General features: G+C 71.1%; 44 protein-coding genes and 4 pseudogenes. 36 read left to right on the top strand and 12 right to left on the bottom strand.

Annotated features, from left to right (window positions below; all coding sequences use genetic code 11):
* Nucleotides 1-431 precede the first annotated feature (431 nt).
* The 4 genes from fxlM to ACFXKZ_RS47740 form a co-directional block, all read right to left on the bottom strand.
* The gene (gene fxlM, locus ACFXKZ_RS47755) at nucleotides 432-1,643 is read right to left on the bottom strand and encodes a methyltransferase, FxLD system (protein ID WP_380013098.1); all 1,212 of its coding nucleotides are present in this window, start codon (nucleotides 1,641-1,643) and stop codon (nucleotides 432-434) included.
* Nucleotides 1,644-1,709: 66 nt separating this feature from the next.
* Nucleotides 1,710-2,843 (bottom strand): lanthionine synthetase C family protein, encoded by a 1,134-nt coding sequence (locus tag ACFXKZ_RS47750; protein WP_380013095.1) that lies wholly within the window; start codon nucleotides 2,841-2,843, stop codon nucleotides 1,710-1,712.
* Between the two features lie 50 nt (nucleotides 2,844-2,893).
* On the bottom strand, nucleotides 2,894-5,959 hold the full coding sequence (locus ACFXKZ_RS47745) for a lantibiotic dehydratase (RefSeq protein ID WP_380013092.1): 3,066 nt from the start codon (nucleotides 5,957-5,959) through the stop codon (nucleotides 2,894-2,896).
* 81 nt (nucleotides 5,960-6,040) lie between these two features.
* Complete coding sequence (locus ACFXKZ_RS47740; RefSeq protein WP_380013089.1) at nucleotides 6,041-6,673, bottom strand: FxLD family lanthipeptide; 633 nt, start codon at nucleotides 6,671-6,673, stop codon at nucleotides 6,041-6,043.
* Between the two features lie 163 nt (nucleotides 6,674-6,836).
* Here ACFXKZ_RS47740 and ACFXKZ_RS47735 point away from each other — a divergent pair, with 163 nt between their 5' ends.
* The 4 genes and pseudogenes from ACFXKZ_RS47735 to ACFXKZ_RS47720 all read left to right on the top strand — a co-directional run.
* Nucleotides 6,837-7,901 carry a hypothetical protein gene (locus tag ACFXKZ_RS47735; RefSeq protein ID WP_380013086.1) on the top strand — a complete coding sequence of 355 codons (1,065 nt, stop codon included), beginning with the start codon at nucleotides 6,837-6,839 and terminating at the stop codon, nucleotides 7,899-7,901.
* 32 nt (nucleotides 7,902-7,933) lie between these two features.
* The gene (locus ACFXKZ_RS47730) at nucleotides 7,934-8,602 is read left to right on the top strand and encodes a YdcF family protein (RefSeq protein WP_380013083.1); all 669 of its coding nucleotides are present in this window, start codon (nucleotides 7,934-7,936) and stop codon (nucleotides 8,600-8,602) included.
* 4 nt (nucleotides 8,603-8,606) lie between these two features.
* On the top strand, nucleotides 8,607-9,299 hold the full coding sequence (locus tag ACFXKZ_RS47725; protein WP_380013080.1) for a WbqC family protein: 693 nt from the start codon (nucleotides 8,607-8,609) through the stop codon (nucleotides 9,297-9,299).
* Nucleotides 9,300-9,346: 47 nt separating this feature from the next.
* Nucleotides 9,347-10,059, top strand: a pseudogene (locus ACFXKZ_RS47720) (tetratricopeptide repeat protein); the annotation flags it as partial.
* A gap of 516 nt (nucleotides 10,060-10,575) precedes the next feature.
* Here ACFXKZ_RS47720 and ACFXKZ_RS47715 read toward each other — a convergent pair.
* On the bottom strand, nucleotides 10,576-11,019 hold the full coding sequence (locus tag ACFXKZ_RS47715; RefSeq protein ID WP_380013077.1) for a hypothetical protein: 444 nt from the start codon (nucleotides 11,017-11,019) through the stop codon (nucleotides 10,576-10,578).
* Nucleotides 11,020-11,275: 256 nt separating this feature from the next.
* Between ACFXKZ_RS47715 and ACFXKZ_RS47710 the strand changes: the two genes are divergently transcribed.
* From ACFXKZ_RS47710 to ACFXKZ_RS47700, 3 genes are all read left to right on the top strand, one after another.
* Nucleotides 11,276-12,127 carry a hypothetical protein gene (locus ACFXKZ_RS47710; protein ID WP_380013074.1) on the top strand — a complete coding sequence of 284 codons (852 nt, stop codon included), beginning with the start codon at nucleotides 11,276-11,278 and terminating at the stop codon, nucleotides 12,125-12,127.
* Nucleotides 12,128-12,570: 443 nt separating this feature from the next.
* Nucleotides 12,571-13,857, top strand: coding sequence for a helix-turn-helix domain-containing protein (locus tag ACFXKZ_RS47705; protein ID WP_380013071.1), 1,287 nt, complete (start codon nucleotides 12,571-12,573; stop codon nucleotides 13,855-13,857).
* A 77-nt stretch (nucleotides 13,858-13,934) separates the two neighbouring features.
* Nucleotides 13,935-14,414: a hypothetical protein gene (locus ACFXKZ_RS47700; protein WP_380013068.1), complete on the top strand. Its 480-nt coding sequence runs from the start codon at nucleotides 13,935-13,937 to the stop codon at nucleotides 14,412-14,414.
* Nucleotides 14,415-14,574: 160 nt separating this feature from the next.
* Here the strand turns inward: ACFXKZ_RS47700 and ACFXKZ_RS47695 are convergent, their stop codons facing one another.
* Nucleotides 14,575-15,480, bottom strand: coding sequence for a phosphotransferase family protein (locus tag ACFXKZ_RS47695; protein WP_380013065.1), 906 nt, complete (start codon nucleotides 15,478-15,480; stop codon nucleotides 14,575-14,577).
* A gap of 31 nt (nucleotides 15,481-15,511) precedes the next feature.
* A complete protein-coding gene (locus tag ACFXKZ_RS47690; protein ID WP_380013062.1) occupies nucleotides 15,512-16,840 on the bottom strand; it encodes a helix-turn-helix transcriptional regulator in 1,329 nt (442 codons plus the stop codon).
* Nucleotides 16,841-17,208: 368 nt separating this feature from the next.
* On the opposite strand from ACFXKZ_RS47690, the gene ACFXKZ_RS47685 reads away from it, so the two are divergent.
* The 12 genes from ACFXKZ_RS47685 to ACFXKZ_RS47630 all read left to right on the top strand — a co-directional run bounded on the left by ACFXKZ_RS47685 (nucleotide 17,209) and on the right by ACFXKZ_RS47630 (nucleotide 28,349).
* Nucleotides 17,209-17,829 (top strand): AAA family ATPase, encoded by a 621-nt coding sequence (locus ACFXKZ_RS47685; RefSeq protein ID WP_380013059.1) that lies wholly within the window; start codon nucleotides 17,209-17,211, stop codon nucleotides 17,827-17,829.
* Between the two features lie 278 nt (nucleotides 17,830-18,107).
* Nucleotides 18,108-18,797: an ATP-binding protein gene (locus ACFXKZ_RS47680; RefSeq protein WP_380013056.1), complete on the top strand. Its 690-nt coding sequence runs from the start codon at nucleotides 18,108-18,110 to the stop codon at nucleotides 18,795-18,797.
* Between the two features lie 145 nt (nucleotides 18,798-18,942).
* Nucleotides 18,943-19,149 (top strand): hypothetical protein, encoded by a 207-nt coding sequence (locus ACFXKZ_RS47675; RefSeq protein ID WP_380013053.1) that lies wholly within the window; start codon nucleotides 18,943-18,945, stop codon nucleotides 19,147-19,149.
* A 169-nt stretch (nucleotides 19,150-19,318) separates the two neighbouring features.
* Nucleotides 19,319-20,902, top strand: coding sequence for an ATP-binding protein (locus ACFXKZ_RS47670; protein ID WP_380013050.1), 1,584 nt, complete (start codon nucleotides 19,319-19,321; stop codon nucleotides 20,900-20,902).
* Nucleotides 20,899-21,378: a roadblock/LC7 domain-containing protein gene (locus ACFXKZ_RS47665; protein WP_380013047.1), complete on the top strand. Its 480-nt coding sequence runs from the start codon at nucleotides 20,899-20,901 to the stop codon at nucleotides 21,376-21,378. Before ACFXKZ_RS47670 ends, ACFXKZ_RS47665 begins: the two co-directional genes overlap by 4 nt.
* On the top strand, nucleotides 21,375-21,797 hold the full coding sequence (locus ACFXKZ_RS47660) for a DUF742 domain-containing protein (RefSeq protein WP_380013044.1): 423 nt from the start codon (nucleotides 21,375-21,377) through the stop codon (nucleotides 21,795-21,797). Before ACFXKZ_RS47665 ends, ACFXKZ_RS47660 begins: the two co-directional genes overlap by 4 nt.
* Nucleotides 21,731-22,336, top strand: coding sequence for an ATP/GTP-binding protein (locus ACFXKZ_RS47655; protein ID WP_380013041.1), 606 nt, complete (start codon nucleotides 21,731-21,733; stop codon nucleotides 22,334-22,336). Before ACFXKZ_RS47660 ends, ACFXKZ_RS47655 begins: the two co-directional genes overlap by 67 nt.
* Nucleotides 22,333-23,658: a cytochrome P450 gene (locus ACFXKZ_RS47650; protein ID WP_380013038.1), complete on the top strand. Its 1,326-nt coding sequence runs from the start codon at nucleotides 22,333-22,335 to the stop codon at nucleotides 23,656-23,658. The genes ACFXKZ_RS47655 and ACFXKZ_RS47650 overlap by 4 nt, the downstream gene beginning before the upstream one ends.
* 83 nt (nucleotides 23,659-23,741) lie before the next feature.
* A complete protein-coding gene (locus ACFXKZ_RS47645) occupies nucleotides 23,742-24,986 on the top strand; it encodes a cytochrome P450 (RefSeq protein WP_380013035.1) in 1,245 nt (414 codons plus the stop codon).
* 101 nt (nucleotides 24,987-25,087) lie between these two features.
* Nucleotides 25,088-25,972 carry a hypothetical protein gene (locus ACFXKZ_RS47640; protein ID WP_380013032.1) on the top strand — a complete coding sequence of 295 codons (885 nt, stop codon included), beginning with the start codon at nucleotides 25,088-25,090 and terminating at the stop codon, nucleotides 25,970-25,972.
* A gap of 149 nt (nucleotides 25,973-26,121) precedes the next feature.
* Complete coding sequence (locus ACFXKZ_RS47635; protein ID WP_380013029.1) at nucleotides 26,122-26,946, top strand: SAM-dependent methyltransferase; 825 nt, start codon at nucleotides 26,122-26,124, stop codon at nucleotides 26,944-26,946.
* Nucleotides 26,943-28,349: an endonuclease/exonuclease/phosphatase family protein gene (locus ACFXKZ_RS47630; RefSeq protein WP_380013026.1), complete on the top strand. Its 1,407-nt coding sequence runs from the start codon at nucleotides 26,943-26,945 to the stop codon at nucleotides 28,347-28,349. Before ACFXKZ_RS47635 ends, ACFXKZ_RS47630 begins: the two co-directional genes overlap by 4 nt.
* Before the next feature lie 107 nt (nucleotides 28,350-28,456).
* On the opposite strand, the gene ACFXKZ_RS47625 is transcribed toward ACFXKZ_RS47630, so the two are convergent.
* Nucleotides 28,457-28,651 (bottom strand): DUF397 domain-containing protein, encoded by a 195-nt coding sequence (locus tag ACFXKZ_RS47625; RefSeq protein ID WP_380013023.1) that lies wholly within the window; start codon nucleotides 28,649-28,651, stop codon nucleotides 28,457-28,459.
* Nucleotides 28,652-28,690: 39 nt separating this feature from the next.
* On the bottom strand, nucleotides 28,691-29,551 hold the full coding sequence (locus tag ACFXKZ_RS47620; RefSeq protein WP_380013020.1) for a helix-turn-helix domain-containing protein: 861 nt from the start codon (nucleotides 29,549-29,551) through the stop codon (nucleotides 28,691-28,693).
* Nucleotides 29,552-29,810: 259 nt separating this feature from the next.
* Here ACFXKZ_RS47620 and ACFXKZ_RS47615 point away from each other — a divergent pair, with 259 nt between their 5' ends.
* From ACFXKZ_RS47615 to ACFXKZ_RS47550, 14 genes and pseudogenes are all read left to right on the top strand, one after another.
* Nucleotides 29,811-30,107, top strand: coding sequence for a hypothetical protein (locus tag ACFXKZ_RS47615; RefSeq protein WP_380013017.1), 297 nt, complete (start codon nucleotides 29,811-29,813; stop codon nucleotides 30,105-30,107).
* 3 nt (nucleotides 30,108-30,110) lie between these two features.
* Nucleotides 30,111-30,701 carry an ATP-binding protein gene (locus tag ACFXKZ_RS47610; RefSeq protein WP_380013014.1) on the top strand — a complete coding sequence of 197 codons (591 nt, stop codon included), beginning with the start codon at nucleotides 30,111-30,113 and terminating at the stop codon, nucleotides 30,699-30,701.
* A 67-nt stretch (nucleotides 30,702-30,768) separates the two neighbouring features.
* Nucleotides 30,769-31,569: a hypothetical protein gene (locus ACFXKZ_RS47605; protein WP_380013011.1), complete on the top strand. Its 801-nt coding sequence runs from the start codon at nucleotides 30,769-30,771 to the stop codon at nucleotides 31,567-31,569.
* A gap of 71 nt (nucleotides 31,570-31,640) precedes the next feature.
* Nucleotides 31,641-32,420 carry a hypothetical protein gene (locus ACFXKZ_RS47600; RefSeq protein WP_380013008.1) on the top strand — a complete coding sequence of 260 codons (780 nt, stop codon included), beginning with the start codon at nucleotides 31,641-31,643 and terminating at the stop codon, nucleotides 32,418-32,420.
* A gap of 401 nt (nucleotides 32,421-32,821) precedes the next feature.
* Nucleotides 32,822-33,607, top strand: coding sequence for a hypothetical protein (locus tag ACFXKZ_RS47595; RefSeq protein WP_380013005.1), 786 nt, complete (start codon nucleotides 32,822-32,824; stop codon nucleotides 33,605-33,607).
* Between the two features lie 88 nt (nucleotides 33,608-33,695).
* Nucleotides 33,696-34,298: a hypothetical protein gene (locus ACFXKZ_RS47590; RefSeq protein ID WP_380013002.1), complete on the top strand. Its 603-nt coding sequence runs from the start codon at nucleotides 33,696-33,698 to the stop codon at nucleotides 34,296-34,298.
* Between the two features lie 464 nt (nucleotides 34,299-34,762).
* Nucleotides 34,763-35,728 (top strand): (d)CMP kinase, encoded by a 966-nt coding sequence (locus ACFXKZ_RS47585; RefSeq protein ID WP_380012999.1) that lies wholly within the window; start codon nucleotides 34,763-34,765, stop codon nucleotides 35,726-35,728.
* A gap of 103 nt (nucleotides 35,729-35,831) precedes the next feature.
* Nucleotides 35,832-37,776: pseudogene (locus tag ACFXKZ_RS47580) on the top strand (lantibiotic dehydratase family protein); the annotation flags it as partial.
* An 85-nt stretch (nucleotides 37,777-37,861) separates the two neighbouring features.
* Nucleotides 37,862-39,115 (top strand): thiopeptide-type bacteriocin biosynthesis protein, encoded by a 1,254-nt coding sequence (locus tag ACFXKZ_RS47575; RefSeq protein ID WP_380013113.1) that lies wholly within the window; start codon nucleotides 37,862-37,864, stop codon nucleotides 39,113-39,115.
* Entirely contained in the window at nucleotides 39,112-40,188 is a 1,077-nt protein-coding gene (locus ACFXKZ_RS47570; RefSeq protein ID WP_380012996.1) for a hypothetical protein, read from the top strand. The genes ACFXKZ_RS47575 and ACFXKZ_RS47570 overlap by 4 nt, the downstream gene beginning before the upstream one ends.
* Nucleotides 40,189-40,210: 22 nt before the next feature.
* Entirely contained in the window at nucleotides 40,211-41,776 is a 1,566-nt protein-coding gene (locus ACFXKZ_RS47565; RefSeq protein WP_380012993.1) for an MFS transporter, read from the top strand.
* 201 nt (nucleotides 41,777-41,977) lie between these two features.
* A complete protein-coding gene (locus ACFXKZ_RS47560; protein ID WP_380012990.1) occupies nucleotides 41,978-43,810 on the top strand; it encodes a glycoside hydrolase family 15 protein in 1,833 nt (610 codons plus the stop codon).
* Nucleotides 43,811-44,149: 339 nt separating this feature from the next.
* Nucleotides 44,150-46,462 carry a Helicase associated domain protein gene (locus ACFXKZ_RS47555; protein WP_380012987.1) on the top strand — a complete coding sequence of 771 codons (2,313 nt, stop codon included), beginning with the start codon at nucleotides 44,150-44,152 and terminating at the stop codon, nucleotides 46,460-46,462.
* 1,056 nt (nucleotides 46,463-47,518) lie between these two features.
* Nucleotides 47,519-47,842: an Lsr2 family protein gene (locus ACFXKZ_RS47550; RefSeq protein WP_380012984.1), complete on the top strand. Its 324-nt coding sequence runs from the start codon at nucleotides 47,519-47,521 to the stop codon at nucleotides 47,840-47,842.
* A gap of 192 nt (nucleotides 47,843-48,034) precedes the next feature.
* Here the strand turns inward: ACFXKZ_RS47550 and ACFXKZ_RS47545 are convergent.
* A pseudogene (locus ACFXKZ_RS47545) lies at nucleotides 48,035-49,550 on the bottom strand (ISL3 family transposase).
* Between the two features lie 303 nt (nucleotides 49,551-49,853).
* A complete protein-coding gene (locus tag ACFXKZ_RS47540) occupies nucleotides 49,854-51,671 on the bottom strand; it encodes a HEAT repeat domain-containing protein (protein ID WP_380012981.1) in 1,818 nt (605 codons plus the stop codon).
* 251 nt (nucleotides 51,672-51,922) lie between these two features.
* On the opposite strand from ACFXKZ_RS47540, the gene ACFXKZ_RS47535 reads away from it, so the two are divergent.
* Nucleotides 51,923-52,063 carry a hypothetical protein gene (locus tag ACFXKZ_RS47535; protein ID WP_380012978.1) on the top strand — a complete coding sequence of 47 codons (141 nt, stop codon included), beginning with the start codon at nucleotides 51,923-51,925 and terminating at the stop codon, nucleotides 52,061-52,063.
* Nucleotides 52,060-53,244, top strand: a complete 1,185-nt coding sequence (locus ACFXKZ_RS47530; protein WP_380012975.1) for a methyltransferase domain-containing protein — start codon at nucleotides 52,060-52,062, stop codon at nucleotides 53,242-53,244. The genes ACFXKZ_RS47535 and ACFXKZ_RS47530 overlap by 4 nt, the downstream gene beginning before the upstream one ends.
* Nucleotides 53,245-53,479: 235 nt before the next feature.
* Here ACFXKZ_RS47530 and ACFXKZ_RS47525 read toward each other — a convergent pair whose 3' ends face one another.
* On the bottom strand, nucleotides 53,480-54,085 hold the full coding sequence (locus ACFXKZ_RS47525) for a DUF4232 domain-containing protein (RefSeq protein WP_380012972.1): 606 nt from the start codon (nucleotides 54,083-54,085) through the stop codon (nucleotides 53,480-53,482).
* Nucleotides 54,086-54,514: 429 nt separating this feature from the next.
* On the opposite strand from ACFXKZ_RS47525, the pseudogene ACFXKZ_RS47520 reads away from it, so the two are divergent.
* Nucleotides 54,515-57,671, top strand: a pseudogene (locus ACFXKZ_RS47520) (hypothetical protein); the annotation flags it as partial.

The raw sequence follows: 57,671 nt of genomic DNA, 5'->3' as shown, positions 1-57,671 counted from the left end.
GGTGTTCCCGTGGTTCGAGTCGTCCGAATCGCCTTCTTCGTCGTCGGCCCGGGCCGAGGCCAGCGCCGGAGGCAACTCCCTTATTTTTGGCGCGTCGTGGTGTGCTCGCTCATCGTTCCCTTGCGTGGGTCGAATGCGGGACCGCCGTGACGCGGGGCCCTCGCGGTCGACGAGGGCGGCTGCCTCGTGAACCGGATCGCGCCGTGTTCCGGGCGTGCCGAGGCGACCGTGGCCTCGTGTGCCGTGCCATCGGCGGCCGATCGAACCATCTGCCCGCCGGGCGAGATGCGATTTCTCCTGCGGAGTTCGACGACCTGTGCTCAGGCCCGCGTCGCCGACCGCATTCTCGTCACGCACGACGGCCGTGTCGTCCGTGCGTCCCCTCGATACTCGTTCGGGTCGAGGGGCGCAGATGTGGAGTGTCTCGTGCGTCAGTAGACGACGGACAGTTTGGTGAAGCGCTTGGAGATCACCGGGCCCTGGGACACGGCGGCGTCGGGTGCGTTTACCGGGTATGCGGTGATGCGTGGTTCGGCGTCGCGGTTGTCGTTCCACTCGCTGATCCGGTCGCACAGGCGTTTCGCGAGGTCGTGTCCCTGTGGTCCATGGGCGTGGGCGCCCAGCTCCCACTGTGTGGGGTGGCCTTGCCGGTCGTGGCGGCGTAGGGCGAGGTAGGCGAGGGAGGTCTCCTCGACCAGGGCGACGCTGCGGGATGCGATGGCCGGGGTGCAGCGGCCGGAGTCGACGGCGGTGGCCTCGGCGGCGATTCGGCAGGTTCCGGGTTCGAAGGCGGCGAGGCGCAGCCAGATCCCGTCGAAGGATTCGTCGGCGACGACGAACACGCCGGACCACGTGCTGGTCCTGGAGTGGTCGAGGACTCCCGTCAGGGCGGTGGGGTCGATGTTCTGGTCGTCGTCCCAGTGCAGGGCGACCTCGCCGTCGGCGTCGATGGGGGCGGTGAGTTCGCCCTCTTGGCCGACCATGGGTACGAAGCCGCAGAGTTCGACCGAGTCCGAGACGAGGACGTTGTCCTCGGTGAGGGTGAAGGCGACGGCTCGGGTCTGGCCGCGCCAGCGGAGTGGGGCGACCAGGCGGCCTTCGGGCGCGAGTTGGTGCCACCAGGGTGTGGGGATGTCCCAGGTGCCCACGGTGACGACGATGCGTTGGTAGGGGGCGTGTTCGGGTGCGCCGAGGACGCCGTTTCGGGTGATGACGCGTACGGCTTGGTTGCCGGTGGCGTCGAGTGCGGAGCGGGCGCCGGCGGTGACCTCGGGGTCGATGTCGAGGGTGACGAGTCGACCTGTCGGTTCGGTCAGCCGCTGGAGGAGTGCGGCGTTGTAGCCGGTTCCGGCGCCGATCTCCATGATGTTGTTTCCGGGGCGGACTTGGAGCTGGTGGAGCATTCCGGCGACGATGCCGGGGCCGGAGGCGCAACTGAGGGCGATTCCGGTGTCGTTGCGCTTGGTGATGACGGCCTGTTCGGCGTATGCCTCGTCGAGGGGGGCCTCGGGGACGAACATGTGACGGGGGACGGCGCGCATCGCGTCGGCGACGCGCGGGTCGAGGGTGGGCCTGCTACGGATGATGCGGTCGACCATGTCCTCTCGCAGGGTGTCGGGGGACGGTCCGGTGGTGGTCGTCACGGAGATGCTCCTCGGAGGTTGTGGCAGCCCGGCCCGGGGTGCCTGGGGCGGGTTGGTTTCGGTGGATCAGTCGGTCAGCAGGAGACACGTGTCCCAGGACGACGTGAATTGACCCTGCGTGAGCTCGTGTTCGACGAGGCTCACGCCGGTGCGACCGGTCAGAAGCCCGGTGTCGGCGGGTATTCCGCGCTGGCGGAGGTGACGGCGCATGCCGTCGAGCAGGATCGGTATTCGTTCGCTCAGAGCGCCGGCGTCGTCCGCGTCCGCTGCGGCGCGCCATGTGGTTTGGAGGAGGCCGGCCCAGCCGTGGCACACCGAGGCGTCGTTCAGGAGTGCGAGTTGTCGAGGATCCGTGACGCATGCGAGCAGGGCTGCTTCGGCGTGTCGACGGCGCTCTGTGTCGCCCAGGGCGAGGCCGGCCAACTGCTGGGCGCGGGCCTGGCCGGGCGTGCCGTAGCACCAGGACGGTCGCTGCGGACCGCCGTGGTGCGGCGCGTTGTCGTGCCATTCGGTGGGGGTGATGATGCCGGGCCACCATGGGCTGGGGTTGGTGCGTCGCCAGGCGTCGAGGACGTCCGTGATGCGGGCCATGGCTTCGGCGTGTTCGGGAACGGTTACACCGTGTCTCATCGCCGTCGACAATAGTGCCAGGACGCCCGTGCATCCGTGCGCGATGCCGAGGTTGAGGTGACCGCCGGGCCAGTGGGGCGAGGGTTGTCCGGTCGGCGAGTCCCGGGTCCACCAGCCGGGAAGTTCGTCGGTGCCCGAGCGGATCGGGTGGGTCAGGCGCGTGAGGTAGCCGAGGACGTCCCGCAGGAGCAGGGTGTCTTGGCCTTGGTGGAGAAGGTAGGCGCCGAGGCCCGTCATGCCGCCCACGAGGTCGTACTCGCGCAACGCGGGCAACTCACCGCGGTCGATGCGTTCGTGAGCCCGACCCAAGCGGTGGCGGATGCCTGCGGTGATCGCGCCGTCGAGCACCTCCAAAGCCCGCCCGTAGGCATGGTGCCCGATCTCCCGGAGAACGAAGGCGACGGCCGGGGCGCCCTGAGACAGACAGAGGAAGTCCGGGTGGGCGTGGACGGGATCTCGGGTCATCGCCCGCGCCCATGTATGCGCGGTGGTCCACTCCACCAGGCCGGCGCGGGCGCGGGCACCGTGCAGCAACGCGACGCCGGGCGTGCCCGCGAACAGATCCTGCATCCGCGTTGGGACGGACGACGTTGCTGCGAGTTCCGAAGGGGCGCCGCCCGTCAGCACGTCGGGGCCGCCAATCGGGCTGCGGATGCCAGGGCGGCTTGGCGGGCGAGGCGGCGACAGGTCCGCTCTCCGATCGGGTCGACGCCCAGGGCTCGGTTGTGATGCATGTGCAGGAGCGAGTCCACGATGGCGTCGAGATCGGTTCCGAGAGGCAGAAGTTCGCGATAGGCGACCAGGGCTTCGGCGCGGTCCGCCCATGCCGTGGTCAGGTCCGTTGGCAGGTCCGACAGGTCGACGTTCCCGGCAACCACCCTCTGCAGGACGGCTCCGGCGACCGCCCGATCCATCGCCGGCGCCCCGGTGATCGGCCGCGCGGCAAGGCGACCTGTGGCTTCGGCGGGGTTGTCGTGGAAGGCGCAGGCAATGCCGAGCATCGACAGAGCGGTCCATGCCTGGGGGTCGATCCCGAGCGCGGATGCGTGTCGGAGCCAGGCCGCCACCGTTCGCGAGTCGGCGGCGAAGACTCGCTCGGCGGCTGCCATCGCCGGCCCGGCGCCGTATCTGCCGATCTCCGGCCGATATGCGTCGAGGGCCAGGTGGGACGCGGCCCCGCCGGCACGCAACTCGTGGTCCCAATGTCCGAGCGCGGTGATTATGGCGGCCTTGGTGTGTGCTTGTGGGGCGTGGATACGCAGCCGCAGATGGTCCCGTTCGTGGGTGCTGCGGTAGCGCACGAACCACCATTGCGGACCAGGGCGTTGGTCGAGCATGGCTGTGAGCCTGGGCAGGTGATGGGTGATGATCTCGTTGAACCGCTCGGGATGCGTGTGGATCTTCGCGAACACCCAGTCCTCGCTCGGCGTTCCCGGTGCCGCCTCATACCGGGCGTGGGCGGCGAGGTACGGCAGGCCGGCCAACGGGGAGGGCGCGGGGGATCGGCGGGTGACCAGGGGCATGGCGATCTCGTGGATGTGACCGTTCATCCATCCGAACTCGGCGACGGGCGCGGCTTCTTGGACGATCGCGTGCCCGTACCGTGCCAGGTGGGCCCGAAGGGAGCTCGTGTGCGTCGGTTCGTCGAGGGACAGGCGCAGCGTGCGGTCGGCGTCGCACAGTTCCACCGTGTCGGGACACTTCCAGCGGGCGCGCCAATTGCGCAGCGCGAGCTGCCATCGGTGACCGTCGGCGGTGGAGGGTGGTAGGTCGGCTGTGGTCAGGTGCCATCGTGCGGGGCACAGCACGGCGCGTCCGTGGCGTACGCGGGGCAGCCGGGGCAGGAGCTGGGCGTGTGGTCCCCAGTCGAACTCGTACCACTGGGGTCCCAGCGCTCGGGGCAGGTGGGCGATGAACCGGGCGAGCGGGGAGACCTGCTTGTGCAGCGCCAGGGCGTGGAAGACCTGTGGCTCCACGACGACGTTGCGCGAGAGGCTGACCAGGTGCAGGCCGGTTGCGGTGGCCAGGACGGCAAGGTCTCGTACATCCACAGAGGTCTGCGGGTCCTCAGGCCGGCGGTGTTCGCCCAAGGGAAGCACATGCGGCAGGTAGGGCGGGACACGGCTGACGTTCTGGGCGTGGGCGTACACCGGTGGTGTGGCCAGCTGGACCTGCAACGCTCCTTCGGTCGCGGGCGGCAGCGCCCGGTACACGTCTTCGAGGCCCGAACCGGTCGCCGTAGCGGTGAAGCGGGACGTGATCGTCCCCGCCGCGCGAGCCGGCGCGACCACCAGCGTGAACTCCCCGCGATCCAACGCCAGCGTGTTGACGGCGTGCACCCGGGCGGACAGTTCGACGTGCGGCGGGATTCGCCGTTCGTCAAAGCTGGCGCCTTTGGTCAGTGTGCGAATGTCGGCGTCGGTGAGGATGATCTCGCCGCTGTCGTCGGCGATGGCCCGCCAGGCGTGGGCGAGCAGTTGCTCGTCGCGTGGGGAGACCGTCTCGGCCGGCACGGCCTCGGTGACGGCGGGGTATCCGGCGGGGAAGCCCAGGCCCGTCGCCGGGTCGACGACGTCCGCCAGCGGGACCGGGGCGCCGGTGCCGTATCGCTCCACGAACGCGGCGTGGTACGCGCGCCAGGCGGAGTCGCCCGACGGGTGGCGCGTGGTGCGCAGCAACGCGCTCGCGGCCCGCTCCAGCTCCCACGCGACGGCGTAAGGGAGGGTGACCCGGCAGTCGACCCGCGTGTCGACCGCCAGTACGGTACGGCCGACCTTCGAAAGGGTTCGCATCCCGGCGACGAGGTCGGCGCGGAGCTTGTCCTGGTCGGCGGGGCGGGCGTCGTTGTGCTCGCGGACACCTTCGGCAATTGTGTGCAGACCCTCGATGAGAGGAACCACCTCGGCCACGTCGTCCGCACATACACGCCGGAGTTCGTCGACGAGCCGCGCCAGGGGGTCGGTGACGGTGGTTGGGGCGCGTAGGGAACTGATCAGCAGGCCGCGCCGCACGAGATCGGTCAGCATGGCGTCGATCCGGCTGCGGCCCGCACGGGCGAACGCCTCGGACAGCTTCTCGGCGAGCGCGCCGAACCGGATCGGCACACCCGCAGCTTCCCGTGCCGTGACGACCGCCCGAGTGGCGCGCACGCTCACCCGGAACGGCCCGTTCGCCAACTCCAACCGCCCGCCCCGCTCGGTGGCCAGGTCGCTGAACACCACGTCCAGACGCGCCAAGAGCCGGGGGCATGCCTCCAACCGGTCGATGACGCCGCTGAGCCATTCACTGTCGACCCGGGCCACCGCCCGATGTCCCACGCCCCACTGGACCTGTGTGTGCGACCCTAGCGCTGCCGGGGCGACGCCTGCGAACAGGCCGAAGGGCGTGGGCCGTCCGGCGCTTCGTAACCCGTAGCGTACGACAGCGGACGTTGCCCTACGAATACGCCGGGGGTCGGTGTCGGCGGCGCCATCGGTCAGCTGCTCCACGCGGCGCGCCAGGGTCGGACTGGCAGCCGTTACGGCCGCGGCGAATCCCGGCCGCGCCCATGTGTGCCGCAGCCACACGACACAGTCGGACACTTCACTGAGGTTGGGCCACCACAGGGGCAACTCGTTCAGTGGAGTCACGGCCACGCGCAACAGGGCGGCGCCGGTGCTGCGGTAGAGCTGCGTTCCGTCCGACACGCGATCCTCCGACCGACTTGGGGTGACTGGGGATCCCGGGCGGCCGTGGGTTGCTTCGGCCGCCCGGGACGGGTATGTCGACTACGAGCTGACGCACGACGACTTGCAGGTCGCCGCGCAGGTGTCGTTGGTGTCGCACGGCACGGGAACGCCCTCGGCGATATCCGTGGTCACGCGGACATCCAGATCGAAGTCGTCGTCGAGCGCCGGATCGGTGTCGGAAACCATGGGCATGGCGGTAACTCCTTGTGTAGGCCGATACCGACCACGAGCGGTTGCGCCGCCCGAGGCCGAGAGATGGTGCGGGTGGTCGAACACCGCCCCGGGGATGGATATGTCCGGGTCGGAGGGTCTTCGTGTGCGGCGGTCGCTCGTCGGTGTCCGCACGAACAGGACCCGGGCACCCAGCTCGGTGATGCGTGCGCGTCGTTCTCGGGAGACGCTCTTTCCGCCGAGATGAGCCTGGGACGGGAAGAGCACGCCGTATCCGCCGCTCGCCCGAAGGGCGTCGAGCAGTCCGGTGAACGCCACGGATGCCGCGGGTTGAGAGGAATGTTCGACGAAGACGCCGGCCAGGAGGAGCTCGTGGCGGCAGCAGTACTCATGCAGCGACGCGACCAACGATCGGCGGCGCGCCACCGAGACCGAGACCAGGCGGAGGTAGCCGTACACGAGCGGGCCGGGCCCGGACTGTTCCTCGGTGACGCCTCGCATCCCCTCGCCCTTCTTCGCCGGCGAAACCGAAACCGGCTCCCGGGAACGAGCATCGCCGCGAGCGTGGTCACTCCGGGATGAACGGGTGTGGCACTTCCGTGGCACTTTCGCCGCACCGGGTACGCGCCGGGTGATTCGATGGGGGCTCCGGAAGGGGCTGCTGGTGCCGACCGTTCGAACGTGGACCGGCCACGAGGCGAAGGCGCTTCGTCGTGCCAAGCGCATGGGTGTGCGCGGGTTCGCCGATCACCTGGGTATGGCGGCGCGAACCGTCTCCCAGTGGGAGAGATTGGGCGTCCAGCGTGAACCCCGGCCGGACACGCAGGCCATTCTGGACACCGTTCTTGCCCGTGCCACCCCCGACGAACAGGCCCGGTTCGAAGCCCTGCTCGCGAAGACCGTCGAAGAGGCCCTTCCCCGGCCGTTCTCCGTCCCGCGCGAATGGGATCACGAGACGTGGACCGAGGACATCGAACGCGCGCTCGTACTCGTCAACCGACAGAGCCTCGCCCAGGCCACCGGCCTGCTCAACCGTCGGCTGACGCGATCCGTGCCGGTGGATCTGGACGACCGGGGACGCTATCTCTACGCCCGCTCCCTCGTTCTCCTCGGCGACGTACGACGTGACCAGGGCGCGATCCACGGCCCCTCGTCCGCCGATCACCACTACCGGCGCGCCCGCGAGATGTTCACCGCTTTGGACATCCCCCGGCGCGTCGCGCAGATCGACCTGTCGCTCGCCGTCGTTACCGAGATGACCGGACGCCTGGAGGAATCCGCCCGCATGTACGAACTCCTCGCGAGCGATCGCAGGCTGGGCGAGCGCGACCAGGCTCGCGCCCGATTGTGGATCGGCACGGCGCTGAGCAAGGCCGGGCACCACGAACGCGCCATCAAGGAGATGGCCGAGGCCACGCGTCGCTTCGAGGACCTGGACGAGCCCGACGACTGGTCGGTGGCGCAGCAGAAGCTCGCCCTCGCCCACCGCGGCGCCGGAACCATCGGGCGGGCCCTGCACCACATCGACATCGCCCTGGCCCACCGCGTCACCGACGCACCGATGCAACAGGTCCGGCTCGACACCGCCCACGCGCACATCCTGGTCACCGACCGTGCCACGATCAACGCCGGACTGGCCCTGCTCGACCGCACCGCGCAACGGGCCGCGCGACACGGACTGTCCCATCAACTCCACAGCATCGAAGCCATCCGCCGCACCTGCCAATGAACCCCGCGCCACCCGAACCCGAGGAGCACACCTTGGCAGCCGAACGCCCCGACGTCACCGACACCGACCGCACCGACGCGGAACTCGTCTGGGACTACCACCAGATGCACCACACGCTGCGCCCGTGCACAGCCGCCGTCGGCCTCGGCAGCCACGACCTCGGCGTCGCCCGCTTCACCGCCGAGCTCTACCACCACGACCTGTTCCCGATCGTGGTCTTCAGCGGCGGCAACAGCCCCACCACCGCCACCCGCTTCCCCCGCGGCGAAGCCGTCCACTACCGCGAACACGCCATCGAACTCGGCGTCCCCGACGAAGCGATCCTCCTCGAACCCCGCGCCGCCAACACCGGCCAGAACATCGCCTTCACCCGCGACGTCCTCACCGCACACGGCACCACCGTCGAATCCCTACTGATCGTCTCCAAGCCCTACATGCAACGCCGCGCCTACGCCACCTGCCGCAAGATCTGGCCCGAGGTCGACGTCGTCTGCGCCTCCGAACCCCTCGAATTCGACGCCTACCTCAAATCCATCGGCGACGAACACCTGGTCATCGACATGCTCGTCGGCGACCTCCAACGCATCATCGCCTACCCCGCCCTCGGCTACGCCGTCGAACAGAACGTCCCGGACGACGTCCACACCGCGTACGAACGCCTCCTCGACGCCGGCTTCACCAGCCGACTCATGGCCGGATGAGCACATGACACCCCGCAGAGTCTGCGCGATCCACCAACCGAACCTCTTCCCACGATTATCGACCCTCGCCAAGATCCACGCCGCGGACCGCTGGATCGTCTACGACGACGTCCAACACGCCGCCCGCGACTACCAACACCGCTGCCTCCTGCCAGACCCGGTGGACCCCACCCGGCACCGCTGGCTGACCCTCCCGGTCCACCGGCCCCAGGGCAGAGCGACCCTGATTCGCGATCTACGCCTCGTGGACCCGCGCGCGTCCCGGCAACGTGCGGAAGGCATGCTCCGGCACCATTACGGCCGCAACCCGTACTGGGCGGACGTGGAACCCGCGATCGACGAGATCCTGCAACTCCTGACGCAAACCGCCCACTTGGCCGAAATAGCGGAGGCTTCCACTCGAACCTTGCTCAGGCTCCTCGACTGGCAGGGGACCGCGCTCCGCAGCAGCGAGACGACCGCCCGAGGCGGACGATCCGAACGCCTGGCACGTCTCACCGTCGAGGCCGGTTGCGATACATATCTCTACGGCATCGCCGGCGGTCGGTACATGGACTTCGCAATCTTCGAGACCGAGGACGTGCTGACCCGCCCTGCCAAGGCCCCGCCATGCGTGGGCTCCTGGCGCGAGAGCGCGCTGAGCACGCTCACCACGATCGGCGTGACCGAAGCCACGAAAAGACTGAGGGCGACGTGACGTTGTCGCTCCTGCGCCCCGTCGGGCAGGTCCTGCGGCCGGACGGGCGGCGCCTCGGCGGCGACCACGGCCTGAGCACCGTCACCGCCTACCTCGCCGACACCGCCGCCCCGATGCTGCGCGGGCGCTTCGCTGCGGACACCACCCGGCGGGCCGCGTTCGCGGCGGTGGCCGAACTCGCCTACCTCGCCGAACGGAAACACCACGACCTCGGGAACGAAGGCACCGCACAGCGGTACTACCAGGTCGGATACCAACTCGCGTGCGAGGCCGACCCGCACGGACACGCCGCCTGGATGATGCGTGCCCTGGCCCACCAGGCCCTCAGCCTCGGCCACCCCCACCACTGCGTGGACCTCGTCGAGAACGCACTCGCCCGCGCCGCGGGGCACGTCGACGGCCGCACCGAAGCCCTCCTGCGGATCCCCACGCCCGGGCATACGCGGCCACCGGCGAACGAACACCCGCCGCCAAAGCCCTCCTCGCCGCCGAGAACGCCCTCGCCCACGACACCCACGAACAAGCCCGCTACTCCCGCGCCGCGGGACCCGCAGCCGGAACGGTCGCCAGCCACACCGCCCGCACCCTGACCGGACTCGTCGACCACACCGGCACCGAAAGACTCCACCGCGAAGCCCTCCTGCGATGGGACCCCGACAAGTACCGCCGCGTCCACATCCTCACCCACGCCGACCTCGGCGACAGCCTCGCCGCCCAGGCCCGCGCCGACGAAGCTGTCGCCGCCTGGACCCGCGACCTCCCCACCGACTTCGTCACCACCACCGCCCGGGCACTCGAGGCCTACCTCCACCACGGCTCCGACACCACCCTTCACGGCTGGGACCGGACGAGAGGCTGACGCTTCGGCGCGCCGGGACGACGCGATACCGGTGCGGTGCCCGCACCGGTTGCCGACGACGAATCTCCGGTTGTGCCCCCGTCGGCGTCTCGAGGGGCCCGGCAGCGGACGGCGCGCGCTGTTCGCGCACCCGACCCGCCCGGTGCAACGTGGGATGTGCCGGCCCGGTTTGCGGGCGGTCGGCTCGGTCGCGGTGATCGTTGAGCGCGCAGCGCGTTCGTTGTCAGGAGCCCTGCTGGGTAGGGCGGTTTGCCGACTTGGCCCAGTCTTGGAGCCGGAGCGTTGCCCAGTGGTCCGACAGGGTTTTAGCCTCGACTCTCGTCAGTTCGTTCTTGCAGGCGCGGAGGCCGAGTTTGGCCAGGGAGTCGGCGAGTTCGTTGAGCGGATGCCCGGTATGCCCGCGAATATGGAGGCATTTCACGCTGCCGTCCCCCTGCACGCATTGCGCAGTTTGATCAGGGTCGGGGTCTTTCCGGTCGCCCTGTAAGCCGTGGAGTAGCCCGGGGGAAGCGCGGTTTCGCCCGATTTCCAGCTGCGCATGTACCTCAAGGCGTCGAGGCTGTCGGTGAGGATCGTCACGGTGTGGCCGGGATGAGCCGAACGCGTCTTGGTGAACCCCAGGGCGATGGCGCGTAGTTCCGCCACGATGGTGCTTTGCGGTCCGGACGTCCGCGCCGGCATCGGGTGGGCTCTGATCCCGTACAGACCGGACGTGGAAACGTATGCCGTGCTGGTGGTTTCGCCGCGCTCGGCGGCGTCCGTGTACACGAACACGGAATCGCCCTCGAGCCGGAGGTCGTTGCGGAGAATGCGACCGTAGATTTCGATCTGTTTCGGCCATTGGCGCTTCTTCGCGGGCATGCTTCGTGTCCTCACACGTCGAACGCGCCTGATGGCCGCGCCGTTGGTTTTCGCTATTTCAGCACAGCCCGAGGGGCGTGGCCCGGCGATCCGGCGAAACCGGGAGGTCCCCGGTACTCGGCAACGCTCGGAGCGCGCGCGAGGCCCCGTCGCGGGTACTACGAGGTGTCTCACCGGTGCTCCGATTCGGCCGGACATGTGTTGTTTTCGGCTCACTTTGTTTTGGACATGCCACGGTCGCCGCTAGGTTCGGGGCATGTCGTCTCGGAATGTCGTCGACCTGCGCGTGGAGCCGGTCGAGCAGGCGTTGGACCTGGTCGAGCACGGTCTGCGGGTGCGGCTGGATCGCGAGTCGGTCGTCCGTAAACGCCGTTCGGTGGGGGCGCGTACGGACCGGAGGACGTGGGTGCGCATCGAGCGCCGCAGCCGCGACCGCATCGATGGGCAGGGCTGGAACGGCATCGAGAGCGCGGCCGTCTTGGACGGAATCGCGAAACCCGAGTGGTTCGCGGGCATGTCCTGGCGTGAGACCGGTGGGGACGCGATGTGGCGCGTCGACGAGACCGACCTGATTGCTGCGGCGCCCGTAAAATTCGGCGGCCGCCTCACCGTCGACCCGAAGCTGCCCGACGCATGGTGGGTGACGTTGAATTCCTCACTGGATGCCTTGGCCGCTCACCGAACCACGCGGGTGGCGACCCCTGACACGGTGACCATCACCCACGACGGTGTGACGAGCGCGATCCGCGCGACGTTCGCCGACGTCGTCGACACGAGCCTGGACGAGTGGCTCCCGGCCCACGCGGATTTGAACTGGGCGAACCTGACCGGCCCCGAGTGTTGGATCCTCGACTGGGAGGACTGGGGGCTCGCGCCGCGCGGACTCGACGCGGCCACGCTGTGGGGCAACTCCCTCGCTCTGCCCGATCTGGCCGATCGCGTACGCCGAGAGCGGCACGCCGACATGGAGACGCGATCGGGGAGGCTGATGGCGTTGTTCTTCTGCTCGAAGATCGTGGGCCGGTACGCCGATCCCTCGGATCCACTGCTGGAGCCGGCACGGCGGGAGAGCGCCAGGCTGATCCGGGAACTTCGGACGGCACGTTGACGGGCGGCTTGTTCGCCCGGGAGGGCCCGGTAGCGGTCGATCCTGTCGATGTCGACGTCCGGTTGGAGGGCTTCGGTCAGCTCCCGTAGGTGCTCGGATTCGTCGGAGCCCACCCTGCGAACACACAGCAGATGGCAGGCCACCCGCAGCGCGGCCCGCACCCGTGGTGCCCTCGGGGCAGGTATCAGCCCAACGGGGGTGGCGGCGGAGACGATGTCCTCGTACAGGTCTGCCCGAGCCCGAACTGAAGCCTCCTGGACACGTGCATGTCCCTCGTTCCCACCGTCTGCTGCTCTGGCCCAGCGTGATACCGCCGCTGGCACGATCGGAGGCAGCGAGCGGGTGCGTCGTGAGAACGACTCCGCCCCGCTTCGGCGGACCGGGCGGGGCGGAGCGTCCGCCAGCGTACGCTGGCGGTACCTGAATCACTGCCAGGGTACGGCGTGACACCGTCCCCGACCACAGCGCACTTCGGCACGACGGGGGCGCACCACGTCGACCTCGGCGGTCTGCTCGGAGGGACAACCGGCATGCCGCACGATTCATTTGCAGGGGCCGCCGGTACGCGCATCGCCGCGTATCGCCAGGTCCGTCACCTCTCACAAAAGGGGCTGGCGGCCAAGGCCAACATCTCCTACTCGCTGCTGACCAAGGTCGAGACCGGCGCGCTGCCTGCTTCACCGTCGATGATCGCCGCATGCGCTCGCGCGCTGAGCGTGGACGTTGCGACGTTGACCGCGCAGCCCTATATGCACGAGTTGCGCCAGGACCGCCTGGACGCTCTGATCAACCCGATTCGTGAAGCCCTGGACCTGTACGACATCGGGGCCGACGAGGACACCACCCCTCGTGACCTGGCCGAATTGGAGGCCGATGCCGAGGAGCTCTGCCGTCTTGTGCGAGCGGGCGATCTGCGGACCGTGGGGACCGAGTTGCCCGGTCTGATCGCCGAACTCACGGCGACCGTCCACGCCGCGCCGACCGCTGTGCGCGAACGCAGTTACGCGGTACTCGCGTCCGCGTACCGGACGGCGTACGACGTGACAACGAAGCTGGGGTACCACGACCTCTGCGGTGTGGCCTTGGACCGCATGGAATGGGCCGCTCAGCGAGCGTCGGATCCGGTGCTCGTGGCGATTCGGCAGTACCTGCGGGCTCTGGCCTATCTGCGGTCCGGGCGCTATGAACGCGGCGCGCGGCTGCTCGTGTCCGGGCATCGGATACTCGAAGACGCCGACCGAGAGGCCGTGGAGACCATCGCGGTGAAGGGGCAGATCCACCTCGGTGGCGCGGTGCTTGCGGCTCGCGCCCACGACAGGGACACGGCGGAGGCCGAACTCGCGCAGGCGCGACGGGCCGCAGCTCGAACCGGCGACGTGCCCCAGGTTCATTGGCTGTCGTTCGGACCTGTCAACGTGTCCATGCACGAGGTATCGGCGCAGGCTGAACTCGACAGGTATGACCAGGCGATCACCGTTGCCTCGAAGATTCAGCTACCGGGCGACTGGCCCAAGTCGCGGGTGGCGCATCACCACTGCGAGGTAGCGCGTGCGCAGAGCTGGGTCGGCGAGAACGAGGGGGCATTCCGGTCGCTGCTCCTGGCGCGCAAGGCCGCGCCGCAGCAAACGCGGCATCACCCGGTCGTTCACGAAACTGTGTCGACGCTGGTCGCCGCGCGCCGGAGGGCGCCGGACACCCTCACCTCGTTCGCGCATTGGATAGGCATGTAGGACCAAGATCAACATAGGGGCCCTAACTTTCACATACTCTGAAAGTTAGGGCCCTTGATTTCCGCCACGCTGCTCGCGTGGATGACATTCAGGACGTCACGATCGAGCCCGTCGCGTGGTCGCGCTGGCTCTCGTGTGTGACCTGCAAACCTAGGACTCGGGTCAAACTGCCTGTCCGGGTGGTGCGGTCAGGACTCCTTTTCGACACGATCGAAGCGCCTCGCGGCCCGGCGAACTGTGCGATCCGGATACTCATCGAGGACAAGAACGTCCTCGGTCCGGTCGCCGTCGATGCCGATCGTGCCTGGGCGCTGGTACCGCCAGGTGTTCACTCGTCGTGGTCCGAGCTGGTGACGATCTGCGATGCGCGGATTGAACTGGTCTCGTGTGTGGGGCCCGGTACCACCGTGCACTTGCCCGCACAGGCGCCACAGTCCGGCGCCGCCGTCGAGTGGCTGGTGCCCCCGACGCTGGACGAAGATGGGTTGCCAGTCCTGACCGATCCGCTGCAACTCCTGGATGCCCTGCGGCAGTGCGCCCACGGTGCGGCCGAGTGACCGCCTCCGACCAGCCGAACCGGCGGATCCGGATTGTGGCGCCACCGATGACCATCCTCAAGCGCGATGCGGCGGATCCGGCCGGGCTCGGTCACCGGCACGAGGCCTCCGGCGTCGCGCGGGCGCCATGTCGGGTACGGAGATACTCGGCTGAGGGGCGTCAGAGGATCTTCCACGCGAGGTTGCGATTCGCGTGGCGTAGGCCTTCGATGCGGCGTTCGACTTCTTCGCGGCTGCCGGGTGTGTGGTGCGTCTTGCGGGCGTTGGTGGTGATCATGCGGAGTTCGCGGATGTCGGCGAGGGTTTCGTATCCGGGCCATGTGCGGACGTCCCAGCCGTAGGTGTCGGCGAATCGGCGGTAGTGCCGTTGTCCGTGGCCGAAGCGTCGGCAGTGGACCTCGACGGTGACCAGGTCCCATTCCGGTTGCCCGACGGCGAGGGTGTCCCAGTCGCAGAGCACGGCCGCGCCCTCGGGTGCGTGCAGCGCGTTCCGGTGTTGCGGGTCGCCCTGGATGGTGCCGGGGTTCAAGACGAATTCCACGTTCTCGAGGTCGGCCTCGAGGCGGTCGGTGTGTTCGGACAGGAAGGCAATACTGGTGGAGGGCAGACAGGTGGTCGCCGCGATCGAGCGTCGGATCGCTCGTATGTTGTCGCGCACGGGTAGGGCGAACTCCGGCAGCGTCAACGCGTGCAACGCCCGCAGGGGTGCGGCGAGTTGCTCGGCGGATACCGGGTGCGTCGGCTGGGGCAGGTACACCCAGAACGTGACCGCGTGGCCGTCGACGACGACGGGTTGTTCCACGTCCAGCAGGGGCACGGTCGGGAATTCGAGTTCGGTCAGTCTGCGTACGAAGGCGACGGTGCGTCGGACGTCGTCGACACGGGATCCGCGGCGGGCGATCTTGACGACCACGCGTTCGCGCTCGAGCAGGACCACGGCGTTGGTGTGTCCGCGGAGCAGGCGTGCGTCGGAGGCGTCGAGGCCCACTCTCGCGCACGCGTGCTGCAGGACCCGCTGCATCTCGGAGGTGTCGAATCCGCCGGGGGTCCACGTTGACGTCGTCATGGGACCAGGGTCCCCGACTGCCTGCGCGCTGTCACACCCCGGTGGGCGGGAGCGCGATGATCTCGCGCAGCTCTCGTACCGCCCGGCTGGTGCGCAGCCGGGACGGCAGGGTCGCGATGACATCGCGGGCCCGTTCCTCGACGATGGGCGTGCGGTGATCCCCGGCGACCCCCAGCAGGGTGGCGCAGGCCAACGCGCAGGCCTCGGTGGGGTCGTTTTCGCGGGCCAGGCAGATGGCCGCTTCGAAGTTCAGCAGCGTCGGGTCGATTCCGGTCGCGGCGGCGCCGGGGTACAGCGTCAGCGCCTGTTCCTGGACCCGTCGGGCCGGCCGGGTGTGGCCCAGGGCCGTCAACGTCCCGCTCTTGTACAACAGCAGCCGGCGCAGCGGGAACGCAAAAGCCTCGGGGTCGCCGTCCGTGGTTTGGGTGCGTTCGAACAGGTCTTCCGCGTATCGCAGTGCGGCCTGCGCGCCTTCGGTGTCGCCCAGCCTGGCGCGGGCGCGTGCTTCGGCGGCGGCTGCGAACGCGCCGGTGGGGGTGGGTCTGGCCCGGCAGATCATGCGTGCCTCGCGGGAGAGGGCGACCGCAGTCTCCAGGGGGCCGTAGTAGTACGGCAGCATCGCGGCCTGCGCCCGTACCCGGGCACGGAGTTCGGGGTTGCCGCTGTCGTCCGCGGCGGTGCGGGCGGTGCCGTACCAGGCCTGGGAGCGCGCGAGTTCCCCGAGCTTCATGAGCGCGTCGGCGATCAGGGTGGCGAGCATGGCCGTCAGTTCCGACAACCGCACCTGCGCAACCGCAGGTTGTCGATCCGCCGCGAGTTCCTCGACCTCGGCGAGGTGCGCGAGCAGGATCTCGAGCATGGGTGTGGGCGGTGTGTACACGTATTGCCGGCGCGCCCACAGCACCCGCTCGTCCAGGACGTCCAGCTGCGCGGGGCTGACGCTGGACGCGGACAGCGTGCGATCCACGCAGCGGCGTGCGGCATCGACGCGCGTCCCCAAGGACCCGCCTTCGACGAATCGTTGCCCGGTGGTCGCGGCGGAGGATCCGGCCGGTGCGAGCACCCTGCCGACCAACGGCTGCGCGCGCACACCGCCCGCGTCCCGCAACCCCACCTCGTCGACCGAGCAGTCGTAGAACCGGCACAACAACGCGATCGCCGCGGGCTTGGGGTGATGATGACCGGCCTCCCAGTGGCCGAGCTGAATCGCGTCGACGCGCGGGGCGTCCGCACCCAGATCCGCGCCGAGCGCCCGCAGTTCCTCCGCGACCGCCTGCTGGGTCATGCCCCTGGCCAGACGCTGCGCCCGCAGTGGGGAGACCGCGCAGTGCTCGTGGATGGAACGAGCGATCTCCTGCACGGTTCTCCCACGCTCGGCGCCCTCCCGGCGAAGGCGCCTCGCGCAGGAGGGCCGGTGCTGCTGCCTGTGACCGTCCACCGCCGCCTCCCGCCGACATCGTCCCTGCCGAGGTTAGCGACGCACATGCGCACCGCGGGCCCGGATGCGCCGCCGGTTCGCAGATCTGTGACGAGATCTGTGACGGCAACGAACTCCCTTTGCAGATCTGTGATCGGTGCGGTTGGAGGCGCGACCGCATCGGGGCCAGGGTTGCCGCCCATCGATCCGCAACAGGCACCGTGCATCGTCGGGGACGCCGGTCGGCACCGTCGTGATCGCAGGGTGCCGAGGAGTGGATCCCGTGAGCACGACGAATTCAGGAGAGGCCGATGATCGTCGCCATGGCCGGTTCACCGGGGACCGGGAAGTCGACGTTGGCCAGAACACTGAGCGAGGCACTCGACGGATTGCTCCTCGACAAGGACGCCCTCGGCGCGCAGTTGTTCCCTTATGGGGACGGCACGTGCCGTGAACAGAACGACTGGACCGATCAGGTGGCACTCACCGCGCTCGCCTGGAACCTGCAGAAGGTGCCGGAGCGTGTGGTCGTCCTCGACGGGCATCGCCTCACCCGCACGGAGGAGGTCCACGCCCTGCGACGATTCGCGATCGGACTGGGCCACCCTCTGCAGATCGTCGAGTGCGTATGCCCCGCACACATCGCCCGCGCCCGGCTCGGCACGCGGCCCCCGACCCCGGCCCGTGGATCGGTCGGAGGTGATCCCTCGGAACGTCTTCCGCCGCCGAAGATCGTCGCGGACACCACGCTTCCTCCCGATCGGTGCCTCGACCTCGTCCTTCGACAACTCCCGCCGGCGACGAGGGCGATGCCCTCGAACGGCGCGGATCCACCGCACCGCGACTCGACACCCGTACCCGAGCAGCCCCGGCCGAGCACGCGCCGAAACACCGCGACCACCGACTCTCCACGTCTGCGAGAACTGCGATGACCACGAACTCGGCCCGGCCGACGATCCCGCAGGCCCCCACCATCACCACCACGCTTGCATCGACGACCACCCTTACCACCGGTGTTCCGACCCCCACCGGCGCGCAGTCGAGTGGTACGCACGTGAACGGACCGCGGCACGGTCCAGCTGCCCGGAGTAGACCGGGGCCGACCCCACAACCGGCGAGCCGGGGGCGCGGGCAGTCGGCACCGCCCCCGGAACTCACGGGCAGTGTCCTCGGGTTCCCCAGCACACCCGATTCGGGAGGTCGATTCGTCGTGTCCGTCCCATTGCGTACGCGCACCACCCAGTGGGAGATGCCCGGCACCGACGAGGCGGTGCACGCGCTGCGCCACGCCGTCGAGGCGGAGTTGGAGCGGTGGGGCGCGGACGGCGACGCGGCCGTGATCGCGGCGTTGGCGGTGAGTGAGCTGTCGGCGAACGCCGTCGCGTATGGAGGTGCCGCACAGGGCGGGTTGTTCCTGCGGCTGGTCCAGGTGGCGGGTCGTGTGCGGGTGGAGGTGCGCGATCACAATCAGGAGCTGCCGGTGGTGGGGGAGGGGGACTGCGACGGCGAGTCGGGTCGCGGTCTCCTGATGTTGTCCGTGCTGCCGGGCACGTGGGGTGTCGAACTTTTGGGCGGCGGCGGGAAGGTCATCTTCTGGGAGTCGGAGGACGCCGCCGGCGAGGTCGAGACCGAGCACGACGCGGTGCGGCACGAGGTCGCGGGCCCGGTTGCCGGCCACGACGCATCGACCGACCGGGCACGTGAACGTCTCGCGGAGGACAACACGTTCGGTCCGGGAGTTCGGTCGGGTGGTGCCGTTCGTCCGCGTGCCACACTCGGGACCTGTCGTCGGCTACCGCGCCCGTGTCGGCGGCGGGTGTGCGGTGCCGTGTTCGGCGGTGCCCGGCCGGAGCGCGGTCCGTGTGCCCGGTACCCGCCTCGAGAGGCACGCCGGTGGTGAACAACGGCACGCGCGACGCCCGAAGTCCCCTCGCCGACGCCTTCGTTCGCCAGACGTCGCACTCGATTGTCCCTGCCCGGGTCGCCGGCGCGGCCGACGGCTGTGCCGTGTCACCGGGGGCGTGCGCCATGGTCGGCGGCACACGATGAAGGTCGGCGACCGGGTGCGGGCCAAGGCCGCGTTGCCCGGCAGGTTCGGTTGCCCCGCCGTGCCCGCCGGTGCCCGGGGGCGGATCGTGGAGCGTCGATGGGGTTCCCGATGGTCCGTCACCTTCGTGGTCCCCGGCACGTTCGGCGGCGAGCGCGAGGTCACCGGCACCGTCGCCTCCGGCGAGATAGCCCCCGATCCCTGACCGCCCTGCACCGTCGTTCCCGCAGGCGCCGCCAACACTCGATTGCACCTGCCTTGTTGGCGCATCCCGTGCGCGAACCCGTTTGTGGATTCGCTTTCCTCCGCCGCACTACCGCCCTGCTCCGAACCGTCTCGCATCCCATGCCCGCGTTCTCCGCGAAGGACCTTCCATGCGTTTCCGTCCTCGAGTCCCCGAGCTCGTCGTTCGTGAACCGTCGTTGCCGCTGTGGCCCATTTACGCGGCCGTGCCGACCGGCTGCGCCGCGGCGACAACGGCCGACGTCCTGCTGCACGCCGGCTCCTTGTGGCAGGTCGTGGTGGGCTGCGCGGTCTCGGCGACCACCGTTGCCGTGCCGTTCGCGAAGACCGCCCGCGGGATGCGTGCGTACTGGTACGGCCGATGGGATCGGACGCGGCAGCTGAACGAGGAGCGCGCCGAGTCGGTGCGTCTGGCGGAGGGGGCGCTGTCGCGTCTGACGGCCGCCACGCGGCATCTCGTCGAGGTGCGGCTGCCGGTGGTGCTGGAGGATCCGCACGCCCGGCGCGCCGACGTGCCTTCGGCATCGGTGGACCCGTGCCCGGCGGAGCCGTGGGCGAGCATGGTGTACACGGCCCACGAGGCCTTGGTGGACGCGGTGTTCGCCGTGTTGGAGCGGGAGCGGGGCAGGCGGGAGAACACGCACTACGCGTTCCTCGAGTTGGCGGGGCGGGTGCGCGCCCAGGCGCAGGTCGCGATCGCCGACGCCCGCCAGTTGCGGGGGCGGGTCACGGACTCGTCGTTGCTGGAGGCGTTGATGGACGCCGAGCACGCCTGGGCGCAGGTCGGGCGGGCGGCGCAGTCCCTTGAGGTGTTGTCCGGAGGACGGCCGGGGCGCTCGTGGGATCGCCCGTTGTTGCTGTCCGAGATGGTCGGCGCGGCGCAGTCGCGTATCCGGGACTACCTGCGGGTGTCTGCGGTGGGTGGCGAGGGCACGGCGGTGCGCGGTGTGTACGCGGAGGCGTTGATCCACGCGTTGGCGGAGTTGTTGGCGAACGCGACGTGGTTCAGCCCGCCGGGGAGCACGGTTCGGGTGCAGGTGGAGCGTGGCTACGACGGGGTGAGTGTGACCGTCGAGGACGCGGGCCTGGGCATGGATCCGCAGACGATGCACCGCGCCCAGCAGGACGTCGATCGCGCCGACGCGGACGTGTCCACGTTGGGGGGCGATCCGCATTTCGGGTTGGCGGTGGTCGGCGTGCTGGCCGGCTGCGCCGGGTTTCGGGTGCGGTACTCCTCGCCCGGCGCCTACGGCGGTATCCGCGCCGTCGTGTGGATCCCCGAACACATCCTCACCCGACCCGCCCCGCACACGGTTCCTGCGGGCACCCGGGCGATCCCGACCGGCGTCAGCGCCCGCGCCGGCACCCCGGCGACCGCGACCCCCGCGAAACCCGTTGCTCCCGCTGCCGGTTCCGCGGTCCTGCCGCAGCGTTCCCGACGCCGCGCCGAGGCGTCGGGGCAGGTTCCGGGGCGTCGCGACGACGTGACGGCCGCCCTCGGGGCCCGTCCGCCCACCGGAGCCGATGCGTCCGCCGGGCCCGGATCGCCCTCCGAAGGCAGACCCGACACCGACCGCCCCCGATACGACGCGTTCCTGTCCGCGTTCGTGAACAACAGGCCGATCAGCCCCGATGGCGGCGACGTCACCGTCGATGCCGTTCCCGATATCACCACCGACCGTTTCCGTTCCGACGCCGAAGGACCGACATCGTGACCGATCTGAACTGGCTCGTCGAGAAGTGCGCCGCCGAGATCCACGGTGTGCGCGGGATCGTCGTCTTCAGCGACGACGGCCTCAGGACGGCCTGGCACACCGACACGCACGATCTCACCGAGCACCTCGCCGCCGCCGGCACCGCCCTGCAATCCCTGGGCGCCGGAATCGGCGCCGCCGCGGAACTGGGCTCGGTGAGAAAGCAGTTCGTCGATTTCGACAACGGGTTCGTCTTCCTCGTCAGCGCCGGCCGACACGTCCACGCCGCGGTCCTGGCCGACCGCGACGTGGACCCGGGCATGATCACGGGGCACCTGCACAAGCTCCTGACCGACATCCGCGCGTCCCTGGACGAACGCCCGCCCACACCGCACACCCCCATCCCCGCCCGACTCGCCCCCGCGCGCCGTACCCGCCCCGACACCGATCGCGCGACGGGTCGCGACCCCGCGGACGACGGGGGTGACGTGAGGTGAACTCGGGGCAGGACCAAGACCTTCCGGTCGCCGACTACGTCGTCACCCGGGGCCGCGCGCACCCCACCCACCGGGGCCTCACGCTGACCACACTCCTGCACGCGCCCGTCGCGCACCCCACCGACACCGCCGGCGCGCGCGGCGAGCCGCTGGGTGCGGAGCACCGCCGGATCCTGCGCCTGTGCACCGGACTGCTCTCCCTGGCCGAGGTCTCCGCGCACCTGGCCCGCGCACCCGCCGTGGTCAAGGTCCTGGTCGCCGACCTGATCGACCGCGACCTGATCCTCACCCGCAACCCCACACCCCCCCACCACACCCGGCCCCGATACCACCGTGATGAAGGCGGTCCTGGATGGACTCCGACGGCTTTGACCCCCGGCCCCTGCCGAACACCGTCACCACCGCCGTCAAATTCCTGATCGCCGGCGGCTTCGGCGTCGGCAAGACCACCCTCGTCGGCGCCGTCAGCGAAATCCCGCCGCTGCGCACCGAGGAGAGGTTGACCACCGCCACCGTCGGCGTGGACGACCTCACCGGCCTACCCGACAAGAGGACCACCACCGTCGGCGTGGACTTCGGACGCCTGACCCTCGCCGACTGGCTCACGCTCTACCTGTTCGGCACCCCCGGACAGCAACGCTTCTGGCACCTGTGGAACGACCTCGTCGTCGGCACCCACGGCATCGTCCTGCTCGTCGACACCCGCCGCCTGGAGCACGGCTTCGACGCGCTGGAGCGCGTCGAGGACTCGGGCGTGCCGTTCGTCGTCGCCGTCAACACCTTCCCCGACACCCTCCGCCACCCCGAACCGGCACTGCGCCAAGCCCTCGAACTCCCCGACCACGTCCCCCTCACCACCTGCGACGCCCGCGACCCCACCTCGGCCCGGAACGTCCTGATCACCCTCGCCGACCACATCGCCACGGCCACCCCGACCGCCGCCATGGAGCCCACGTGAGCCCCCACCCCGACCCCACCGACCCCGCCGACCCCACCGGTCCCGGCGCGCTCGACGTGGTGCCGCCGCCCGGCTGCCCCGCCCACCGCCCCACCGCGAGCCGCGTCGAATTCGCCCACGCCACGCCCCTGTTCGGCCCCGGCCTCGACAACATGGACACCCTCTACACCAGCATGCGCGCCGACCACGGACCCGTCGCGCCGATCCTGCTCGAACCCGACGTCGGCACCTGGCTCGTCCTGGGCTACCCCGCTCTCCTCGAGATGCTCCGCGACGGCCACCGCTTCCCCCGCAGCCCCCTGAACTGGAAGGACCTCACCACCGGAGTCGTCCCACCCGATTCGGGCCTGCGGCCGATGATGGCCAACAGGCCCCACAACGTCGCGTTCGTCGACGGCCCCGAACACCAACGCCTGCGCCGCATCGTCCAAGCCGGCCTCACCGCAGCCACCACCCCCCGACTGCGCCGCGACCTGCACACCACCTGCAACCGCATCGTCGACACCTTCGCCGACCGCGGCGAGGCCGACCTGATCGCCGAGTACGCCACCCTCGTACCCGTGCGCGCCTTCGCCCGCCTCTTCGGCCTTCCCCCCGAACACGACGCCGAGTTCGCCCGCGCGATGCACGCCCTGTTCGACTCCCAGCCCGACTCCCAGGCGGGCGACCGCGCCTTCGAACAGATCCTGGCCGAACTGCTCGCCGATCGGCGTCTTCACCCCGCCGACGACCTGACCACCTGGCTGCTGGGATCCGGACTCCGCGAGGAGGAACTCCTGCCGCAACTGGTGGTGATGCTGTCCGCCGGATGCGAGACCCTGGCCAACCTCATCGGCTCGACGCTGCGCCTGAAACTCGTCGACCCGCGATTCGCGCACTCGCTCACCGGGGGACGGCTCACCGTCAACCAGGCCATCGACGAAGCCCTCGTACAAGCCCCACCCCTGAAGGTCTTCCCCGGCCGCTACCCCGCCCACGACACCACCCTCGCCGGCCGCCGCATCCGCGCCGGCGACGCCCTCCTGCTCGGCATCGGCGCCGCCCACACCGACCCCGCCGTCACCCCCACCGACCCCGCCGACGCCCTCGGCCGCGGCAACGGCGCCCACCTCGCCTTCGGCGCCGGCACCCACGCCTGCCCCGCCATTCCCCAGGCCCGCCTCATCGCCTCCATCGCGGTCGGCACCGTTCTCGACCGCCTTCCCGACCTCACCTGCGCCGTCCCGGCCGACCGGCTGCGGTGGCGGCCGTCCCCGTGGAGCACCGCCCTCAAGGAACTCCCCGCGCGTTTCACCCCCACCCAGGCCGCGGGTAACCCCTAGCCCACCGCGCACCGTGTCCGCTCGTCCATCCCCGATCCGGGAGGCACGCCATCGACACCCCCACCACCCACCACCCCGAACCGGTGCAGCCCGCGCCCCGGGCACCGCACCCGGCGACCGCGATACGCCTGGACCCGGCCGCACCCGACCACCACGGCGAGATCCGCCGCCTGCGCGCCCACGGCCCCGACCCCGTCACCCCCGTCCTGCTCCCCGGCGACGTCCCCGCCTGGGTCGTCCTGGGCGACGACGCCGTGCGCCGCACCCTCACCCACCCGCACGTGGTCAAGGACTATCGGGCGTGGAACCTGTGGGGCAGCATTCCCGGCGACTGGCCGCTGATCGGCATGGTCCACGTCGACAACGCCGTCACCGCCGACGGACCCGAACACGCGCGCCTGCGCTCCCCGTTGCGCACCGCCCTGACCCCTCGGCGCGTCACCGCCCTCGAGGCCCGGGTCCACACCCTCACCGACCGGCTCCTGGACCGGGCCGCCGCCATGCCGCAACCCGTGGACCTGCGCGCCCACCTCGCAGGCCCCCTGCCGCTGGCCGTCCTCGGACACCTCCTGGGCATCCCGGACGGCGAACTCGACGGCCTGAGCCGTCTCGTCCGGAGCATCTTCACCTCCACCGCCGCACCCGACGAGGTGGTCGCCACCCAACGGGCCATCACCCACCGCCTGGAGGACCTGGTCGCGGTGCGCCGGGCCCATCCCGGGGACGACCTGACCACCGACCTGATCGCCCACCACGACCGGGGCGACCTCACCGGCGAGGAACTCGTCGGCACGCTGTGGCTGGCGATCGCGGCCGGCTACGAGACCACCACCGGCCTGCTCGTCAACGCGATCCACGCCCTGCTCACCCACACCGACCAACGCGCCCTCGCCACCCGCACACCCCAGGACGGCGGCAGCGACCCGTGGGCGGACGTCGTCGACGAAACCCTGCGCTGGAACAGCCCCGTCGGCCACTTCCTCATGCGCTACACCACCCGCGAGCTGACCCTGGCCGGCACGACCATCCCCGCCGGCGACGCCGTCATCGTCTCCTACACCGCCGCCGGCCGCGACCGCACCGTCCACGGCGACAGCGCCGACCGCTTCGACATCACCCGCCGACCCACCACGGGCCTGCTGTCCTTCGGCCACGGCCCGCACTTCTGCCCCGGCGCTCCGCTGGCCCGCCTCCAGGCCCGGATCTGCCTGCGGACCCTGTTCACCCGCTTCCCCCACCTCAGCCTCGACGCCACCGCGCGCCCGCCGCGTCCGGTTCCCTCGCTGGTCGCCAACACCCTGGACAGCCTCCCCGTCCACCTGCGTTGATCCGCCGTCCGGCTCTCCACATCCCACGCACGCACCCCCGGTGGCGGGTCGGGATTCCCGCTCCGTCGCCTCTTCCAGCCCGAATCGAGAAAGCGCCGACGATGCCCCGTCGCCATTCCTGGATCGAACTGCCCTTGTCCGTCCGGGAGCAGATCCAACTCCACACCGACCTCGTGTTATGGACCCGCGCTCCCGGGTTCGGCAAGTCGTCGGAGTTCTCCGCGACGCTCCACGCCGCCGGCGGAACCGTGTTCTGCAAGGGCGTCCGGGTGGACCGTGCGCACGCGTGGACCCACCGCAACGAGGCTGCGGTGGCCCCGTTCCTGCCTGCGGCGCTCGCCCCGCAGCTGCTGTGGGAGGTGGCGAAGGACGGGTGGCTGATGCTGGTGTTCGAGTACGTGCCCGGCCGGCATCCGTCGCTGTCCCCGACATCCGCCCACCTGGACCTGATCGGCGACCTGGTGGTCACGATGGCCGAGGCGCTGACGCCGTGCCCGGCCGCCGCACGGCACTCGCTCGCCGAGCGGTGGGGCACGGTGCCGGGGTGGGCGGCCGTGCACGCCGCGTCGCCCGCCGACCTCGACCCGTGGGCGCGCGAACACCTGGACGTCCTCGCCACGCTCGAACGCGGTGCCTGGCTCGACGGCGACACCCTCGTGCACTCCGACCTGCACCAGGGCAACATGCTCGCCGAGGACGGGCGGGTGCGGGTGATCGACTGGGCGCGGTCGGCCCGCGGCGCCGCGTGGATCGACACCGCCCATCTCGTCGTGCGTCTCATCCACGAGGGTCACACTCCCGAGACCGCCGAGGCGTGGGCGATCCACGTCCCCGCGTTCGCCCGGGCGCCCGAGCCGGTGATCACCGCGTTCGCCGCAAAGCTCGCCGGCATGTGGGAGTACATCGCCCGCTCCCCCCGAGCCCGGCCCCACGCGCGAGCGCTCGCCGACACCGCCCGCCGGTGGGCCCGGCACCGGCTCGGGTGACCGTGACGCAAAGACCACAGCCCGTTTCCGCGCCGCAGGGGCGAACTTCGCCGAACGCGGGAGGGGATCGTCCGCCCGCGGGTCGCCGCGGGCAGCGACGACCGCGAGCCGTCTCCGTACCTTCACATCTCGACTCCGGCAGGGGAGCCATGACCGACCACGACAACCCGGACGCCCATGCGACCCCCGAGGGCGCCACGCGGCCGACACCGGCACGCATGTACAACACCTACCTCAACGGCAAGGACAACTACGGCGTCGACCGCAAGGCCGCCGCGCGCCTGCTGGAGGACATCCCCGACATCAACGACGCGGCCGCGGAGAACCGGGAGTTCGTCCTGCGCGCCGTCCGTCATTGCGCCGAGGCGGGCATCGATCAGTTCCTCGACCTGGGCGCCGGGATTCCACTCGGGCACGCCGTCCACGACGTCGCCCGCTTCGTGCTCCCCGAGGCGCGAGTGGTCTACGTCGACAACGACCCGTTGGCGGTCGCCCACTGGCGGGCACGGTTGGCGGACGACCGCACCACCGTGATCCCCGGGGACGTGCGCCGCCCGAAGGCCATCGTCGAAAACCCGGAACTGCTCGCGTTGATCGACTGGGAACGTCCGGTGGCCGTAGTGCTGGGAGCCGTGCTGCACTTCGTGGGCGACGACGAGCGCCCCTACGGGATCGTCGCCGCGTTCCGCGACGCGATGGCGCCCGGGAGCCGGTTGGTGTTCTCGCACGTCACCGACGACGGACCCCAGCCCGAACACGTCGCCATCCTGACAAACGCGTACGCACACGCCACCGCCCAGGTGACGGTCCGCTCCGCGAGCGGGATCCGCGACTTCTTCGACGGGTTCGAACTCGACGACCCGGGCCTGACCCGCCCCGGACGCTGGCGCCCGGACACGGCGGACGGACCGTGCACGAAATGGCAGCTGGCGGGCGTGGGCCGCGTGCCCGCAACCCCCGAGGCGGCCCGATGACGGCCTCGTTCGGGGCCGCGGGCGCGGCTCCGGTCCGGTCCGGGCTCGGCACCCGGCTGTGGAATCGGACGGCGGTCTTTGCCGGCCTGCGCCACGCGAGGACGAGCCTTGTCGGCCTGCCGAACGACGGTGCGGCGCCTCGGGGTGCGAACGGCCGGGGTTGCGTCTGCGAGGGGCAGGCCCGCCGTTTCGGCAGCGACAGGACGGAGCCGCCCGAGGCGGTGGACGGCCGCCTCCGGGAGACGAACCTTGAGCAACCGTCGGGTGGTTCGCCCGCCGGCGACGTCGACCCGACGATCACCGTCGCCACGTTCAACTATCAGAACGGCGGATACGACCACCGCACGGGAACGTACGACCTGCGGCCCCTGAACGCGTTGGCACCTTCGCTGGCGGGCGTCGACGTGCTGTGTTTCCAGGAGGGGTGGGGATACGGCGCCCAGGGGCAACGCACGATGTTCTCGGCCGAGCGGATCCTGGGGATGCGCGCGTTGCGCACGCCCGACCCGGGCGGGCCGCTGGACACGATCGTCTTCGTCCGATGGCCGCGTATCGGCATCGAGCGGCACTACGACCGATCCGATCCGGCCGTGTTCGCGGACCAGTACGGGGACGTGCACCTGCGATTGCCCGGGTTCCCGAAGCCGGTGGTGGTGCGGTCGGTGCAGTGGTCCTACGCCTCCGGCGACGCCCGACTGGTCGAGGCCCAGCGATTGGTCGCCCGGGCGGCCCCGGACGTCTGGTCGCTGGTCGCCGGCGACTTCAACAGTGTGTGGCCCGACCGCGACGGTCTGCGGGAGTTCCGTCCGCGGTGGTCGCTGTTGCCACCGCACGCACGCTCCCACAAGACCCTCCCGCCGGGAGCCGGCCGCGCCGGCCGCACGCTCGGTGGGGTTCGGTCGTGGTGGGCGTGGGATCCGAGGCGGGCGTGGCGAGGCTGGTGTCAGGCGCGCAGGTGGGTCACCGATACCCGGGCCACCGCGGTCCTGGCCGACGGCGGGTTCCTCAACGCCGGCTCCCTCGACCGCGACACCACGGTCACCGTCAACGCGCACGTCGACAACGGGCAGGGCCCGCGCATCGACCACATCCTCTTCAGCCCCCTGCTCGCGGCCGCGTTCGTCCCGGGCAGCTACCGCGTGGTGTGCGGGGACGTCGTGGACGCGGCCGGGGACCACCGCCTGGTGAAGGCGCAATTGGACGCCCGCCTCCTCCCCGTGGCCGACGTCGTGCGGACGGAAGCCGGCACGGGTCACGGGAGCGTCCCCGCCCGGCGGCGGCAGGAACTGCTCGTCGCCGCCGGCGGCGCCCGGGGACGGGGCGAGGATCGAGCCTTGGTGTCGTGCGCGAAGTGCTCGCTCGGGCAAGGGGATCAGGTCGATGCCATGGGGGTTGCGGCGTGAGGGTGCGAGGTGTCCCGGTTCGCGGACGGCGGATCCGGTGGCGCGCGGTGGACGGCGTGGGGTCGGTGGTGGGTGCCCGTGTCGCGCCCGGGCACCCACCGGCTCCGTCAGCCGCGTCGGGCCAGACGTCCCAGGAGATCACACCAGGCGTCGGGGCCGACGGCGATCGCGGGGGCGTGCTCGCCGCTCTTGGAGTCGCGGACCTCGACCCCGGCGGGTGCACCCGCTCGGACCTGGACGCAGTCCTGTTGGCCGCTGTGGCTGCTGGTGATCCATTCCCGCGGGGTGGGGGTGCCTGCCATGGGCGGTCCTCTCGTGGTGTTCGTGTCGTGGTGGTGGGGTCACAGGGAGCGGGCGACGTCGCGGACGAGGTCGAGCGAGTCCCGCTCGTTCAGGGCGTGTTCGCCGAGTTGGTCGAACGCGGCGGTGTAGGCGTTCAGGGCGTCGGGGCCGTCGAGGTAGGTGATGTTCAGCAGCGACTGCACGGTGACGATTCGGCCGCCGTCGTTCAGCTCGAACAGCGAGAACGGCCCGTCCAGGCCCAGATGGAATCCCGAACCGGTGGGCACCACGCGTACGCGGACGTTGTCCCTCTCGGATTCGGTGAGCACGTGCTCGAGTTGCCCGCGCATGGTGGCGGGCTCGGTCGAGGTACGCAGCGCCGCCTCGCCGACGATCGCGTCCAGGACGAGGTTGTCGTGGTCGAGGATGCGGCGGCGTTCGCGGCGGATGGTGACGTACGCGTCGAGGCGGTCCGGGTCGGTGTGCAGGATGCCGTGTCCGGCGGCCAACACCGCCCGGGTGTAGGCCTCGGTCTGCAGGACGGCCGGGAACAGCGCGTTGTCCCACACGCGGATGGACGCGGCGTCGGCCTCCAGGCCGAGGATGTCGGCGTGCGCGGGGGTCAGGTACGAACGGTAGGCGTGCCACCAGCCCTTGGTGCGAATCGCGAGCACCATGGATTCGAGGGTGTCGCGGGTCGCCCTGTCGGTGACGCCGTAGACGTCCAGGAGCGTGCGCAGCAGCGGGATGTCGACCTTGCCCTGGCCGCTCTCGACCCGGCCGATCTGCACATGCCCCTTGCCGATCTGTTCACCGGCCTCGGCCTGCGTCATGCCCGCGGCCTTGCGGAACCCGGCCAGGGCGTTGCCGACGCGGCGCTTGAGCAGCGAGGGCTCGTGGGACGGCGTGGTCTGGGTCATCGGCTCGTCTCGTCGTCGGGGCCCGGCGGTGGGTGTGCGAGTACATGCTACGACCACTACAAGAAACGTAAATGTACAAAAATAGGTATTGACGAAATGTACATGTGCGTTTCATTGTGGTGGTGCGGACGACGACGCGCCCCCGACGAGATGGCGCGGCAGGCCGACCGCGCATCCATGACACGAGCCGGACACGTCACCCTGCGGGCAATCCGACGAACGACCCACCGGCTTCGCGACGGAGAGGAAGTCACAACCCATGGCGAACCCACAGCCGTTCAAGGTCGGAGACCTCGTCGAGGCCACCGTGGCGGGCACACCGCCGCGCACCGTCCGCCTGCGCCCGGACCGCGACCCGTGGCCCAGCAGCCAGGCGGGAACGATCGTCGTGTGCGACGCGACCTCGGCGACCGTGGTCCACGCGGACTCCGTCCGCCGCATCCCGAACGACGGCGGCACCACCGGTGCCGCGGCTCGCCCGCCCGACACGGCGAAACAGTCCGCCGCCGACGAGAGCCGGCGCGGCCACGAGCGCGCTCACCGGTCGGAGCGGTGAGCCGTGAACACCACATCGTGGGACTTGCGAAACGTCGTGTCGGGCCGATACCGCCCCCATCGCACCCGCGCCGGTCTTCGCGAACCCCGTCCCGCCCTGTTCCTCCATGTCCGCATCCGCATCGGCATCGACAACGCCTGCTCCGCTGTCGGCGCTTCCCGCAACGTCGTGACCACGACGTTGGAGACCTGGGGCGCCGGCGAGGACGTGCGCGACTGGGCCGCGCTGGTCGTGAGCGAACTCGTCACCAACGCGATCGCCCATACGCCGTGCCGCTCCGTCGCCGTGGGCGTGCTGGTGCGCAGGTCCGGTGAAGTGCTGGTGGTCGTCGCCGACAACGGCCCCGGCCCCCTGCGCATCCCGACGGACACCGATCCGGGCGACTTCGACGACGAGCACGGGCGAGGCCTGTTCCTGGTGGCCACGACCAGTACCCGCTTCGGCGCGACCCGTCGACTCGGCCACACGGTGGTGTGGGCCGGCCACGACGACACGCCCTCGGGCCCGCCCACCCGCGCTCGCCCCCGCCGATGCCGCGTTCCCCGGATCGGCCGACGCCGTACTCGCGGCCGAACGGGCGGCGACCGGCCGTAACCGCGTCACCCGCTCTCAGCCGAGTCCTCCCGGCCGGCCCCTCTTCGACGACTCCGGAGCCCAACCCGTGCCCATCTACACAATCGGCGACGATCGCACCACGGTCACCCACGGCGTGGACATCCTGCCCATCGGCGTCGCAGCGGACATGGCGAACGTCTTCTCGTACATGGCTCGTCTGCATCCCGACGTGGGCCTCGCCCACCGGGACCTCCCGACCGGGACGGACGTGGCCGGCTTCGACCGCGTGCGATGGATGGTTCCCGGCGTCGAGTGCGCGGCCGACGACCGCGAGGTGTGGTGGAAACGCGTCCCGGCCACGCTGGGCGCCCTGGACGCCGACGCACACATCCACACGCTCGGCGCCTACGAGACCGACGGAATCGTCGCACGCGACCGGCTGGTGTGCCGCCTCGGGCTGCTCGAGAACCCGCAACTCGCGAAATCGCACGCCGAATGGCGCCCGCCGCTGACCCTCGGCCTGGTCACCGACGCCCACGCTCTGGTCGCCACCGACCACGGCCTCTGGTTCCGCCGGCTCCCGCTCCCGCCCCTCGCGATCGTCCCCGTCGGCTACAACCTGGGCGCCTACCTGGCCGCACTGCCCGGACTCGCCGGCGAGGACGAGCACGAGGCGTTCGAAACGACTGTGGTCTCCCACTACACGGCGGCCCTCCTCGACGCCCTCACACACCGATTCCCCACAACCTTCTGCATCTGCGGTCGCACCCCCGCCGAACACGCTCCCGAACCGCATCAGGTGAGCCGGTACGCCGACATCGCCGCCGAGGCACCCGCGATCGGGACGCCACCTCGACGTGATCGACACACCCCGGCGGTGGTCGACGTCCCGGCAGCACAGCCGTGACCCCCGCTTGGCCCACCCGCGCCCACGGCGCGATTTCCCCGCGCCTTCCCGCCTTCCTCGGAGTTCCGCTCATGACCCGCTACCAGCCCGTGGACGCGTTCACGATCCTGACGCAGGGCGTGCTCACCCTGCCCCTGAGAGATCCCGACGACGAGGAAGCCGCGCTCTCCTACACGGACGACTCGGACCAGACCGACCTCCTCAACGACTTGCAGGAGCTGCACCCGGAGGTCGGCCTGGCCGACTGGGAACTCCTCCCTTCCCCGAGCGGGGAGTGGGCCCAACGCGTGCGGTGTACCGTCCCGGGGGAGATGTGCGACGCCGACGACCGCGTCACCTGGTGGCAGCGCGTGCCCGAGGAACTGGGTCATCTGGACGCCGACGCGCACATGTTCACCCTCGGCGAGCGCGAGAAGGAAGGACTGGCGATCCGAGGCGGGCTCGAGCGGTCCCTGGACCTCCCCCGGATCGCGACCCTGAAGAACGCCTACGACACGTGGAGCCCCCCGCTCACCCTCGCGTTGGTCCACGACGCGCGCGGCCTGCTCGCCACCACACGCGGGCTGTGGCTGACCCTGGCCCCGCTGCCGAGGATCGTCCCCCTCGGCTTCAACCTGGCCGCGTTCGAGACGACACGCCACACCCGTACGAACGACGCGTCCCGCGAGGTGTTCCGGGCGACCGCGACAAAGCACTACCGCAAGGGCCTCCTCGAGACGCTCACCGCGACATGCACGGCGCGGCGGTGCTGCCCCTGCGGACGCTTCCCCGACGAGCACATTCCCACCGACGAACAGTTGCGAGCCTACCTCGACATCGCGGCCGGACCGGCCGAGGACCCGTACCCCTGACCCGGCCGGCCGCCTCCTCCGCCGACAGGACCCGGGACGGAACCCGTCCCGGCGCCCACCACCCCCGAAAACGGCTCACCGCGCCGCCGACCAGCCCTCGACCGCACCCCGGCGGGGAACACGGGTCCGGCGCGCGGGGGAGCACCCGGTGGGACGCCCGGAAAGTGTGGCGTCCCACGGGCGGCGCGGAACCGACCACCCCGTGCGGAACCGCGCCGCCCCCGACCCACCCACCACCCCGACCCACGCGCCGCCACGGCAACGTTCCCTTCGACCGGCGACCGGCGACCGGCGACCGGTGACCGGTGACCGGCGACCGGTGACCGGTGACCGGCGACACGGCCGTCACCCGCCCACGCCACCGCAGGCGACCGCGCCTCACCTCGAACCCGGAGCTTCCGATGCCCGTATACGTCCCCGACGACGCCTTCACCTCCGTCGTCTCCGGTGTCCACGACACGGACTTCGACGAAGCCTGGGACCAGGATGCCGACTTCGAGGCCCTCGCCCGGCTCCACCCGACGGTGCTCCTCGCCGACCGGGAACCCCAGGACGGCCCCTCGAGTGCGATCACGACCCGAGTGCGCTGGACCGTGCCCGGCACCCCACGGCGCCCCGGCCCGGTGTGGCTCTCCAGCGTCGCCGTCGCCCTGGGACGCCTCGACGCCGACGCCCACGCCCGCATCCCCGAAGCCCACGACCGCGCCACGGCACGAAACGCCGCCGGCCACATCACGCTCCTGGACGATGCGCGCCTGGAGCACGCGTGCGCCGAGGATCGTCCGGCGCGCACGCTCGCCCTGACCACCGCCGGACTCGACGGTTTCGTCCTGACCGACCGGGGGCTGTATATCGTTCGGGCGCCCTCACCCACGGCCACGGTCCCGCTCGGCTACAACTTCGCCGCCTGCCTGGCGGCGAAACCGTTCCCCGAGGCCGCCACCGACGCCGTCGTACGGACCGCGTTCGACGCCTACCGCATCGCCGCCCACACCGTCCTCGCCGACCGCGTCCGCACAACCTGCCCCTGCGGACTCCCACTTCGCCGACACCTTCCCACCCCGGAACAGGTGTGCGTCTACCTCGACATCGCCGCAGCCAACACCTCGCAGTCCGCCACCGCACCGTCCCCGCCGGGAAACACCGCGCCGGGCCACGGCCGCCCGGGAAAGCCCTGCGAGCACTGAGACCACCGCCACCCGAGCCGGGACCGCGCCCGGTCCCACCCTGCCCCCACTTTGCCTTCGACCCTTGCCTTTCCAGGGAGCACCACCGGTGACCACCATCGATTCCGTCCGGCCCACCATCGTGCTCGGACCGTGTGAACTCCCCGGCACGCGACGCCAGTTACCCCGAGCCGGTAGCGCAGTCCGAGGATGGTGCCTGCACCTGTTCTCGGCGACCGGCCGTGCCGAGGACGCCGCCGTATGCCTCGACGGACTCCTCCGCGCCGAACTGGGCGACGGGGGAGCCCTGAACTCCACCCCCGCACTCACCACGGGCACCCATCCACGACACGGTGCCGCCGACCGCGGCCTTCCCAGGCTCGTGCGGGCCGTCACCGACCCCGCGCACGCCGACACGCAACACCGCGTGGCACTGGTACTCAGCCGCCACACCACCGACGACTCCCACACCCAGATCGCCGCGCGCGTGCTGTCACCCCACGAACTCCCGCCCTACGAACAGCTCCACGCTTTCATCGACCACCTCGTGCACTCCGCAGACACCTCGCCCGCACCCATCCTGCTCCCGGCGAACCCCTCCCCACGAGCACACCGACGGCCGCCATCCGACACGCGTGGGCCGCGAGCCTGGCCGCGCATGGGCCGCGACCACGACACCCGCATACCCCAGCCTCGACCCCCAACCCGCTGACACCGAGCCGGCACGCGCGAGACCGACTCCACACACCGGTGGGACTGCCCGCTCGCCCCGACGGTCCCATCACCGAAACCCACCCGCCGCGCCCCCGCGATCGACCGGCCCCCTCAGGCCGGCGACTGCGGCGCGTGGCGCAGCGAGTGGGCACCGTGCCCCGCGCGCCGCAGCGTGGGGTGCGCGGGCTGGTCGGCACCGACCACACACCGGCCGGTGCCGACCACCCCACCCACCCCACGGCCACGACCGCACGGCCACAGCCGTCAACCCCCCGGACAGAAACAGACATCGACACGTGCGCACCCCGGCGCACCCTCCCCGCCGAAATCCGGCCGTAGCACCACCACCGTCACCCGCCGCGACCGTCCCCGACACGCGAGGAACCTCCCTACGCGCCGGCACCCACCACCTCCCCGACACGCCAACCCCCGCCCTGCCCCCCCGACAACCACGGATCGGACATGACCACCCTCCCGACCCATCCCGCGCCGACCACACCCACATACCCGTCCACCGGCGCAACCCGCCACCGCGTGGTGGGAGCCCTCACCACCTCGTCGATCCCGCACGCGGCCCCGGCTCGGCGACGCACCGGCGTCGGCCACTCGGCGATCGTCCACCCCCCGCCGCGCGTCCACCGCTCCGCCGGCGACCCGGCGACCGATGGCGAGCTTCTGGCGGCCATCGCGACCCGGACGCACGAACCTCCCGTCTCGGCGCCGCCGCACGCCACTGTCACGGACCGCCGCGCGTCACTCCTACCGGCGACCGGTGGCCTCCCGCCCGAGGAGTCGAGCCTCGGCCAGGTGTCCGTCGACGGCCCCAACGCCGCCGGCAAGACCACCCTCATGCTGGCCCTCGTCCACGCCTTCCACGTGCCGGGCCTGGACACCGGTCCCACCTATCGCACGGTAGCCGCCCACGCGATACCCCAGAGCGTGGCGCCCGCCGACCTCGCGCGACACCTGACCGTCGTCGTGCGGCCGGGTCTGCCGCAACGCCTGCTGTGGAGGGGAGTGGACACGCGCGACGAGGACCTGTTCGGGTCGGCCGCCGCCGCGAACCTGCGCGGCGTGGCGGGGGACCCGCAGTGGCGGGAGGCGATTCGCGCTCTTCACGCCCGCGTTTGCGCGCAGCACCCGGACATCGTGGTCGTCGGCCGTGACGTCGCCCCCACCCTGCTACCAGCCGCCGGCTTGAACGTCTTCCTCGACGCCGAGGTCGGGGTGCGCCGCGCACGCCGCGAACTCCAGTGGGCCGACCACCCCGAACGACCCGTCCACGTCGACATCCTGAGCATCCGGGACCTGGACACCCGCGCCTGGATCACCAGACACCGTCCGCCGGAACGACGTCTGGACCTGGACACCACGCACCTGGGCATCGACCAAGTCCTCGACCGCGTATGCCACTCCCTCCCCGCGTGACCCGCGCGCACGTTCGCGCATTCCGCACGCCCGGATCGGGTGCCCGGCCCGGGCGTGCGCGACCACGTCCTTTCCCCTCTCCCACCGTCAGGAGCGCCACGTCATGATCGGCAACACCCCGGATCCCGTACCGGTGCCGGACACAGCCACGCGGACGCACGGCCGGCAATCCTGGCCGCACCGGAAGCCGCCCCCGGCAACCGACGGCGCGGCGGAACTGGATCGTCGCGTCCATGAAGTGGCGTACACCGCCGACGCGTTCCGGCGGTTCTTCGGCGACGAGGAACCCGCGCCCCCTGCCGCGGCCCCCTTGCCCGCCCCTCCGTACGCGTGCGCGGCCTCGTTCCTGGTGCGCACCACTCTCATCGGCCCGGTGGATCTGCCGCCCTGGCCCGACCCCGCCGATGACACACCCGACGGGGTACGGCGATGCCTGGCATGGATGCGCGCGGCCTGGCAGCTGTCCGCGTTCGCGGACGCCGTTGCCCACGCGAGTCCGGCGCTTGCCGAGGCCCTGCAGGCCCTGAACCGCGAGCCCGAGCCCGCGCCGGACACCGTTCGCCGATGCATGCTGTCGCTGGCCAAGTACCTGCTGCGGGCGCGCGGGCGAGCAACGCCGTTCGGCTTGTTCGCGGGTGTCGCCGAAGGCCGGTTCGTCGAGGCGGCGACCCTGCGGACGGGGCAGGAGCATCGGGCGTTCGCCCGCGCCGAAGGCGCCTGGACCTGCGCCCTGATCACCGATCTGGAGAACACCCCCGACATCCGCACACGCCTGCAGGTCCAGCGCAACTCCGCCGCCGTGGTCCGTGGCGACCGGTGGGTTCTGCCGTGGCAGCCCCGCCCGGCGGGCGCTCACGCCACCACCGTGCACGAGGTGTCGGTGGCCCTGATCCCACCGGTGCGCACCGTCCGGGTCCTGACCCGCACCCCGATCGGCTACACCGCGCTCACCGGGGAACTCGCCTACCACCACCCCGACCTCGGCCCCGCCGGTGCCCGGACCATGGTGGACGTCCTCTTGGCCGATCGGCTGCTCGTCACCGATCTGCACCCGCCGGCCACCGAAACCGACGCGCTGGGCCACATCCTGCGCACCCTCCACCGAGGGGCCCCCGATACACCCCCATCGGTCGGTGCACGCATCGCGGAACTGCGGGCGATCCGCGACAAGATGGCCGCGCACAACCGCGGCCCCGCCGCGGCGCATGAACACGGTCCTGCCCGACGTCGTCGCGCAACCCCTGAGCGTGGACACCCGCGCCGACACCGCCGCGACCCTGCCCCACCCGGTCGCCGCAGAGGTCGAACGCCTCGCCGGAGTGCTCGCCCGCATCGGCCCCCACCCGCACGGCTCACCCGCCTGGCGCGCCTATGCCGACCGGTTCACCCGCACCTACGGCACCCGCACCGCAGTCCCGCTGCTCGACCTCATCGACCCCGCCACCGGCATCGGCCTTCCCGACGGCTTCCACGGCACACCCCCCACCGCCCGACTACCGCTGACCGACCGGGACCGCACCCTGCTCACCCTGGCGAGCCGGGCCCTCGCACGCGGCGAGGACCTCGTCCTGGACGACGCCACGATCGACCTCCTCGCCCCCGACGACCCCCACACCCTGCGATTCCCGCCCCACCTCGAACTCCTCCTCGACGTGCACGCCCCCACCCTCGCGGCGATCGACGCGGGCGAGTTCACGTTGGCCCTGCGCGGCGTGTCCCGCGAGACGGGCGCCTACGCGGGCGGCCGCTTCACCGCCCTGCTGGACCCGGGCGGCGATCTCCTCGCGACCCTGTCGCACGTCCCCGCCCTGATCGACGGCGCCCACAGTGCGCACGTGTCCTTTCCTCCGCTGAGCCCGGCCGCCACGCATCTCGGCCGCACCCCGCGCCTGTCGGAAACGGTGATCAGCCTCGCCGAACACCGCACCCCCGACCCGGACACCCTCACCCCCGCAGACCTGGCGGTCGTCGGCGACGGCACCCGCCTGCACCTGATCCACCGCGACCACCCCCACGTTCTGGAGGCCCGCACCCCGCACACCGTCCAACTCGAATGCCACACACCCGCCGTGGCGCGGTTCATCGGCGAACTGGCGGGGGCAATGCGCCGACCCGACCGGCGACGCCCGCCGCATCACGGCGTTCGACTGGGGCGCGGCCGCGGCCCTGCCCGTCCTGCCGACGATCCGCTACCGCCGCACCGTCGTCGCCCCACCCCGATGGCTGCCGCCCCTGACCGAACTCCCCGGCCCCGACGCCGACATGACAACGTGGACGAAGGCGTTCACCGCCTGGCGCACCGAGGTCGGCGTCCCGGACCGGGTGCGCCTGGCGCGCTACGACCTCGACCTGACCCTGGACCTGACCGAACCCGCACACCAGGCGTTGGCCCGCAAGGAACTCGACCGGCCGATGATCGGCCGCGTCGTCCTCCTCGGAGCACCACCTCTCGACGCCCACGGCTGGGCCGGGGGACGGCCCGTCGAGATCGTCGTGCCGATGCGCACCACCCAACCTCCCCTGCCCGCACCGGCGCTGACCCGCGTTCGCGCCGCCCACCGCGACGACGCGCGCCTCCCCGGCGCCTCCACCCATCTGCGCGCCCGCCTGATCGGCGCCCACCGCCGACTCGACACCACCGCCCACCTGACGACCCTCGCGCCCGTACTCGAGCACCCGTGGTGGACCGCCTTCGACCGCGACGTCGACGGAGTTCTGGACCTGGTCGTGCGCCTGCCCCACCCCGACGCGTTCGCCCCCACCGCAGCGGGCATCGCCGCCTGGGCGCACCAGCTGCGGGAGGACGGCATCCTCCACGACCTCGCCTTCCACCCCCACCGCCCCGACACCGGACCCTGGGGCGAAGGCGCCCTGCGCCAGGCCGCCGAGGACGTCCACGCCGCCGACACCGCCGTCCACCTCCACCAAAGCACCGCGCTCCGCAGCGCCGACCCGCTGGTGGTGGCCGCCGCGAACATCGTCGACATCGCCGCCGGCTTCAGCGGCGACACGAACACCGCCCTGGCTCACCTGGCCGCACGACCGCGCACAACCCATCCCCAACCCGTCCCGCGCGATCTTGCCCGACAGGCCGCCCATCTGATCGACCCCGCCCATGACTGGCCCCACCTGCGGCAACTGCCCGGCGGACCGGCCCTGGTCGACGACGCCTTCGCCGCCCGCCGCACGGCCCTGCACACCTACCGCACCCTCCTGGACGCCGAACCCCACGCCGGCCCCGACCCCGGCACCGCCCTGGACGCCTTCCTCCACGCCCACCTCGCCCGCGACGCCCGCATCCCCGACCGCCCGAACGCCCACGCCGACGTCATGCGCCTGGCCCGGGCCACCGCGCTCGACCCCCGCCGCAACCCGACACGCCCGTGAGCGACGCCCTCCCCGAGCAACCGGCGGACGCCCACCGCCGACTCCTTCCGCCCGCCGGCAGTCCGCAGGAGACCCGACTGCACCTGTCCATCCTCGACCTCCGCGCCCGCGGTCACGACGTTGCCCACACCAGGAACGCACTGGGTCTGAGCAACGCGCTGCTCGCACACGCCAAACGCAACCTCCTCCAGGCCTACGACGCTGCCACGCTCGACCACGCGATGGTCATCGCCGCCCACGACGACGCCCTGCCCGCCGCCCGCGACCACCCACCGCACCCTCACCCGCCCTGCCTCCCGAGCCTTCCTCACGCCCTGCTCACCGGTTGGGCCAACGGCCACCGCACACAACAAATCCGACGCGAACACGGCCTCACCCAACGCGCCTACGCCGAAGCACGCACCGAACTCCTCGCCCTCCTCGACGCCACCCACCGCACCCAGGCCCTCGTGCACGCCCTGCGGTGGAACCTCCTCGACAACGCACTACGAACCGGGATCACCATGAACATCGTCACCCACACCGTGCCCGCCCCGAACGAACTGCGCCTGACCGTCGTCGAGGAGCACAAGAACGGAGAATCTCCGGGCCGGGAATGGGGAACGTTCCGCGCGACGTCCTGCGACACCGGCACCGCGGCCGTCGTCGTGGGCGACCCCGAGCGCGTCGCCGGAACAGCGGGCACCCTCGCCGAAGCCGCCGTCTACGGCGGCGCCCTCCACGAACACCTCCGTGGTCTGCAGGACCAGGATCCCAAAGTCGACGCCGTCCTCCTGCGGCTCACAACCCTCCAGGACATCGACCTCGCCATCGTCGGGGCCGGCGCCGCATACGTCCTGCACACCGACGGCACCACCACATGCCACAGCCGACCCACCGACGGCACCATCACCGTGCCCGCCGTCCGGCGGATCGTGATCGGCGCCCCGAGCCTGACCCGATCCGAACACGTCCTGGCCACCGCGATCCTGACCACAGACGACCCCGAACAGGTACTGCGGAAGATGTTCCGAGCCACCGGGCACAGTCGACGGCCCGGTACCCACCTCCTCCTCGAACTCCCCACGATCTGAACCGAATTCCGCGCCCCGAACCATGAACCGCCCCGCCACTCCGGTCCCTGACCGCCCGGCGCTCCGCGACATTCGCGCCGCGTTCGCCCTCACCGCCGCCGCGTCCCGCCTGACCTGGACGGCCACCGTCGCCTACCTCCTGACCACCCACACCCCACCCCTGCACACCACCCTGATCATGGCCGCCACCGCCCTCCCCGCCGCCGTCACCGCCACCCCCCTCGGCACCACCGTCCTGCGCCGCCACACCCGACCCCGCGACCTCGCTCGCGCCGAACTCGCCTGCGCCGCCCTCACCGCGACCCTCACCCTCGCCATCGCCACCCACGCACCCCCCGCCGCGATCGTCACCACGCTGATCGCCCTGGCATGCGTCACCGCCGTCCGCGACCCCGCAGCCGCAGCCCACCTACCCACCCTCGTCCCAGCACACCAACGCCCGCGCACCATCGGCCGATTCGACGCCGCGACCCGCATCGGCACCCTCGCCGGCTACATCCTCGCCACCGCCTGCGCCCCGACCACACCCGCCACCGCCTGCGCCCTGGCCACCTGCTGCCACACCGCCGCCGCACTCCTCCGCACCCGCAACCCCCACCCCGGTCCCGAAATCGCGACAGCGAACCCCGACCACCAACCCCCGGCAACCAACGCCGGACGCTGGCTGCGCACCCATCCGCACCCACGACGCCTACTGATCCTGCGCGCCGCAACCGAACTCCCCAACACCACGATCATGATCGCGCTGCCCCTGCTCCTGACCGGACCTCACAGCGCCACCATGTACGCCGCCGTCCTGACCGCACTCTCCCTCGGCGCCATTACCGGAGCACTCGCCCACACCCCGCTCACCGCGCGCCGATCCGCCTACCCGATCGCCTGCTGGGCCCTGGCGACCGCCGGACTCGTCCACACCGCCCGCGCCGGCGCTACCCAACCCGCCACCGCAATCACCCTCGCGTTCCTGGCCGGACTGTGCAGCCCCCACCTCGACATCGCCTCCCGCACCGCCCACGCCGACGCACCCGCCCCCGTACGTCTGCGCCTGGCCACCCTCGACCAGGCCGCCGCGGCAGGTACCCGACTCGCGGCCCTGCCCCTCGCGGCACTCCTCGCACCCCTCGCACCCCGCGCCGCGTTCACCGCGGCCGGACTCACCCTCACCGCAACCGCGTTCACCGCCCTGATCACACGCGGAGCCGGGCACCGCACCCCGCAGGCCCCGAACAGGAGCCCGCGACACTCACTCGGCGCCCCGACACCGTCCAACGCGGCAACCACCCACGACGGCACCCCCGAGGCCGACGCCACCCCCGACCCTCCACCCGCCGGCGAACACCGACCCCGACCAGCCGGCGATCGAGCATCCACGACACCGCAACCGGAGGAACCCATGAACAACCACCCACGCCGCAAAAGCAGTTACAGCGCCGACGTCAACTGCGTCGAGGCGGGACTGGGCACCGACAACGACGTCGAGGTCGCGGACACCAAGCTCGCGCCCACGCTCGAGCTCACCGACGCCATCCTCACCTTCCCCACCGGAAGCTGGGTGCGCTTCCTGAACGACACCCCAACCCAGCGCTGACCACGAGAGGTCCGTGTGGGCCGTACCGAGGCGTCGAGCCGCGGCCCACACCGACCCGACAACACCACGACCCGCACCCCGCACACCCGCCCACGAACACCACCACCACGAACACACACCGCCGGTCGACCAGACCGACGCGAACGCCCTCCCCGCCCGCCCGGCCGTTGCCCCACGGCCCGACAACTCCCAGGAGACGCAGTGACCAGCCGCATCGAGGACTACGCCCTCATCGGGGACATGCAAACCGCCGCTCTCGTGGGCCGCGACGGTTCCATGGATTGGCTCTGCCTCCCCCGCTTCGATTCGCCCGCCGTGTTCGCCGGCCTGCTCGGCAGCGAGGAACACGGCTCGTGGCGGGTCGCGCCGCTCTCCGGCGGCCCCGCGACACGCCGCCGTTATCGCGGCGACTCGCTGATCCTCGAATCGGAGTGGGAGACCCCCCGGGGCACCGTTCGGGTGATCGATTTCATGCCGCCGGCCGACGCCCTGGTCGGCGCGCCGGTGGTGGTGCGGATCGTGGAGGGCGTGTCCGGCCGGGTGCCGGTGCGCTCGGAGCTGCGCATGCGCTTCCACTACGGCAAGGTCGTGCCCTGGGTGCGCCGCGAGGCGGACGGCCGCACGGTCGCGGTCGCCGGGCCCGACGCGGTGTGGTTCGACAGCGACACCGAGACCTACGGACGCGGGCTGACCACCTATTCGGACGTCACCCTCGGGGAGGGCGACCGGGTCACGTTCACCCTCACGTGGCATCCCTCGCACGTCGACGGCCCGCTGCGCACCGACGCGCTCGCGGCGCTCGCCGACACCGAGTCGTTCTGGGCCGACTGGATGACCCGCTGCACCTACCAGGGCCCGTGGCGCGAGCCGGTGGTGCGCTCGCTGATCACGCTCAAGGCGTTGACGTACGCCCCCACCGGCGGCATCGTCGCCGCGCCGACCACCTCGCTGCCCGAGGACGTGGGCGGCGTGCGCAACTGGGACTACCGCTACACGTGGCTGCGGGATGCGGCGATGACGCTGGGCGCGCTGCTCAAGACCGGCTTCGTGGACGAGGCCAAGGCGTGGCGCGAGTGGCTGCTGCGGGCGGTGGCGGGCGACCCGGAGAATCTGCAGATCATGTACGGCGTGGGCGGCGAGCGCAGGCTCACCGAGTACGAGGCGACCTGGCTGCCCGGCTACGAGGGCTCGCACCCGGTACGGATCGGCAATGCCGCCGCCGAGCAGTTCCAGCTCGACGTCTACGGCGAGGTCGTCGACGCGCTGCACCTGGGCCGGGTCGCCGGCATGGAGGGCCACGACCACGCGCACGCGCTCCAGCTCAAGCTGATGGACTACATGGAGCAGCACTGGCGCGACCCGGACGAGGGCATCTGGGAGGTGCGCGGGCCGCGCCGGCACTTCGTGCACTCCAAGGTGATGGCGTGGGTCGCGGTGGACCGCACCATCAAGATGCTGGTCGACCAGCCCGAGGACTCCGACACCGGGAAGATGCTGGAGCACCTGAAGGGTGTGCGTGAGGAGATCCACCGCGAGGTGTGCGCGTACGGCTACGACGCCGAGCGCAACACCTTCACCCAGTACTACGGCTCCACCGAGCTGGACGCCTCGCTGCTGCTGATCCCGCAGGTGGGCTTCCTGCCGCCGGAGGACAAACGGGTGATCGGCACGATCGAGGCGATCCAGCGCGAACTGACCGAGGACGGCTTCGTACGCCGCTACCCCACCAACGGCACCAGCGTCGGCCTGGACGGCCTGCCCGGCGACGAAGGCGCGTTCCTGGCCTGCTCGTTCTGGCTCGCCGACGACCTGGCCATGATCGGCCGGGTCGAGGAGGCGCGCGAGCTGTTCGAACGCCTGCTCGCGCTGCGCAACGACCTGGGCCTGCTCGCCGAGGAATGGGACCCGCGCCTCCAGCGCCAAGTGGGCAACTTCCCACAAGCCTTTTCGCACGTGCCGCTGATCGACACCGCGCTGCGGCTGACCGCGACCGTGCGCACCGATCCGGAAACGGATGTACCGTCCCGAAATTGATGTCCTTGTCCGCAGCGTGATGTCCACTTGATGTCCACAAGCACACAGGGACGGAACTGCCTCGACGCCCCGCCGTCGATGGACCATCCGGCCGCGGAAACCCACCGCTCACGGCACCGAACACCGGTCGCCAATCCACAGCGGATCCCGTGATCGAGACCTCGGCCGGTCGCCGACGTTGTGACCGCGTGGACCGTCGGCATCAAGACATCCGGCACACATCTCGATCCAGGGGACCGGCTCCACACCACTTCGCTCCAAGTACCTGCTCGGCCGGCGCCCTGCGCGCCACACCCACAATCGTCCCCCGTCCGTGTTCCGCACACGAGGAAAACATTCGTGGCATCGCCTCTGAGGCCCCATCAACTCCACGCCGTCCAAGACATCGTGGACACCCTGACCACACATCCCCGCGGGCTGCTGGCCATGCCGTGCGGCACAGGAAAGTCCCGCACCGCCGTAACCGCGGCCGACCGCATCGCGTCCGTCCTCGACCCGCACGACGGACGCATCCTGATCGTCGTCCCCTACCTCGCACTGGTCCGGCAACTCCTGGGCGAGGCGGCCGAAGCCGTCGGCGCCGACGAACTGGGCCGCGTCCTCGCCGTCTGTTCCGACCCGCACATCCTCAGCCCTCTGACCCGCGACAACGACATCCGCGGCCGCGTCACCTCCCGGCCGGACGAACTCGCGGCCCTCCTCGCGCCCCCCGGTCGCGCCACCGTCGCCTCCACCTACGACAGCCTCCCCACCCTGGCAGCCGCCCACCGCCTGGGACTACGCCCCTGGACCGTCACCATCGCAGACGAGTCCCACCGCAGCGCCGGACGCGAAGACAAGCCCTGGGGCATCATCCACGACGACGACGCCGTTCCGTCCCGCCGCCGCATCTACGCCACCGCGACCCCCTGGATCGTCTCCGGAACCGGCATCGTCGGCATGGACGACGAGACCGTCTTCGGCCCTCGCGCCCATACGCTGACCTCCGGCAAGGCCGTCGCCGACAACCTCCTCGCCCCCTGCCGCACGCTGGTTCCCGTCATCACCGACGCCGCCATCCGCGACGCCGCCCGCCGAGCCTCCGACAACGGGGGCACGTACTACCACCTCGGCCCCGGCGCGGCGCTCGCCCCCGACATGCTCGCCAGCCAACTCGCCATCCTGCGCGCCGCCCACGAGTACGGCATCCGCCGCCTGATCACCTACCACCCCTCCATCGCCCAGGCCCGCGCCTTCGCCACCACCCTCGAACAGGCCATACGCCTGCTCCCGCCCGACGAACGCCCCACCACGCTGTGGGCCGGGCACATAGACAGCACCCAACCCCGCGCCGACCAACGCGCAACCCTGGACCGCCTGCGCACACCCACCGCGGACGACAACACCCTGGTGGTCGTCGCAAATGTGCAGATGCTTCGCGAAGGCATCGACCTGCCGGCCGTCGACGCCGTCGCCCTGTTCGGCGACTGGTCCTCCTACATCGCCGTCACACAGGCCATCGGTCGCGCCCAGCGTCGTGGCGACCCCCGCGTTCCCAAGGTCGGGTACATCATCGTGCCGGCCGTCCTCGGCCCCGACCAGGACCCGGCCGCCGCACTCGAATCCACGCAGTGGTCCACGGTCGTACAGGTGTGTTCCGCACTGGCGGCCGCGGACGAGGACCTGGCGGCCGAGTTCATCGAGGCACGCCGCGCCCAGGGCAGCGCACCCCGCCCCCACTCCCAGCCGCGTCTGTCCACCGGCGAGCCGCCGTCCTGGTTGCGCGTCACCGGCGTGCCGGCCCCCGAGGACTTCGCCCGGGCGGTGACCGTGCGTGCCATCCACGCCTTCACCAGCTCCTGGGAGGAACGCTATGGCGCCGCGCGCGCGTTCTTCCTCGAACACGGGCACCTCGCCCCGCCCGACGACCACGTCGCCCCCTCGGGGGTGCGTCTGGGAGCGTGGCTCAAACAACTCCGTCGGCCCCGCACGATCGTCAGCGCGCACCGGCGCCGGCAGCTGGACGCGATCGGCATGTGCTGGACTCCCCAGGACCGTGACCGTGCCCGCCTCCTGGCGGACCTGTCCACCTTCCACGCCGAACACGGCCACGTGAACGTGCCCCACGCATACGTGTGTCCCGAACCCGACGGACAGCGCCTGGACGGCCGCGTCAACAAGCTGCGGGCCCGAGGACGCGCATCGGTTCCCGCCGCGTACGCCCGCCAACTGGAGTCACTGGGCTTCGAGTGGACACCCGCACAGTCCCATCGCGCGCAATTCCTGGCCGACCTGCGCGCCTACAGGGACCAGCACGGCGACCTTCTCGTGCCCGTCGCCTACACCGTCGGTGATCCGCCGCGGGCATTGGGGCAGCAGGTCAACAATGTGCGAAACCGGCATGCCCGCGGCGATCGGGTGGATCCCGAACTGGACGCCATGGGGTTCGTCTGGAACGACGTCGAGGCGCGGTGGCACACGAAGCTCGCCGTTTTGATCGCCGACGGCACCGACCCGCAAGACATGTCCGCTCGGTACGCGACCGGCGACGGCGTGGAAATCGGCAGGTGGTTGTGGGCGCAACGCAAGGCGTACCGGGACGGAACGCTCACCCCCGCGCGAGCCGCGGCCCTGAGAGCGGCAGGTGTGGACCTCGGAACGAGGAAACCCTGAGCGTGGTCGGCGTATTCGTGGATTGTCGGTGTGTCGTCGTCGGGGACGACGCGAGGTTCCTGCAGAGAATGCGTCAAGGTCCGGTGATCCGAATACGACCGCGTCCCGTGTGCCGACCGAGGCCGGCGCACACCGATCGGCTCGGGCCCGTCGACCCGGGGGAAACACGGCGCCACGGCGAGGGTTGTGTGTACCGTTCGAGCATTCCCCGTCGCAGCAGGTCCGGATCGGCGACACCCGCGGCAGCGTGCCACGAGTTCGGTGACGGCTGCGATTCGCGACGGTCGAAGAAGGAGTCTCCGTCCTCGAAAAGGAACCGGCCGCCTTGCGGAGTGGATCCGCAGCAATGGTCAACCTCGGGTAACCGTTGGGGAGGCAGTCGCCACGACGTCGGCGGAGTAGCCGATGCCGGCATGCTCTATTGCGAACGAGTCTGCGCCGATTCCCGCGCTTTCGCCGCAGCGCGGAACCAGGGTCGTCGTGTCGTCTCCCCACCCCCGGAAGTGTCCTTCGGGGCGGCACGCACGCATCACAAAGAACAGGAAAAGCGCAGCACGGGCCGGGGCTCCCGATCGTTCACTCGACATGTTTCGGTGCGATCGTCCCCGGCCATGGGTGCCGCTTCCGGAGTGACCGAAGGTGGCAGCAGAAGCGCGGGCACGCTGCGTCGATGCCCTGGTGGACACGGCTCGGCCGGGCCCCGAAATGAAGGGGCACCGGCGGGCGTCGCAACGATTTTCGGATCCGCACACGAACGCGCAGCGGTACCGCCACGAACGAGCGACGTAACCGCGGGTGGCATGCGACCGGGTGGGACGGTCGGCTCTTTCGTCTCGCCGAGCACGGACGTTCGATTCACGCCCTACGGCTCGACCCCGCCCGCGCGGGAACTCGCCGCGAACGGGTGGCGATCAGCCTTGCACCAACGGGCGTTGCGCAATCCTCATGACAAGCGCCTGCGGATCCGATAGGAACATCCAGTGAAAAGGCATGTGGGGGCAGGTCCGTTGTAGGCTCCTCCAACTGCGATAAAAGGGGATTGGTATGGCTCGCCGCGTGATTACGGAATTCGTCGACGACATCGACGGCAAGACGGGCGCAGGAGTCCGCACACACACGTTCGCGCTGGACGGTGTCCACTACGAGATCGACCTCGGGGAAGACACCTTCCAAACGCTGCTGGATCGGCTCGGTCCGTATTTCGGAGCCGCTCGAAAGGTCGGGTCGCGACCGCACGCATCCGGCAAGAGGCCCCGCGCGGCGGTCCTGGGACCCAACCCGGCGGACGTGCGGGAATGGGCCAGGAAACGCGGAATCGACGTCAACGCCCGGGGCCGCGTGCCCAACGATGTCATCCAGCGGTACCAGACGGAGAACTGACCGGATGGCACGGGAATCTCGATCTCGGGATCGAGCCCGGGGCGACAAGCACCCGCTTCACGCCCCGGACCTTCCGGGGGCACCTCTCCGAAACTCCGCGGGTGGGAAACGAACAGAACACGCATGCTTCACGGAGTTTGAGGCTCTTCCAAGATTTTCGTAGTCGATAACTGGGTCAACGGGGTGTGTTGGTCAGTTGAGCAGGATGCGCTGCCGGAGAAGAGCGAAGCCGGCGCGTCCGTAGGTCTGGCGTTTGAGCAGCTTGGTCTTGTTGTTGACGCCCTCGGTGGCTCCGTTGCTGTAGAGGAGGTCGAGGCCGGCCTGCACGGCGGCGCGGTCCTTGTCCATGCCGTGGATGAAGCGGTGTAGGGCCGGGAGGTCGTCGGCGGTCACGGCCTCGATCCAGTGTTGGAGGGGCGCGGGCTTCTCGTCGGGGTGCTCGTGGTGGGTCAACAGTTGTGCAAATGCGGCGACGTGGGCGGTCACGGCGGTCATCTCGGGGCAGGCCGCGGTGAGTCTGTCGCGGTGGGTGCGCCGCTCGTCGGTCAGGTGGTCGGGGTCGGTCATGATCCAGGCGGTGAGGCGGCGGATCGAGGGGTCCGCCAGTGGCTCGTCGGCGCGTCCCTGTTCGAGATAGCGGACCAGGAGGTTCGCGCTGCCGGTGTAGCCCATGGCTCGGATCTCCGCGAGCAGGGCGGTGGTGGCCACCGGGCCGGCCGCGCGGCGTTCGCGCAGATGGTCGCGGAAGCGGTCGACGAGGCAGGTGCGGTATTGGGGCGGACGGACGAGCTGGTCGGGATCGGTGACGCGGGCGTAGCGCTTGACCGTGTTCAGTGCGAGCCCGAGGCGGCGGGCGGTCTCACACAGGCTCACGCCTGCCTCGAGCGACTCGTGGACGGCGGCGTGTCGCTGCAGGGTGCGCTCGTTGCACGATCCGGGCGTCACCCGGGGCGGTGCCGCACGCCAACAGGCGGCGTGTGCGGCCACCGTTTTCTCCAACCGCAGCGGCCAGGCCGTTCCACAAGTGCCAGCGGTCGGACACCTGCACCGCGCCCGGCAGGGCGTCGGCGATGCCCTGGGCGTAGGAGGCCGAGCCGTCGCGGCAGACGACCTCCACCCCCGGGTGCGCGCGCAGCCAGGAGGTGAGCGTTTCGGCTTTGCGGTCGGGCAGCACGTCGACGCGGGCATGAGTGACGGCGTCGATCACGATCGTCGCATAGCGGTGGCCGCGTCGGAGCGCGAAGTCGTCGACCCCGAGCACCTGCGGGACCGGCACTGCGGGCAGCGGCAGCGCCATCAGCACGGTCAGCAGCGTGCTGCCGCTGACCGCCTGATGCAGGCGGCGCAGCAGCCGGGCGCCGGCCGTGCCGGCGAGCGTCACCGCCACCGCGCCGAACAGCCGCTGCAGGGCCGGGGTCCGGCGCTGGTATCGGACCGTCAGCCCGGGGACCTGCTCCACGAACGTGGTCCTGGGACAGTCCGGTTCGTCGCAGTACAGCCGACGCACCGACAAGTCGACCATCATCGGGCGAGGGCCGACCGCCTCGTCGGCAACATGCCGCACGTACCGGCTGTGCTCCCGGTCCGAGGACCGGCCACACCCCGGACACACCACAGGCACCCCGGCCCGGGTCCGCGCCGTGATTCGTATCAGCGCGGTGCCGACCTCCACCGCATCCACCTGCACTGCGGCCAACTGCGGCAACAAGACCTGCACATCGATGTCACACGACACCAGTCTCTACCAACGGTGCTGTCGCGTCTCACCATTCGACGTACTCGGTCACCCACTACGAAAATCTTGGAAGAGCCGAGTTTGAGACATCGGGTCGATACCGACGACCTGACCGTGAACGGTCGAGTGTCCGAAAGCGACGTGGACTTCGCGGATCGTGGGCGAGGTAAGGCGGGCGGCGTCGAGCATTGCCGTCGCGCCGCCCGCTCGGCGATCGTCAGGGAGCGGACCCGACGAGGCGGCCGGTGGCGGGCGGGAACCGCCGTGCCCGCCCGTTCACGTCAGCATTCGCGTTGCCGCGGAGCGGAGTTGGGTGTCCATCGGCGCTTCGGTGGGCGGCGCGAAGATGTCGTCGGTCAGCACGCGACGGTCGGTGTTCGCCCAGTGCAGGAGGCGCGGCCGCAGGCGGGACGGGTAGGGCGGGCCGATCGCCAGGAGCGTTTCGAGCGCGGCCAGGGGGAGAGTTTCGGCGAGATCGGTCAGCACCGGAACCGCTTCGGAGTGGTCGCCGGTGATGCGCCAGTGGGCCTCGGCGGCATCCCGCCGCGCCCAGGCGTAGTCGTCGGCGAGGTAGCCCTCGACCAGCGGGAGCAGTGGTGCGGCCGTCGGCCCCAGGCGGCCCGCCTCCTCCAGGCATCGCCAATCAGCCTCGAGGTGGCGCGCCAGCAGGTCCAGTGCCGGGGCCGGGTCGGCGCCGAGGCGGGCGGCGGCGACCGTCGCGGCGGTGGCGAGTTCACCGGGGTTGCCGCAGGCGTTGCGGGCCAGCAGGCCGAGCAGTTCGGTGTCGCGGATGCCCCAGTCGCCGAATCGTCGTACCAGCGCCACGGTGGGGCGTCGACGCAGCAGGTCTGTAAGGTCCCGCAGCAGGGCGCGGGCGGCGTGGGGTGTCAGCGTGGCGAGGAGCTCGTCGGGACACGCGTTGCGATGGCGCAGCGCGAGCCGTTGGTGGTCGAGGTTTCGGGTGCGGGCGGCGAGCGCGACCAACGGCCTGGGCTGGGGGTCGGGTATGGCGGTGAGCAGGCGTTCGTCGCCGAGGAGGCCGAGGGCCAGCTGGGCAAGTTCGGCCGTGGTGGCGTCGGCGAGCGCGTGCGGCATGAGATTGTCCCCGAGCGAGGAGTCGGGGTAAGTGGCGCCGGGAGCCCAGCAGATGACGGCGCCGAGAAGCTCGGACAGGTCCCAAGGCGTCGCCGCGTGGGGGAGGGCGGCGGCGAGGAGGGCGAGGGTGTCGTTTTCGCGGCCGCGCCAGTGAGTGGAGAGCTCGTGGGCGCGGCGCGAGCCGCGGCCTTCGACGTTGCCCTGCGCGATCCAGGCGCGCGCCACCGTGGCGGTGGCGTCCGGGTCGTGAGCCAGGACGGCGGCGACGCGGGAGTCGGTGTCGCCGATCCCGGGGAAGAATTCGACCCGGTTGACCGCGAGTTCGCGATCGCCCCCGGCGTCGGCCAGGACTGCGACCAGGTCCGCCGGGTACGGGGCCTGTTCCTGTTCCAGAAGGGCCAGGGCGGCGACCGCGCGGACGGCGGCGACCGGATCGGCGAGTGCTTCGTGGAGGCGCCGTGTGCGGGCCCGTGGGTCGGGGTCGATGCGGGTGAGGACGATCAGGGCTTCCGCGCGCACGGCGGGAGCCGGGTCCGTCGCGTACGCCGCCGCCAGTTCCCGCGTCGCCGCCGGCAGAGTCTGCGCGCTCGCGCGGCGGGCAACACGCACCGCATGGCGCCGCACCTGCGGGTCGTCGTCGCCGAGCAGGTGCAACAGGCCGGCGACTTCCGCCCCGACCCGCGCGTGCCCCTCTTCCTGGTCGCCGGCCCGCGGAACGGGACCCTCACCTCCTGCGCCCGCCAGCAACGCGAGCACACCCGCTCGTTGGTGAGGGGCGTGCACGGCGGCGTGAGCGAGGAACGGCACGGCCGCCACGGTCGCCGGATACACCGTTCCCTGGTGCAACACATGGTTGAACAACTCGCCCAAGGCCGTGTCGGCGCGATCCGCGTCGTCGCCGTACAGGGCCCGGATCCGGTCCGGGACGTCGGTGCCGTCCCCGTAGGCGTGGTACAGCAACTGCCAATCGATCGTGTCGAGTTCCTCGGGTGATCTCACGTCGGCGAACTGTAGCGCCCAGGACCGCCATCCCAGGGCTCACGGATCGTGTCACCACAGAGGCGCGTGACCAGGGTTGTCTTGAGGCCTGCGGATCCCGGAACCGGGACGCCGGGTCACGCCGTTGTCGTCCACAGGCGCCGCGGCGAACCGTAACCCGCGCCCTGTTGGCCCCACAGCCTGGTCCCGACGACCTCATATCCGTACAGTGATTCCCGGCACACTCGGTGTGCCCGACTCGGGGAGGGCATATGCGGTTCCAAGTGATCATCGCGAACGGCAGTCAGAACCCGGACAAGGACGATCACCCCGGCCAGCCGTGGACACCCCCGCAGAATCCGCCGTCGCCCGACGGCACCACCCCGGACGGCTCCGGCAAGCACAAGAAGTGACACTCGCCGCCCACCACGTGCGCCCCGGCCGAGCACGCCTGCACCGCGCGCTCCTGGACTCCGGCGCCATGCCCCCGGCATGGGCGCCCGCCTTCGAGGCGATCGACCGCGCGTGGTTCCTGCCCCGGCTGATGTGGCCCTTCGACATGACGGGCTCGACCAGCACCGTCCGCGACCGTGACGCGGACCCCGACGCCTGGTTCGAGGCCGCCGACGCGAACGTGCCCATCACCACCCAGTGGGACGACGGACGACACACCGGCCCGGCCCCCGGCCGCGTACCGACCTCCTCCGCGTCGATGCCCAGCGTCGTGGCAGCCATGCTCGAGGACCTCGACACACGCCCCGGCCACAACGTGTTGGAGATCGGCACCGGCACGGGTTGGAACGCAGCCCTGCTCACCCAGCGCCTCGGCGCCGACCACGTCACCACCGTCGAGATCGACCCGATTGTCGCCGCCGACGCCGAAAAGGCCCTGCGCTCCCACGGCCTGCACCCCACCGTGGTCACCGGCGACGGCCTCCTCGGTCATCCGCCGTCGGCGCCCTTCGACCGCGTCATTGCCACCGCGGGCTTGCGTCGCATCCCCCACGCGTGGGTGGAACAGACCCGCCCGGGCGGGCTGATCGTCGCCCCGTGGGGAACCCGACTGACCAACGCCGACCACGTCGTGCGCCTGGTCGTCGCCGATGACGGTCGCAGCGCGTCGGGCCGGTTCACCACACCGGTCGAGTTCATGAAGATCCGCTCCCAGCGCCCCGAGCACCTGGACCAGGCCGCGTACCTGCCCGACGGATTCCCCGGCGACGCCGACACGACCAGGACGACGTTGACCGCGCGGGAAGCCGGCTTCGAGGATCCGCTTCGTCACCCGTTCATGACGGCCGCCTCCCTGCTCGTCACCGACTGCGTGCTGCTGAGCGATCGTCGGGACGCGGCGGTCAGCGTCTGGCTGTACGGACTCGCCGACCGTTCCTGGGCCGCTGCGGTCCTGCACGACACGCGCCCAACCAGCGTGGTGTACCAAAGCGGCGCCCGACGCCTGTGGGACGAGATCGAAGCCGCCCACCACCGATGGATCGAGTTGGGCCGCCCGACCTTCGACCGCTTCGGCCTCACCGTCGACGCCCGCGGCGAACACCCGTGGCTCGACACCCCCACTAATCCGCTGCACGGATAAGGCGTCCGGTCGACAACCGTCGGCAATACCGAATCGGCCGCCTGCGGACCCACGTATCCGTTCATACGCAGCGCGCCTGCGATACGGCGTTGCCGAGTTCGGTGCGTGCCGTCATATCCGTGCCCAGCGGCGGCCGGCGCGGCGAACACGTACTTCAACGTCCGCCCGGACACTCGCCCCGCCCAAGAGCTGTACCGCAGCCTCGGCCATCGGCGAAACGGTACTGCCCGTGCCTTCAGTCGGCAGGACACCAGGGGGCGGTGCCTACGCGGCCGGTGTTGCCCACGTCGAGGCCGCCCGGGACTTGGACGTGTTGGGCGGGTTGGTCTGTGAGAGGGGTGACGTCGAGGTAACGCCCGTTCGCGGCGGGGCCGTTCCCGTCCGTGACGGTGTTGCGCCACACGACACCGGCGATCGCCCGCGCCCCGGGGGGCAGCGTGACGGGTTGCGGCGGGGCCTGGAAGGAGGGGTCGGCGCGTGTGATCGACGCGGCCCCGGGCTCGACGGCGACATCGAGTCGGGTGCCGTCGGCCCCGACGACCCGGATGTCGGGGTAGCCGGACACGGTGCGGGTGCTCTCCCCGCAGTTGCTCATCGTCAAGGTCATGGCCCGCAGGCCCATCGCGGCGTCGGGTTCGTCGGCGGTGATCCGCAGGCCCGATGGTGGGCATGTCGCCGCATCGGGGCTCTCGGGCGCGGTAGCCGGCCCGCTCCGGCCGTCGACGCCTCGGGGCGCCGACCTCGACGCCGTCTCCTCGCCACAGGCGGTCGCACCCACCAGGAGCGCCGATATGAGCACCACGGATCCCCACGCCCACCGCACACGCGCATCTGCCGTCACCGGTCGATGATGACACGGCGGCACCGGCGAACGCGGCTCTGCACTGTTCGCGTTCGCGATGGTCGGCGTCGTGGTCGAACAACAGCACCGAGCGCTCGTTCCCGGCGTCGATCGGTCGGGACAATTCCGCGGCGACAACCACGAGGGACGCCGCGCGCAGCCGGCACCTACTTCCACGTCTACTCGCTCTGTGCCACGAGCTGAGGCACGCGTCTGCCCAAGGGAGTGCTCGTCCGCTCTCCCCACGCCAGATGACTCTCTCCCCTGAGACAGGCCCGGAGGGTGGGCCCAACGGAATCCGTCCTTCTCCGGACGTCACGGTGTCTCACGAGGCATGCGACCGGCGTGTACCCGGGATTCGTCGTGTTCGGTGGGTGGAGCCTGTCGGTGCCTGGCACGCTGGGTGGCCTTCCGGGAAAGGGGGCGCGGATGGGTGTGGGGCGTGCGGTGGTGGTGGGGATCGGGCGTTTCGAGGCGGACGCCTCGGGTGAGGAGGTTCCGGTCGGCGGTTCGGCGTGGGCGGAGTTGCCGTTCGTCGACCGGGTGGTGCCGAGGGTGTCGGCGGCGTTGGAGCGTCTGGGGTACGCGACGCAGGTGCACCGCGACGTCGGCTCGGCGGCGTTGCGGGCGGCGGTGGCGGGTGCGATCGGGACCGCGCGGGTGGTGTACGTGGCCTCGCACGGGAAGGCGAGCGGTTCGAATCCGCGGCGGGTGGACGTGGTCCCGGCGGATGCGGTGGTGGGGCACGGGACGAATATCGCGCAGTGGGTGGACGACGCGCAGGAGTGCGGTGTGGCGACGCTGTTCCTGTTCGACCTGTGCCGGTCCGGTCGGGCGGCGGCGCTGCCGCACCTGGTCCACGGTTCGCACGCGCCGGCCAACGCGTGGGTGATCGCCGCGTCGAGTGGGGGCGAGGACGCGTACGACGGGCGGTTCAGCCTCGCGCTGGCCGAGGTGCTGGAGGAACTCGCCCGGACCGGGCTGGACACCGACCCGGCGCGCTCCCACGTCCCGTTCTCGACGGTGACCCGGCGGGTGCGCCGGCGGGTGGAGCGGATGCCGGGGCCGGTGCAGAGCGTGCAGAGCACCGCGATGGTCCTGGCCGAGGACGAGCCGGCGTTGCCGTTCTTCCCCAACCCCTTCCACGATCCGGCCGCGGCGAGCGTGGCGGATGTCGATCCGGCGCTGCGCGTCTTCCTCGCCCCGGGTGACGCTCGGCACTTCGCCGACAAGGCCGGTACGCAGTTCACCGGCCGGCGCTCCCAGTTGCGTGCGCTCGCGCCGTGGCTGGACGACGTCGACGCGGGTGCTCTTCGGGTGGTGGTGGGCAATCCCGGGGTGGGCAAGTCGGCGTTGCTGGGCGCACTCGCGTGTGCCGCGCACCCCGAGCTGGTCCCGGTCGCGCCGCTCGTGCGGGCGCGGTTGGCCCGCGATCCGCAGGGCTGCCCCTCGGTCAACGACCGACTGGCGGCGGTCCACGCCCGCGGCCGCACCACCGCCGAGGTGTTCACCTCGATCGCGCGCCAACTCGACTCCGCCATCACACCGGACGAACCGCTGGACGCCGCCGGGCTCACGAGCCTGCTCCTCGGCGCGGGCGAGATACCGGCGGTCGTCGTGGACGCCCTGGACGAGGCATCGGACCCGGTTGGGTTGTGCGCGGAACTGGTGCGCCTGGCCGGTATGGTCCGCGCCGACGGCCGCCCGGCGGTCCGCCTGTTGGTCGGCACTCGTCCCTGGCCGCAGTTCGCCGCGCTGATCGACCTCGCCGACGCGACAGGCGGCCTGGTGGACCTGGACGACGCCGACCCCGACGAGGTCCGCGCCGACGTCGCGGACCACCTGGCCGGCATCCTCGCCACGGCGCCCGGCTACGCCCCGCCCCGCATGCGCGCGATCCGGGACCGCCTCGCGCACGCCGTCGCCGACCGCCTCGCCCCGCTTCCCGGGCAGCGGGCGCAGTGGGGGGCGTTCCTGGTGGCCGGGATCTTCACCCGACACCTGGCGCGAATACCCGCCCCGGACAGCGTCGACGCGGCCGTGAGACTGGGCTCCTCCGTCCCCACGACGCTTCCCGCCGTCCTCGATCTGGACCTGGCCGCCCACCCCCACGGCCGCGACATCCGCGCCATCCTCGCGGCCACGGCCCTGGCCCGCGGAGAGGGCATGCCCCTGGAGGTGGCCCTGCCGCTCGCCGGCCTGTTCGCCGACCTGAACCCCGAACGCGCACGCATCCTCCTGCCCGACGCCCTGTTCTACCTGCGCGCCACCCCCGACACCGACGGCACCCTGCTCCACCGCCTCTTCCACCAAGCCCTGGTCGACCACCTCACCGACCCACCCACCACCCACATGCCCGCGCCCACACCCGAGGACGTCCTCGACCACCTCCTGGCCACACACACCACCCACGACGGCCGCGTCCGCGACTGGGAGACGGCACCTCCATACCTCCTGCGACACGCCCTCGATCACGCCGAGGCCGCCCGCTGCCTCGACGGACTCCTCGCCGACAGCGAGTACCTGGTCCACGGCGACCCGGCCGCCCTCGTCACCGCTTTCCCTCATGCGCACACCGACGACACCCAAGCGGCCTGGGCGGTGTACCGCGCCTCCATCGGCGACCACCGGTACACCGACCCGACCACCCGCCGCCGCATCCTCACCATGGACGCGGCACGCCACAACGCCACACCGCTCGTGGCCGCCCTCACCGAGAAGACCGAAGCAGGCACGTGGACGGCCGTCGCGGCAACGGGCCGGCACCTCAACCCGGCGTGGCGCGATACCCTCACCGGTCACACCGGCATTGTGACTGCGGTGGCGTGCACGGTCCTGAAGGGGCAGCCGGTCGCGGTGACCGGTTCCGGCGACTGCACGGTGCGGGTGTGGGATTTGACCACCGGGCAGCCGCACGGTGAACCTCTCACCGGGCACACTGAGTGGGTGAATGCGGTGGCCTGCGCGGTGGTGGGCGGGCGACCGGTGGCGGTGACCGGCTCCGACGATCGCACGGTGCGGGTGTGGGATCTCACCAGCGGTCGGCTACGCGGCGAACCCCTCACCGGACACACCGGCTCGGTGAATGCGTTGGTCTGCACGGTGGTGGACGGGCGACCGGTCGCGGTGACCGGCTCCAGTGACTGCACGGTGCGGGTGTGGGATCTCACCAGCGGTCGGCTACGCGGCGAACCCCTCACCGGACACACCGACTCGGTGAATGCGGTGGCGTGCACGGTGGTGGACGGGCGACCGGTCGCGGTGACCGGCTCCAGCGACTGCACGGCGCAGATATGGGATCTGGCCACCGGCCAGGATGGCGAACCCCTCACCGGACACACCGACTCGGTGAATGCGGTGGCGTGCACGGTGGTGGACGGGCGACCGGTTGCGGTGACCGGCGCCGCCGACTGCACGGCGCAGATATGGGACCTGATCAGCGGTCGGCCGCGTGGCAAAGCCCTTACCGGGCACACCGAGTGGGTGAAGGCCGTGGCGTGCACGGTGGAGGGCGGGCGACCGGTGGCGGTGACCGGCTCCGACGATCACACGGTGCGGGTGTGGAACCTGGCCACCGGTCACCAAC

It is taken from the genome of Embleya sp. NPDC059237 (genome assembly GCF_042754105.1).
In the GTDB taxonomy this organism is placed as follows: domain Bacteria; phylum Actinomycetota; class Actinomycetes; order Streptomycetales; family Streptomycetaceae; genus Embleya.
This window is presented reverse-complemented; position numbering and strand designations above follow the sequence as displayed.

What these genes read in the sequence shown, in the direction of transcription:
- ACFXKZ_RS47695 (WP_380013065.1), bottom strand. Translation starts at nt 15,480, where the DNA reads ATGACGACGTCAACGTGGACCCCCGGCGGATTCGACACCTCCGAGATG.
- ACFXKZ_RS47620 (WP_380013020.1), bottom strand. Translation starts at nt 29,551, where the DNA reads ATGACCCAGACCACGCCGTCCCACGAGCCCTCGCTGCTCAAGCGCCGC.
- ACFXKZ_RS47640 (WP_380013032.1), top strand. Translation starts at nt 25,088, where the DNA reads ATGCCCCGTCGCCATTCCTGGATCGAACTGCCCTTGTCCGTCCGGGAG.
- ACFXKZ_RS47670 (WP_380013050.1), top strand. Translation starts at nt 19,319, where the DNA reads ATGCGTTTCCGTCCTCGAGTCCCCGAGCTCGTCGTTCGTGAACCGTCG.
- ACFXKZ_RS47675 (WP_380013053.1), top strand. Translation starts at nt 18,943, where the DNA reads ATGAAGGTCGGCGACCGGGTGCGGGCCAAGGCCGCGTTGCCCGGCAGG.
- ACFXKZ_RS47715 (WP_380013077.1), bottom strand. Translation starts at nt 11,019, where the DNA reads ATGCCCGCGAAGAAGCGCCAATGGCCGAAACAGATCGAAATCTACGGT.
- ACFXKZ_RS47740 (WP_380013089.1), bottom strand. Translation starts at nt 6,673, where the DNA reads ATGCGAGGCGTCACCGAGGAACAGTCCGGGCCCGGCCCGCTCGTGTAC.
- ACFXKZ_RS47585 (WP_380012999.1), top strand. Translation starts at nt 34,763, where the DNA reads ATGACCACCCTCCCGACCCATCCCGCGCCGACCACACCCACATACCCG.
- ACFXKZ_RS47565 (WP_380012993.1), top strand. Translation starts at nt 40,211, where the DNA reads ATGAACCGCCCCGCCACTCCGGTCCCTGACCGCCCGGCGCTCCGCGAC.
- ACFXKZ_RS47635 (WP_380013029.1), top strand. Translation starts at nt 26,122, where the DNA reads ATGACCGACCACGACAACCCGGACGCCCATGCGACCCCCGAGGGCGCC.
- ACFXKZ_RS47535 (WP_380012978.1), top strand. Translation starts at nt 51,923, where the DNA reads ATGCGGTTCCAAGTGATCATCGCGAACGGCAGTCAGAACCCGGACAAG.
- ACFXKZ_RS47655 (WP_380013041.1), top strand. Translation starts at nt 21,731, where the DNA reads ATGGACTCCGACGGCTTTGACCCCCGGCCCCTGCCGAACACCGTCACC.
- ACFXKZ_RS47600 (WP_380013008.1), top strand. Translation starts at nt 31,641, where the DNA reads ATGACCCGCTACCAGCCCGTGGACGCGTTCACGATCCTGACGCAGGGC.
- ACFXKZ_RS47615 (WP_380013017.1), top strand. Translation starts at nt 29,811, where the DNA reads ATGGCGAACCCACAGCCGTTCAAGGTCGGAGACCTCGTCGAGGCCACC.
- ACFXKZ_RS47725 (WP_380013080.1), top strand. Translation starts at nt 8,607, where the DNA reads ATGACACCCCGCAGAGTCTGCGCGATCCACCAACCGAACCTCTTCCCA.
- ACFXKZ_RS47595 (WP_380013005.1), top strand. Translation starts at nt 32,822, where the DNA reads ATGCCCGTATACGTCCCCGACGACGCCTTCACCTCCGTCGTCTCCGGT.
- ACFXKZ_RS47750 (WP_380013095.1), bottom strand. Translation starts at nt 2,843, where the DNA reads ATGCAGGATCTGTTCGCGGGCACGCCCGGCGTCGCGTTGCTGCACGGT.
- ACFXKZ_RS47625 (WP_380013023.1), bottom strand. Translation starts at nt 28,651, where the DNA reads ATGGCAGGCACCCCCACCCCGCGGGAATGGATCACCAGCAGCCACAGC.
- ACFXKZ_RS47710 (WP_380013074.1), top strand. Translation starts at nt 11,276, where the DNA reads ATGTCGTCTCGGAATGTCGTCGACCTGCGCGTGGAGCCGGTCGAGCAG.
- ACFXKZ_RS47685 (WP_380013059.1), top strand. Translation starts at nt 17,209, where the DNA reads ATGATCGTCGCCATGGCCGGTTCACCGGGGACCGGGAAGTCGACGTTG.
- ACFXKZ_RS47630 (WP_380013026.1), top strand. Translation starts at nt 26,943, where the DNA reads ATGACGGCCTCGTTCGGGGCCGCGGGCGCGGCTCCGGTCCGGTCCGGG.